Origin of the sequence: Mesorhizobium mediterraneum (assembly GCF_002284565.1) — a bacterium.
Classification (GTDB): Bacteria; Pseudomonadota; Alphaproteobacteria; order Rhizobiales; family Rhizobiaceae; genus Mesorhizobium; species Mesorhizobium mediterraneum.
Genome location: NZ_NPKI01000015.1, coordinates 57,672 through 115,342 on the forward strand (window position 1 = coordinate 57,672; position 57,671 = coordinate 115,342).

Below are 57,671 nucleotides of genomic sequence, written 5' to 3' on the forward strand. Positions count from 1 at the left end.
CCGACGACGCCGACCGCCTCCCGCGTGATCTCGACACCGACGCCCGGCCGCACGCTTGGAACCTGCTCGCCCGACAGGCGCAACGCCTCACCTGCAAAGAAATCGAAGATCTGGGCGGCGCGCACGGTCTCGCCAACGCCCTCGACCAGCGTCTTGCCTTCTTCGCGCGCCAGCGCCCGGCCTATTTCATCTTTGCGCGCGGTGATCTCGTCCGACGCCTTCCTCAGCACCGCATGGCGTGCCAGCAGGCCCGATCGCGACCATGCCGGAAATGCCGCTTTCGCCGCCGCGATGGCCTGCCGGGCCTGCTCGGCGTCGCCCGACGCATATTCGCCGACCACGTCGTCGAGATTGGACGGGTTGATGTTGCGGGAGCCGGCATCGCCAACCCACTCGCCATCGATGAGGTTCTTTCGAAACGGGGTCATATCGCTGTCTTCCTTGTCGTCCTTCGATTGCCGTCTATCTGGACTACCGGCCGCCACACTGCAAGGCCGCCGACGGCAAAGTTCTCCTCCTCGACAGGCATGTGTTAGGTGTCTAGGTGGTAAACCATGACTTTAGTGTGTGTGCGACGCGGATCGCGCCAGGAGGAACTGCCATGTCCGACAGCGCGTTGCCGCTGGTGATCAGCGCGCCCGAGCCACGCACGCTCGACCTGATTTTCACACCCGAGGCACTGGCGAGATTCCGTGCCAAATATCGTATCGTCGAAACGTCGCCCGAAGGCGTCGCGGCCCTGCCGGCCGACGTGCTCGCCGAGGCGCGCTACATTGTCGGCCAGCCGCCGATCGCGCCGGAGACGCTGGAAAGAATGACGGCGCTGCGCTGCGTCTTCAATGTCGAAAGCAACCTCATCAACAACATGCCGTATGAGACGCTGTTTACGCGCGGCATCCATGTCGTCACCACCGGCCTGGTGTTCGCCGAACCCGTTGCCGAGCTCGGCCTTGCCTTGGCGCTCAACCTCGCCCGCGACATCGTCGACGCCGATCTCGCCTTCCGGCAGGGCAAGGAACTTTGGGGCGGCGACGGCAACCGGACGGCGCGGCTTCTGTCCGGCGCGGATGTCGGCATCATCGGCTTCGGCGATCTCGGCCGTGCGCTCAACCGGCTGCTGTCGGGCTTTCGCACGCGAACAAAAGTCTTCGATCCGTGGCTGCCGCCGTCGATCCTCATCGAGAACGGCGTCGAGCCGGCTACACTCGACGCGGTTCTGTCGACCAGCGATTTCGTTTTCGTCGTCGCTTCTGTGACCAGCGAAAACCAGGGTTTTCTCGGCGCTGAAGCCTTTGCCAGAATGCGCAAAGGAGCCGCCTTCGTCCTGCTCAGCCGTGCCGGCGTGGTCGATTTTCCGGCGCTGATGGAGGCCGTTCGCAGCGGTCATATCGTCGCCGCCAGCGACGTGTTTCCGGAAGAGCCGCTGGCGCAGGATCATCCCGTGCGCACGCTGCCCGGCTTCCTGCGCTCCGCCCACCGGGCCGGCGCGCTCGACATCGCCTTCAAGCGCATGGGCGACATGGTGCTGGAAGACATGGATCTGATCGACCGCGGCCTGCCGCCGATGCGTTCGAAGCGGGCCGAACGCGAGACGGTGTCGCGGATGCGTTCGAAGCCGGTCGACAAGAACTGAGCCGTCAAGCCAACGCCTGCACGGGTTTCTCAGATGGTGAACGACCAGAACAGGCAGGCCAGCGTCGCTGCGGCGAAGACGACAAAGAACAGACTTCTCAGCAGGATGTTGCGGCGCAGCTCGTTCATGAAGAGATGGCAGCCGACGACTGCTGCGACAAACAGAAAGCGCCAGTTCAGCAGCGCAGGCAGGATATTGCTTCGATCGAAAGCCCATCTGGCGGCGAGGCAGCCAATGATGGCTGCGAACAACACGACGACTGTCCAGAAGATCGCATCCGCGGCGTTCGTCAGGACGACGCTGGCGGCCCTGATCGGCAGGATCATCATCAGCAGCGCGCTGAAGAAATAGACCGATGCAAGCGGGATAAACGTCCCGGCATCGGCGACGTCGTCCAGGCGTTTTGCGCCGATCGCACCATAGGGATAGCCATGCTGGGCCACTGCCAGGCTGAGCGCCATTAGCAAAGCCGTCAATATGGCGACCAATGCGAATGAAGTGAGGGCTTTGCTCATGAGGGTCCTGTTCGGAACGAATCGAATAAGGACGTTCGTAGCCCATGGTTTGTAAATTGCTGGTAAGCGTCGAGGCCCGGCGTGACAGAGTTCCTCGACGCAATCACTCCGCCGCTTGAAGGCGTCGCGCCTCGATGATGGTCCTGATCTCGGCGCGGCAGGAGCCGCAATTGGTGCCGGCATTCAGGGTGGCGCCGATCGCTTCGACGCTGCTGCAGCCGCCGCGCACCGCTTCCGCGATCTGATTGGCGCCAACTCCGAAGCAGGAGCATACGATGGCGCCCCGGTCGGCGCGATTGCCGCCCGGCCGCCCGGCGACGATCGCCAGCCGCCCGCGCCGATCGGCATGGTCCGCGCTCAACTGCTCCACCGCCCAGCTGCGCGACACCGCGACCGGCTTGGGCGCAAGATAGAGCGCGCCAGCCAGCCGGCTGCCGGCGAAGCGGGCAAAGCGATAGTTCCCGCCGGTGACGTCATGATAGGCGAGCGTCTCGCCTTGCGCGTCCGTCCCGAAAAGCGAGCCTGCGAAAGCCGGCCAGTCCCGGCCGGCTTCCAGCGCAAGCTCGAGGCGCCAGCCGGCGGCGCAGCGGGCGAGGCTCCAATAATCAGCGTCGATCGAGGCCGGCCGTTCGGCAAACACGGCGAAGCCGAAGGCGGCAGCAGCGAAGCGTTCCGCGCGGGCAGCAACATTCTTCGAAGCCGGCTGGCCTGAAATAGCATCGGTGATGGGCGCCACCAGCGCATCGACGCGAGCGCGCGCTGAGAACTGGTCCGTCCAGTGCATCGGCACGAAGACCGAGCCTGGCCGCTGCCGCGCTGTCACCAGCGCGCGAACCAGCACCTCGCCATGCGCAGTCGAGACGCGCACGATGTCGGCATCGCCGATGCCGAAGTGCTGCGCATCCGCCGGGTGGATTTCGACGAAGGGCTCGGCCATGTGCTGGGACAGGCGCTGGCTCTTGCCAGTCCGCGTCATGGTGTGCCAGTGGTCGCGGACGCGGCCGGTGTTGAGGATTAGTGGATACTCCGGGCTGGTGCGGGTTTGCGCTGTCGGGCGGACGGCGATGAACTTCGCTTTGCGGTCGGGTGTGTAGTAGCCGCCATTGGCGAAGAAGCGGGTGCTGGGTGAGCTACGTCCAGCTTGAACACCCCCCTCTGGCCTGCCGGCCATCTCCCCCTCAAGGGGGGAGATTGGCGGTTTTGCCGGCTGCGCCCACTCATCAACCTTGGAGACTGGCGAAAGCCGAGCAGCAGGCTGATCTCCCCCCTTGAGGGGGAGATGGCCGGCAGGCCAGAGGGGGGTGCCTGGGCTCGGCGCTGGCCATTGGAAAGGCACCAGCGCGTCGTAGTCTTCTCCATCGGTCCCGGCGTACGCGCCTATATCGAAATCGCGCGCGCCGTCATTCTCGAATGCCGACAGCGCGGCGTGCTCAGCAAAAATCTCCCCTGGCGACGCATGCGAAAACGCTTCGCCAAAACCCATCCGCTTGGCCACTTCGGCGACGATCCACCAGTCGGCTCTTGCCTGGCCGGGCGTGGCCAAAAAGGCGCGCTGGCGCGAGATGCGGCGCTCAGAATTGGTGACGGTGCCGTCCTTCTCGCCCCATGCTGCGGCGGGCAGGCGGACATGGGCGTGGCGGACCGTGTCGGTCTTGGCCAGCACATCCGACACCACGACAAACGGGCAAGCCTTGATCGCCGCCTCGACGGCATCGGCATCCGGCATCGAATCGACCGGGTTGGTCGCCATGATCCACAGCGCCTTGATGCGCCCGTCGGCCACAGCCTGAAACATCTCGACCGCCTTCAAGCCGGGTTTTTCGGCCACAGTCGGCGCGTCCCAGAAGCGCTGCACGCGGTCGCGATGTTCGGGGTTTTCGATCTCCATATGGGCAGCCAGCATGTTGGCCATGCCGCCAACCTCGCGACCGCCCATGGCGTTGGGCTGACCGGTCACCGAAAACGGCCCGGCGCCGGGCTTGCCGATGCGGCCGGTGGCGAGATGACAGTTGATAATGGCGTTGACCTTGTCGGTGCCCGAGGACGACTGGTTCACGCCCTGGCTGTAGACGGTCACCGTCTTGTCAGTCGCGGCAAACAGGCTGTAGAAGCGGCCAAGCTCGTCCTCGCTCAAGTCCGTGGCAGCGGCGATACCGGCAAGGTCGAGCGCCGAGGCGGCGAAAAGGGCTTGCCCGAAGCCGGTCGTGTGCGCCGTGATATAGGTGCGGTCGAGCGCGTTATGCTGGCCGAGATAGGCGAGCAGCCCTGTGAACAGCGCGACATCGCCATCCGGCGCGATCGCCAGATGCATGTCGGCGAGATCCGATGTCATGGTGCGGCGCGGGTCGATCAGCACCACTTTCATCTCGGGCCGTTTTTCACGGGCGGCGGCGATGCGCTGGTAGAGCACCGGATGGCACCAGGCGAGATTGGAGCCGACCAGCACGATGAGGTCGGCGAGTTCCAGATCCTCATAACTGCCCGGCACCATGTCGGAGCCGAAGGCGCGGCGGTGGCCGGCAACCGATGAGGCCATGCACAGGCGCGAATTGGTATCGATATTGGCCGAGCCGATAAACCCCTTCATCAGCTTGTTGGCGACATAATAGTCTTCGGTCAACAACTGGCCGGAAACGTAGAAGGCGACCGAATCGGGGCCGTGCTCGGCAATGGTGTGCGAGAAGGTCGACGCGACGAGGTCGAGCGCTTCGTCCCAACCGGTGCGGCGACCGTGGATCTCCGGATAGAGCAGCCTGCCGTCGAGGTCGATCGTCTCGGCCAGCGCCGAGCCCTTGGAACAAAGCCGGCCGAAATTGGCCGGATGGTCGGGGTCGCCGCGGACGGTCACCTCACCGTCCGCAGCGACCTTCGCCAGCACGCCGCAGCCCACCCCGCAATAGGGGCAGGTGGTCCTCACCTCGCGCGCTTCGTCGATCTTCATGCTCAGGCCGCGCGACTGGCCAGCGCTTCTAGCGCAATGAACAGACGCTCGCCGTCGATCCGCACCGGAATGGTGCGCACCGCACCTTCGTCGGCGCCGAGCGCCTTGCCGGTCTCTAGCGAAATCACCCAATTGTGCAAGGGACAGGTCACCGCCGCGCCATGGACGATGCCTTGGCTGAGCGGCCCGCCCTTGTGCGGGCAATGATCTTCGATGGCGAAGACCTGGTCCTCTGCCGTGCGGAAGACCGCGATCTTACCTTGAGGCGTGGCGACGCAGCGCGCGCCGCGGCGCGGAATGTCTGATATCGAGCCGATTGATATCCAGTTCATCATGATCACTCCGCCGCCTGCGCGAAGCCGACCGAAGCCATCGGCCGGAACTCGTGCTTGTCCTTGCCGGAGACGCGTTCCGACCACGGATCGACCTGCGCGAATTTCTGCGAAAAGACGAAGCGGTCGAAATAGGCCTTGCGCTTCTCGCCATCGTCCATGATCTGGCGCTTGATCTCGGCGATGCCGATGCGCTTGGCCCATTTGTAGATGCGCTCGAGATAGCGGCCCTGCTCGCGATACATCTGCGTCAGCGCCACGATATGCTCCAGCGCCTCGTCCTCGGTCTTGACCAGGCCGAGCACCTCTGTGCCCTTGATGTCGAGGCCGGCGGCCCCGGCGAAATGGATCTCGTAGCCTGAATCGACGCAGATCACGCCGACATCCTTGCAGGTTGCTTCCGCGCAGTTCCTCGGGCAGCCCGAGACCGCCATCTTGACCTTGGCGGGCGTCCACGAGCCCCACATGAATTTCTCGATGCGGACACCGAACCCCGTCGAATCCTGCGTGCCGAAGCGGCACCAGTCCGAACCAACGCAGGTTTTCACCGTGCGCAACCCTTTGGCATAGGCGTGGCCGGAGACGAAGCCAGCCTGGCCGAGATCGGCCCACACCGCGGGCAGGTCTTCCTTGCGGATGCCGAGCATGTCGATGCGCTGTCCGCCGGTGACCTTGACCATCGGGATCTCGAACTTGTCGACGACGTCGGCGATGGCGCGCAGTTCGGCGGCATTGGTGACGCCGCCCCACATGCGCGGCACCACCGAATAGGTGCCGTCCTTCTGGATGTTGGCGTGGACGCGCTCGTTGATGAAGCGCGACTGGTAGTCGTCGGCATACTCGTCCGGCCAGTCGCAGACCAGATAGTAGTTGAGCGCCGGCCGGCATTTGGCGCAGCCGCAGGAAGTGGTCCATTCCAGCTCCTGCATGACGGCGGGGATGGTCTTCAGGCCCTTGGCCTTGATCAGCCGGCGGACTTCGTCGTGGCCGAGCGTGGTGCAGCCGCACATCGGCTGCACAGCCGCCGGATTGTATTTGTCGCCGATGGTCAGCACCATCAACTTTTCGACCAGCCCGGTACAGGAGCCGCAGGAAGCGGACGCCTTGGTGTGGGCACGCACGTCGTCTAGCGAGGTCAGGCCCTTGGCCGTGATCGCGCCGGTGATCTTTCCCTTGCAAACGCCGTTGCAGCCGCAGATTTCCGCATCATCCGGCAAGGCTGCAACGGCCGCCATAGGGTCCAGGGAGGCGCCTCCTTGGTATGACTGGCCGAAGATAAGCGTGTCACGCATTTCCGATATGTCGGTCTGCTTCTTCTTGAGGTCGTTGAACCAGGCGCCGTCGGCCGTCTCGCCATAGAGCACGGTGCCGATGATGCGGTCATCCCTAAGCACCAGCCGCTTGTAGACACCGGCCGAAGCATCGCGCAGCACGATTTCCTGGCGGTCGTCGCCCTCGGCGAAATCGCCGAGCGAGAACAGCTCGATGCCGGTGACCTTGAGCTTGGTCGGCGTGTCCGAATGGACGAAGGCAGCAGCCTCGTCGCCGGCGAGTTGGCTGGCAGTGACGCGCGCCATCTCATAGAGCGGCGCGACCAGCCCGTAGACCTGGCCACTGACCTCGGCGCACTCACCGAGCGCATAGATGTCGGGATCGTTGCTGCGCATGCCGGCATCGACGACGATGCCGCGATTGACGGCAATGCCGGCTGCCTTGGCGATTGCGGCGTTCGGCCGGATGCCGACCGCCATGACCACCAGCGTCGCCGGGATGATGGTTCCGTCGGCAAGTTCCACCTGCTCGACCTTGCCGTTGCCCGTGATCGCCTGGGTGTTGGCCTTGGTGATGACCTTGATGCCGCGTTCTTCAACCGCGCGTTGCAGGAGATAGCCGGCGGCGGGATCGAGCTGGCGCTCCATCAGCGTCGGCATGACGTGCAGCACGGTGACGTCCATGCCTTGCGCGTTGAGGCCGGCCGCGGCCTCCAGCCCGAGCAGGCCGCCGCCAATGACCACAGCCTTGGCCCGCGACTGGGCGGCAAGCATCATGGCCCGGACGTCGTCCAGATCGCGATAGGTGAGCACGCCCGGCAGATCGTGGCCCGGCACCGGGATGATGAACGGCACCGAGCCGGTGGCGATGACCAGCTTGTCGTAGGGCTCGGTCACGCCATGATCGGAGGTGACTGTCTTTGCCTGCCGGTCGATGGCGACGATCTTGTGGCCCTTGTAGAGGGTGATGCCGTGCTTGATGTACCAGCCGTCGCCATGGATGATGATCTCCTCATAGGCCTTTTCGCCCGACAGAACCGGCGACAGCATGATGCGGTCGTAGTTCACGCGCGGCTCGGCGTTGAAGATGGTGACCTGGTAGCGCCCAGGCGCCTTTTCCAGGAGATGCTCCAGCATGCGCCCGGGGGCCATGCCGTTGCCGATGATGACGAGTTTTTCGGTCATATCCTGATCCACTCCGGTCTCACTCAGCCGCGTAGGAAAGGCCTGAAGCTTCGGCAGACGCCGTGCGCTCCATCCGCCGGATGGAAAAATGCATCCAGGCAAAGCAGGTGGCGACGATGACGAAGAGCAGCATGAAGCAGCTCGACCAGACGCCGGTGAGGTCGTTGAGCGCGCCGAAGGCGATTGGCAGGATAAAGCCGCCGAGCCCGCCAATCATGCCGACAACGCCGCCGACCGCGCCGACACTCTGCGGGTAGTAAGCCGGGATGTGCTTGTAGACGGCGGCCTTGCCGAGGCTCATGAAGAAGCCGAGCACGCAGGCAACGGCTATGAAGGTGAGCGGGCCGATCTCGAAATGGAAGGCGATCGGCCCGCTGATGCCATGCACGACGTAGTCTGCCGAGGGGAGAGACAGAACGAGAGTCGCGCCGGCACTGACAGCGAAGGTCCAGTAGAGCACGGTGCGGGCGCCGATCCGGTCGGAAAGCACGCCACCATAGGCGCGGAAAATACTTGCCGGAATTGAATAGGCCGCGCCGATCATGCCGGCGGTCGCAAGCCCGAAGCCGTAGACGCCGATCAGGTAGCGGGGCAGCCACAGCGACAGCGCGACGAATGCACCGAAGGCGAAGAAATAATAGAAGGCGAAGCGCCAGACCTGCAGATTCTTGAGCGGCGCGAATTCCTGCAAGAAGCTTCTCGCGGGCGCTGCCTTGCAGGCACGGCGCTCGCGGATGACCGGATCGTCGCCGGTCGTAAACCAGAAGACGGCGGCCATGACGACGAGTGCTGCCGCCCAGATTAGCGCGACCGACTGCCAGCCCCAGGAGAGAAGCACGAACGGTGCCAGGAACTTGGTGACTGCGGCGCCGACATTGCCGACACCGAAAATGCCAAGCGCCGTGCCCTGCCTGCCGGCCGGAAAGAAACGCGAGACATAGGCGACACCGACGGCGAAGGAACCGCCGGCGAGCCCAACGCCTAGCGCGGCGACCAGCATCTGTCCGTAGGTGTGCGCAAAAGCGAGCAGGAAGGTAGCGACCGCCGCCGCAAGCATGGTCGCGGTGTATACCAGCCGTCCGCCAAAACGGTCGGTCCAGACACCGAGCACCATGCGCACGAGCGAACCGGTGAGGATCGGCGTGCCGACCAGCAGGCCGAACTCCGTCTCGTTCAACCCAAGGTCCTGCTTTATACGCACGCCGATGATTGAAAAGATCGTCCACACCGCGAAGCAGACGGTGAAGGCGATGGTGGACATCACAAGCGCCTGCTGGGGAGCACTGTCCTGGCTGGGCGCGGCTGGGAGATTTGCAGTCAATGTCTGGCTCCGGTTTGCGGCGTGGGAGGCACCGCGGATGTTTGTGGGTGAATGATCAGCGGCGCGGCATCGGCGCGTGCAACGAGACCGGGTTCGCCACGGTCGGGTCTTTGCTTTCCGTCTTGGCGCCGACGGGAAACAGCAGGAGCGCGGCGGTGAACAGCGCCGCCGTCAGCGCGCTGCTGGCCAGAAAATCGCGGCGCGTGAAGTCCGCGAGGGACGCGCCAGTTCCGATCCGTTTCGTCATCGTCGTCTCCGGTTGGGCGCCGCTTGGGACCAGCGCCGTCGATCGCGTAAAAACAAAAAAGCCGCCGGCCAGGTCTTCGCGCGTCCGTCCATCCGGGATCGCGTATGACCTGAGCGGCAGCTTTGCCTGTGGCGCCCGCCATTGGACGCCGTGTCACTTGGCCCTTGCGGACCTACATTCTAAAAAGCAGGAAGCGTGCCAATTCGACAGCGCTCTAGATTACCGAATGAAATCAATGTGAATCGCAGCCGAGCGATTTTTGACCAAGCCCAGCATCGGATCAAAGATTAGTCAGAATGCCTTGCGCAGCAGCATAATATTTGTGCAATGCGATAGAATGCCCATTGCCGATGCAGATTGCCAATTGTCGATGATGACGCGTTTTTCGGTCATGGCCTTATTCCGCGGCTTCGACGAAGCGGTGGCGTTCGTAGAGGAACTTCAGCACCGCCTCGCGGCAGCGCAGGAAGGTCCGGTCGGAGGAAAGCTCGATGCGCCGGCGCGGCCGGGCGAGCGGCACGGGAAGCACCTCGCCGATGGTTGCCGCCGGGCCGTTGGTCATCATGACAATGCGGTCGGACAACAGCACCGCCTCGTCGACGTCATGGGTGATCATGATCGTCGTCGAGCCAAGCCGGGAATGGATATCCATCACTGCGTCCTGCAGATGGGCGCGTGTCAGCGCGTCGAGCGCGCCGAACGGCTCATCGAGCAGCAGGATCTTCGGCTCCATGGCCAGCGCGCGGGCGATGCCGACGCGCTGCTTCATGCCGCCCGAAATCTCAGCCGGACGCTTGTCCCTGGCATGCGCCATCTGCACGAGGTCGAGATTGCGCATGATCCAGTCATGCCGCTCGGCCCGGGTCCTGGTGCTGCCGAACACCTTCGACACCGCCAGGTTGATGTTTTCGTAGACGGTGAGCCACGGCAGCAGGCTGTGGTTCTGGAACACCACGGCGCGCTCGGGACCGGGGCTGTCGACCTCCTTGTCTTCGAGCAGGACCGCGCCGGCGGACACTCTCGTCAACCCGGCGATCAGGTTGAGCAAGGTCGACTTGCCGCAGCCGGAATGGCCGATGATCGAGACGAATTCGCCCTTGTCTATGGTCAGCCGAATGTCCTTCAGCACCTCGCTGACCTGGCCACCGCGGGCGAAGGATTTGTCGATATGGTCGAGTTTCAGGTAGGCCGTCATCGCTCTCTCCTCACTTTGCCGTTGTGCCGCGGGTGACGAAGGCGCCGACCGCCGCGACCAGGCGGTCGAGGCAAAAACCGGTGACGCCGATATAGGCGAGCGCGACGATGATGTCGGGCAGCCGCGACGAATTCCAGGCATCCCAGATGAAGAAGCCGATACCGACGCCGCCTGTCAGCATTTCGGCCGCGACGATGGCAAGCCAGGACAGGCCGATGCCGATGCGCAGGCCGGTGAAGATGTAAGGTGCCGCGGCCGGCACCATGATCTTCACGAAGAATTCGAGCTGGTTGAGCCTGAGGATTCGGGAGACGTTGCGGTAATCCTCTGGAATGTTGCGGACGCCGACGGCGGTGTTGATGATCACCGGCCAGATCGAGGTGATGAAGATGACGAAGATCGCCGACGGGCTGGAATCGCGGAAGGCAGCCAGCGACAGCGGCAGCCAAGCGAGCGGCGGCACGGTGCGCAGAATCTGGAACACAGGGTCGAGGCCACGCATCGCCCAGATCGACTGGCCGACTAGAGCGCCGAGCGCGACGCCGACGATTGCAGCCAGGCCGAAGCCGATGGCGACGCGCTGCAGCGAGATCAGCACTCGCCAGGCCAGTCCGATATCCTGCGGACCATAGTCGAAGAACGGATGGGCGATCAGATCGTAGGCCTCGTTCCACACCTGGCTCGGTGGCGGCAAGCTGGCATTGGGCGACGAGCAGGCGATCTGCCAGATGACCAGCATGACGGCGATAACGACTGCCGGCGGCACCAGCGTACTCGCCAGTTTGCCGGCGATCGCGGCGGGATCGAAGCGGCGCCTCATCTTGGCGGTGAAAGCTATGACCTCTGCGGGCTTGGCAGGCGTGGGGAACGCCTTCACCTTGCTGTCCTCGATGGTTTGGATAGACATTTCGCAAAAAGCTCCTTGAGCACGTGGAGTGACAGGCGGCGCCAACGGCGCCGCCTGTCGTCGACGTCAGGCCGATGCCTTGATCTTGAGGCTGTCGAGATAGGCGGACGGGTTGGCCGGATCGAAGATCTTGCCGTCGAAGAAGGTCTCCACGCCGCGCGACGAAGACGCCGGGATATCGGCCGCCGCGACGCCGAGGTCCTTGGCCGCCTCGCGCCACAGATCTTCGCGGTTGACCTGATCGACCAGTGCCTTGATGTCGGTGGTCGCCGCGAATTTGCCCCAGCGGATGTTCTCGGCGAGGAACCAGCTGTCGTGGCTCTTGAAAGGGTAGGACACGCCACCCTTCCAGAACTTCATGTAGAGGTCGGTGCCGGTGGCAACGCGGCCATTGCCGTAGTTGATGTCGCCCTTGAGGCGCCCGATGATATCGGCGGTCGGCACGTTCATCCATTGTCGCTTGCCGATGATGGCCGCCATCTCGTCCTTGTTTTCCAAGGCTTCGCACCATTGCTGGGCTTCCATGACGGCCATCAGGATCGCCTTGGTGGCATTCGGGTTCTTGTCGATGAAGGCGGCGCGCAAGCCGAGCGCCTTTTCCGGATGGCCCTTCCAGAGCTCGCCGGTTGTGGCCGCGGTGAAGCCGACGCCCTGGTGGACGAGCTGCTCGTTCCATGGCTCGCCGACGCAGAACACGTCCATGTTGCCGACCTTCATGTTGGCGACCATCTGCGGCGGCGGCACAACGATAGTCGAGACGTCCTTGTCGGGATCGATGCCGCCGGCGGCCAGCCAGTAGCGCAACCAGAGATCATGGGTGCCGCCCGGGAAGGTCATGGCGGCCTTCACCTCCTTGCCTTCGGCCTTCTTGGCCGCGAAGGCGTCCTTCAGTTTGGACGCGTCGAGGCCGACGCCGGTGCCGGCATACTCCTGGGCGACGGAAATGGCCTGGCAGTCGTAGTTCAGCCGCGCCACGAGCGCCATCGGCATCGGCTGGTTGTTCTGCGTCACCTTGCCGGTGTGCATCAGGTAAGGCATCGGCGTCAGGATATGGGCGCCGTCGATGCCGTTGGCTTCGCCGCCGAGCATCAGATTGTCACGCGTCGCGCCCCAGGAGGCCTGCTTGAGCACCTCGACATCGGGCATGCCGAATTTTTCGAACAGGCCCTTCTCCTTGGCGATCATCAGCGGCGCTGCATCGGTCAGCGCGATAAAGCCGAGCTTGGCGCCGGTGACTTCCGGAGCTGCCGTCGCCGCATAGGCGCCAGACGGCAGCAGCGCGCGCGCCGCCGCCAGCGTTGCCGCGGTGGCAGCACTTGCCATCAGAAAATTGCGGCGGGTCATGCCCTCGAAAGGGGCTTCAGTCTTGATGCGTTTCGTCATCGTCGTCTCCCGTTGGGCACTGCTTGGGATCAGCGCCGTCGATTGCGTGTTCGGTCAAAACAAAAAAGCCGCCGGCCAGGCCGCGCGCGTCCGTCCATCCGGGATCGCGTGTTGACCTGAGCGGCAGCTTTGCCTGTAGCGCCCGCCATTGGACGCCTGTTCCGTGACCCCGAGAAGAGTCTGCCTATTGCAAAGCAGGAACCGTGCCAGTTTCGGAATGGATGACAAACATCAATGAGATCAATGGTATGCCACAACCGTCGGCGCGCTGGCCCGCTGGGCGAGCAAGCCAAAGATTGTTCATTAGCGCCGTTGCACGCATAATTTTTGTGCAATGCACAAGAATGGCGCGAAAATGATCAGGCTTCGGCGCGCGCCAATTTCTGCCCGGCAATGTAGGCGTCGATCTCGTCGGGATCGAATATCTGGCCATCGAAGAAACCATCGGGGCCGAGCACCAGACTAGCGCCGGCGGAGCCGACGGGTGTGGCAGACGCCAGCGCGCCCTCGACCTTAGAATTGGCGCCGGGAAGTGCGACGCCGAGCGGCTTCAGCGCCGACCGGTAAAGATCGGGGCGGTAGCAGTCGCGGGCAATAGCGAGGTTTTCCGGCGTGTGCGCGACATGCCCCCAGCGCACCATCTGCGTATAGAACCACAGCGCGTGGCTCTTCCATGGAAAATTCGCTGCCTTGCCGAAAGGAAGAAAGAAGTCCTCAACGGTCAGTTCCGCGCCACCGCCCAGCGCGACATGTCCGGTCAGGATCGGCATCTGCAGCGCCGGCGAAAGACCAAGAACGGAAGGCTGCGCCATGAGGGCGGCCAGCTCGCCGCGGTTTGCCGGATTCTGGCACCAGCGGGCCGAATGATGCAGCGCGCGCAGCAGCGCCGCCAGCGCATCCGGATTCTGCTCCGCCCACGCCTTGCGCACGCCGACCACCTTTTCCGGGCTGTTGCGCCACAGCAGCGCCTTGATGGTGACGATATGGCCGGTGCCGGCGACGACCGAGGCGCTGTTCCAGGGTTCGCCGACGCAGTAGCCGTCGATCCTGCCGGCGGCGAGCGCGTCGGCCATGAAGGGCGGCGGCACGATGACGATTTCTATTTCGCGCGACGGATCGATGCCGCAGGCTGCGAGCCAGTAGCGCAGTTCGTAATTGTGTCCCGAGTGTGGATGCACGACCGCAAAGCGCAGCGGGTCGCGACCGGCATCTGCCCGCTCACGGATCAGCGCTCCCAAGGCCTTGCCGGCTCGCGCCGGATCGAGGTCGGGCAAGGCGCCGTGCGCGACCATGCCCGCCCAGAGCGTGTTCGAAACCGTCACGCAGTTGCCGCCCAGTCCCAGCGAGAACGGCACGATCGTGTCGGAGGCGAGCGGGGTGAGCCCCAGATTGCAGGCGATCGGCATCGGTCCCAGCATATGCGCCAGATCGAAATGCCCGATCGCGATGCGGTCGCGGATGTTGGCCCAGGATGTCTCGCGGCTGAGCGTCAGATCGACGCCTTCGCGCGCGGCAAAGCCGATCTCGCTCGCTGCAACAAGAACCGCGCTGTCGAACAGCGGTATGAAACCGGCATTGATCTGGTGTTCGGCCGCCATGCTCAACTCTCTCCGGGATCCAGAAGGCCTGCGGCCGTCACCAGACTCTGCGCGATTTCGCTGATTTTGCGGTTCTGGTTCATCGCGGTCTTACGCAGAAGCGCATAGGCTGCGTCCTCCGACAGGCCGCGCGACCTCATCAGGATGCCCTTGGCGCGGTCGATGACCTTGCGGTCCTCCAATTCACTGCGGGCTTCTTCGAGCTCGCGCGCCATCCGAGAGAAGGCGTTGAAGCGGCTGATCGCCATGTCGAGGATCGGCTTGACGCGCTCCTGGCGCAGCCCGTCGACGACATAGGCGGAGACCCCCGCCTCCACCGCAGCCTCGATCGAAGCCTGATCCGACCGGTCGACGAACATGGCGATCGGCCGCTTCACCACGCGCGAAAGCTGGAACATGTTTTCAAGCATGTCGCGGTTCGGATTTTCGAGATCGATGACGATTACATCCGGCTCGATCTCGGCAATGCGCCGCGCTATTCCCGCAACATCGTGAACGACCGTGACCTGCTCATGCCCGGCTTCCCGCAATCCCGCCTCGATAATGGAGGCGCGGATGTGGTTTTCATCGATCACCAGGACGGTGAGGGATTTTCGGATCATGCCGTATTTTGCGCACGCCGCGCGATTGTGCAATGCGGCACGGCAATAATTGACGCAGTCATCTCTTCGAATTCAGAGGGACCGTCATATGTTCGCGGAGCCGACCCGTTAAGCTTCTTTAAATACCATTAATAGGGCTGACTTTGGTTTTTGTATCCACTGCGCTATCTTCCAATTGCGAACCTTGTCTCGCTGCCTAGAAGATTGGAGGTTTCCATGGATCGGCGATCATTTTTGACAGGAATGTTTGGCCTTGCTGGGGCAGCAGCCCTTGTGAGCGCAGTTCGGCCTATCGACGCGATAGCCGGTGTACCGGACGCCAGAAGCGGCATTCTCGATGAACTCGACGCGCCGGATATAGAAACCTTCGAGGACGAAGATACTCAAGCAGAGCCGGTCCGCCATCGGCGGTGGCACCGCAGGCGGCGGCGCAGGCGGCGCGCTTGGAGAAGGGTCTGCCGTCGCTACTGGCGGAATGGCTATCGGCGCGTCCGGTGCCGTCGCAGGCGGGTTTGGGTCTGGGATTGGTATTATTAGCAAATAGTGTGCTGAAAACCCCGGTGGTTGCCGGGGTTTTCGCTTCAGGCGACCGCTAGGAATCCTGCGGCGGATGTCACCGCAAGGTGTCGGCTAGCAGAAATCCAGCGAACAGGAGGACCGACCGGTTTTGTGAGGCCTGCCAGTGATAGGCAGGCCTAAAGAGACTGATTTCCGTAGGAGAAGACTGGTGGAGCCAATCGGAATCGAACCGACGACCTCTTGAATGCCATTCAAGCGCTCTCCCAACTGAGCTATGGCCCCACTTCCGGCAGTCAACCGGCGCCGTTGCCGGCGAAGAGATCCGGCGCGGGTTGAGACCGCGCCGTTAGTGCAGGCGGCTTCTAACCCCGCCTTCCGTCAATATCAAGCCTTCAAGAGCGGCTTTTTCTTAAGACACCGCGAAAGTCGGCGGGCGCTCGCGTCAGAGGCCGGATCAGACTTCGTCGTCGTCGTCGCCGACGCCGATCATGTCGGCGACATCGTCGTCTTCTTCCTCTTCGTCGGCGAGGAAAGTATCGTCGTCGTCATCGCCGAGATCCACATCGTCCTCGTCATCGCCGAGATCGGGCAGATCGTCGGCTTTCGCATCCTCGTCCGCCTCTTCGAGGGAGACGACCTCGACACCCTCTTCCTCCTCGGCGTCCGCTTCCTTCTCGGCAACTTCCTCTTCCTCCTCGATGGGGGCGACCTTGCCTTCCTCGAAATAGGAACGTGGATAGCTCTTGCCGGTATAGGGCGAGACGACCGGATCCTTGTTCAGGTCGTAGAATTTTTGACCCGTCTCGGGGTCGATGCGTTTGGTGCCAAGTTCGGGTTTTGCCACAGCAAGCCTCGTCGATGAAAGTTTGGTCCCCATAACCAGAGTTTACGGCGCTGTCAAAGCCTAAAGCCAACGTCATAAATCCCGGTGTTGAGAGACCTGTTGCAAGGGGATGACCATTTCGGTCCGCCGTGATACGAGACCGCCCAAACCAAAAGAAAAGGCCGGCTGCCGGCGTTTGATCCAGGGAAAACCCCATGTCGCACACTGCCGCCCCGAAACCGGCCACCGCTCGCAAATCGTCAGCGCTTTCAGGCACGGCGCGAGTGCCCGGCGACAAGTCGATCTCGCACCGCTCGTTCATGTTCGGCGGCCTCGCCTCCGGCGAGACCCGCATCACCGGCCTGCTGGAAGGCGAAGATGTCATGCGCACCGGCGCGGCGATGAAGGCGATGGGCGCGCATATCGAGAAGCACGGCACTGAGTGGGTGATCCGCGGCACCGGCAACGGCGCGCTGCTGCAGCCGGAAGGTCCGCTCGATTTCGGCAATGCCGGCACCGGCTCGCGCCTCACCATGGGCCTGGTCGGCACCTACGACATGGAAACGACGTTCATCGGCGACGCCTCGCTGTCCGGCCGGCCGATGGGCCGTGTGCTCGAGCCGCTGCGCCAGATGGGCGTGCAGGTGCTGAAGGCGACGCCCGGCGACCGCATGCCGATCACGCTGCACGGGCCCAAGCACGCAGCGCCCATCACCTACCGCGTGCCGATGGCCTCGGCGCAGGTGAAGTCGGCGGTGCTGCTCGCCGGGCTGAACACGCCCGGCGTCACCACCGTCATCGAGCCGGTGATGACGCGCGACCACACCGAGAAGATGCTGAAGGGATTCGGCGCCAATCTGTCGGTCGAGACCGATGAGCGCGGCGTGCGCCACATCTTCATCGAAGGCCAGGGCAAGCTCACGGGACAGACGATCGCGGTGCCGGGCGACCCGTCCTCGGCCGGCTTCCCGCTGGTGGCGGCGCTGATCGTGCCGGGCTCGGACATTACAATCGAAAACGTGCTTATGAACCCGACCCGCACCGGGCTTCTGTTGACGCTGCAGGAAATGGGCGCCCGGATCGACATTCTCGACCCGCGCAACGAAGGCGGCGAAGATGTCGCCGATCTGCGCGTGCGCTATTCCGAGCTGAAGGGCGTCACCGTGCCACCCGAACGGGCGCCGACGATGATCGACGAATATCCGGTGCTTGCGGTTGCGGCGAGCTTCGCCGAGGGCGAGACCCTGATGCTGGGGCTGGAAGAACTGCGGGTGAAGGAATCCGACCGGCTGTCGGCCGTCGCCGAAGGGCTGAAGCTCAACGGCGTCGACTGCACGGAGGGCGAGGCGACGCTTGCCGTACGTGGAAAACCCGGCGGCAAAGGGCTCGGCCAACACCCCAATGGGCACAACACCGTCGTCCAGACCCATCTCGACCACCGCATCGCCATGAGCTTTTTGATCATGGGACTGGCAACGGAAAAGCCTGTCACCATCGACGACCAGGCGATGATCGCGACCAGCTTTCCGGAGTTCATGGGGCTGATGAAGAGGCTGGGCGCGGAGATTGAGTGACAGTTGATGGCAACCAATAGCCTTGGAGGTTGGGGCCAAACTGGAACGTCGGCGGGACAGCGCCCCCCTCTGTCCTGCCGGACATCTCCCCCACAAGGAGGGAGATCGGCAGCTTCGGCGCTCCGCTCAATCCTGCAACGTAGACAATTGGCGAAAGCCGCGGTGACTGCCAATCTCCCCCCAAGTGGGGGAGATGTCCGGCAGGACAGAGGGGGGCGCGAAGGATCGCCACGCCTATCTGGATCATTGCGCTTTTCGGTTACGGTGGGCGGCGAATGACATCAACCTTCACCATCGCCATCGACGGCCCCGCCGGCGCCGGCAAAGGCACGCTGGCCCGCCGCCTGGCCGACCACTACCGGCTGAACCTGCTCGACACCGGCCTCACCTATCGCGCGGTGGCGCATGCGCTGCTTCGGCTCGGCCTGCCGCTCGACAATGTCTCGGCCGCCGAAACCGCTGCCCGCCAGGTCGATCTGGCAAAGCTCGACCGGTCGGTGCTGTCGGCGCATGCGGTCGGCGAGGCGGCCTCGAAAGTCGCTGTGTTCCCGTCGGTGCGGCGCATACTGGTCGAAAAGCAGCGTGAATTCGCCAAGGCGCCGCCCGGCGCGGTGCTCGACGGCCGCGACATCGGCACGGTGGTCTGCCCCGACGCCGACATAAAACTCTATGTGACGGCGAGCGCCGAGGTGCGGGCACAGCGACGGCTGGCCGAGATCGAGAGCATCGGCGGCACCGCCAATTTTGACGAGATCCTGGCCGATATCCTGCGCCGCGACGAGCGCGACATGGGCCGCGCCGACTCGCCGCTGAAGCCGGCCGCCGATGCGCACTTGCTCGACACGTCGGAAATGGCTATAGAAGCCGCGTTTCTTACGGCCAAGGCGATCATCGACGACGTTCTGGCCAAGAGAAACAAAGCCTGAGCCGGGATTTTCCACCCGTTGCCGATTGCCGGCGGCGAAAAGATACCCATCGGGCACGAACCAGCCTGCCAGCATTCTTCATGCGCCGGAATTGCCGCTTAGGCGGCCAAGGGCTTTTGCAAGCCCGGAACGCCGGCAGGCCAACGCAACGCTAACCCACGGCGCCCGCCCCGCTTGAGATGCGGGGCACTCCAGGAGAAACTATGTCAGTTGCAAATCCCACTCGCGATGATTTCGCGAGCCTGCTCGAAGAATCTTTTTCCGCCGGCCATTCCGGCGAAGGCCAAGTCGTCAAGGGCACGATCACCGCGATCGAAAAGGACATGGCTATCATCGACGTCGGCCTCAAGGTCGAAGGCCGCGTGCCGCTGAAGGAATTCGGCGTCAAGGGCAAGGACTCGACGCTCAAGGTCGGCGACACGGTCGAGGTCTATGTCGAGCGCATCGAGAACGCGCTTGGCGAAGCGATGCTTTCCCGTGAAAAGGCCCGCCGCGAAGAGAGCTGGGTCCGTCTCGAAGAGAAGTTCACCAAGGGCGAGCGCGTCGAAGGCGTCATCTTCAACCAGGTCAAGGGCGGCTTCACCGTCGATCTCGACGGCGCCGTGGCCTTCCTGCCGCGCAGCCAGGTCGACATCCGCCCGATCCGCGACGTCTCGCCGCTGATGCACAATCCGCAGCCTTTCGAGATCCTGAAGATGGATCGCCGCCGCGGCAATATCGTGGTGTCACGCCGCACCGTTCTCGAGGAAAGCCGCGCCGAACAGCGTTCGGAAATCGTGCAGAACCTCGAAGAGGGCCAGGTGGTCGAAGGCGTCGTCAAGAACATCACCGACTATGGTGCGTTCGTCGACCTCGGCGGCATCGACGGCCTGCTGCATGTCACCGACATGGCATGGCGCCGCGTCAACCATCCGACCGAAATCCTCAACATCGGCCAGACGGTCAAGGTGCAGATCATCCGCATCAACCAGGAAACCCACCGCATCTCGCTCGGCATGAAGCAGCTCGAGAGCGATCCGTGGTCCGAGATCGGAACGAAATTCCCGATCGGCAAGAAGATCAAGGGCACCGTCACCAACATCACCGACTACGGCGCGTTCGTCGAGCTGGAGCCGGGCATCGAGGGCCTCATCCACGTTTCGGAAATGTCGTGGACGAAGAAGAACGTGCATCCCGGCAAGATCCTGTCGACGACGCAGGAAGTCGACGTGGTGGTGCTCGAGGTCGATCCGGCCAAGCGCCGCATCTCGCTCGGCCTCAAGCAGACGCTCGAGAACCCGTGGCAGGCTTTCGCCAGCAGCCATCCGGTCGGCAGCCAGGTCGAGGGCGAGGTCAAGAACAAGACCGAGTTCGGCCTGTTCATCGGCCTCGAAGGCGATGTCGACGGCATGGTCCATCTTTCCGACCTCGACTGGACCCGTCCGGGCGAGCAGGTGATCGAGGAGTACAATCGCGGCGACATGGTCAAGGCGCAGGTGCTCGACGTCGACATCGACAAGGAGCGCATCTCGCTCGGCATCAAGCAGCTGGCCAAGGACACGGCCGGCGAGGCAGCGACTTCAGGCGAACTGCGCAAGAACGCGGTTGTCACCTGCGAGGTCACCGGCGTCAAGGATGGCGGTCTGGAAGTGCGGCTGGTCGACAGCGGCATCGAGACCTTCATCAAGCGCTCCGACCTCAGTCGTGACCGCGACGAGCAGCGCCCCGAGCGCTTCACGGTCGGCCAGAAGGTCGACGCCCGCGTCATCGCCTTCGACAAGAAGACCCGCAAGCTGCAGGTCTCGATCAAGGCGCTGGAAATCGCCGAGGAGAAGGAAGCGGTCGCTCAGTACGGCTCGACCGACTCCGGCGCTTCGCTGGGCGACATTCTGGGTGCCGCGCTGAAGAAGCAGGGCAGCTAAGTCTGCAAACGCCACGCCTAGCGCGCGGCTCGAACACACAACCCGCGGACCGAAAGGTTCGCGGGTTTTTTCATGATCGCGAGGAGTCGCGCAATGTCACTGGGTGGTCCGGCAACCGATCGTGCTTGAAACGGCCGACGGAGCCTATAGTTTGCCGCATCGGCCCGAAAGATCGGTCCCGGATACGTATGCGAAACGATCGGGGCGCGAGCCCTATGATCCGCACCGGTTTCAGTCTTGCAATCCTGTTGATCGGCACGATCGCGGTATCGGCGGCCCTGCCACCCTTCTGGCAACGCAAAGCCGAAATCCAGGCAATACTCGACAGCGGCGCCCTCGCCGACGTGCTGGAAAGGCGCGGCCCGATCGACGCGGTCGAGCGTGTGGGAAACGACCATTACCGGGTGCGGGCCGGCGGCTGCGCACTCGACGTGCTGATCGTCGACGATGCCAGCGCGGCCGTGATGCCGGGACCGCGCAAGTTCTTGCTCAAGCTCGGCGAGCTCGTCTGCAAATGAGCCGCCGGATGACGCTGATTTTCCAGCGAGTCCTCGGCCCGATCCGATACCGGCCAATCAGGCCCTGCCGTAAAGCGGCACCAGTGTGCCGCTCATCGCCAGATTGGCCGGCGAAGCGAGGTATGCAATGGCCTCAGCGGCAGCTTCCAGGCTGACCCATTTGCTGAAATCGGCAGCCGGCATGTCAGCCCGGGTAGCCGGCGTATCGAGGGTCGAGGGCGCGACCGCATTGACCAGGATGCCCTTGCCCTTGAGTTCTTCCGCCATCGCCACCGTCATTGCCGCGACCGCCGCCTTGCTGGCGGCATAGGCGACCATGCCGGAACCGCGCCGCAGGTCGAGCCCGGCGCGCGCCGTGACATTGACGATACGGCCCGACACGGAAGATTCCAGCATCGAGCGTATCGCCGCGCGGCAGCACAGGAAGGTGGTACGGGCGTTGGTGTCCATCATTTCTGCAAAGGACGCGGGCTCGATCTTCTCGACCGGCGCGGCGGTGAAGCCGCCGGCCAGATGGATGGATGCCCACAAATCCGTAACACTGGCGTAGAACGCATCGACCTTGGCGGGGTCGGCGAGATCGACATTGTGCGCCAGCCGGACGCGCTCATGGGCCGGGAAGGGAAAATGCGCAGGCGCGGCAGCATGGGCATTGGGCACATGGCAGATCGCGCCCTGCTCCAGCAGTTTGCCGACAACCGCGCCACCGAGCGCTCCGGTGCCGCCGGTCACCACAATATGCCTGCCGTCCAGTGTGTCCGTCATCTTCGACCGCTCCAGTCATTCACATGCCGCGCCGCCGCCGAAGGGTCGCGCCTTTCGCGCGATCACTCAACCGAAATCTCGATGACACAGCGTCGCTTGTGCGCGTCAAGCCGTCGGCTATCCATCGAAGATCGTATCTCCAAGCAGACGCTGCCACAGCACTCAATCGACAGTGATCTCGATGACATACGGCAGTCCGGTCGCCCGCGCGCGCTTAAGTGCGTCTGCCAGATGACCGATGCCGGCGAGTCGCTCGGCGGCAATGCCATAGGCTTCGGCCAGCTTGCAGAAATCAGGCGGCGCCGGCGATACGCCGACCGGCTCGACGCCGACATCGAGCATCGAGGTTTCGATTTCGCGATAGCCGCGATTGTTCCAGACGACGAAGATCACCGGCGCCGCAGCATCGAGCGCGGCTCCCAGTTCCGGCAGCGTGAACTGAAACCCACCGTCGCCGGTGAGACAAACGACCGGCGCATCGGGCACGGCAAGGGCCGCACCGATCGCGGCCGCCGGACCATAGCCCAGCGCGCCGAAGCCGGTGGCGGCGTTGAACCAGCCGCCCGGGCGGTCGTGGTCGTAATAGAGGTTGGCGGCATAGACCGGCTGGGTCGAATCGCCGACGATGATCGAGCCCGGCAATGCATCACGGATCACCTCGACGGCGCGGGTTTGCGCTTGGAGACCCGGGCTGATTTCGGCGAACGCGGCTTGCCTGGTCGCAGCGGCGCGAGCCTGACCGTCGCCCGATGGCGCCTGGTCCCTACCAATTTCTGAAAGCAGCGCCTCGAGGGCTACGCCACAATCGGCCTGGATCGAAATCGTAGCTGGTCGGCGGGCAAGCTGGTCGGCGCCGATGTCGATGCGGATGAGATTGGTAGGCAGGACAAAGCCGCCATCGCCATATCCGTCATAGTCGGTCGGGCCGAACTCGGTGCCGGCGGCGATGACCAGGTCGGCGTCGGCAATCAGCGCGCGCACCGCCTTCAGGCTGGGGCTGGCCGGCACGGCAAGCGAATGGCGGTGCAGCAGGCCGCGGGCATTGGCGGTCTGAACCACTGGTGCTCCCAGCCTTTCGGCGAGGCGCTGCAACGGCGCTTCGGCTCTCCTGGCGCCGCCGCCGGCAAGGATCAGCGGTCGGCGGGCAGCCGCGCAAAGTCTTGCCGCCTCTGCTATCGCCGCCGCATCCGGTTCGGGCGGCGCTACATTCGTCAGCAAAGCCGCGATGCCGTCGGCCGGCTTGACCATAATATCGGTTGGGATCTCAATATGGACCGGACCGGGACGCGAGGATGAAAACAGGGCGAAGGCGCGGGCGAGCACGCCGGGCAGTTCGCCAGCCTCGGTGACACGGTGTGAGAACAGCGCGACCTTCTCCATCATGCCGCGCTGGTCGGGCAGCTCGTGCAGATGGCCGAGGCCCTTGCCCAGCGTCGTCGTGGCGTTGACGCCTGAGATCACCAGCATCGGAACCGAATCGGCGCGGGCCTGGCCCATGGCGGTGATGGTGTTGGTCAGCCCCGGCCCGGTGATGACGAAGGCGACGCCCGGCCTGCCGCTGGCGCGCGCATAGCCGTCGGCCATGAAGCCGGCGCCCTGTTCGTGGCGCGGCGTGACGTGGCGGATCTTCGAGCGCGCCAGCCCGCGATAGAGTTCGACCGTATGCACACCCGGAATGCCGAAGACGGTGTCTACATCATGGGCCTCGAGCAAAGTGATGAGCGCTTCGCCGACTGTCGTCATTGTCTGAGCACCGGACGTGTGAGGCAAGTCGGGCCGCCCTCGCAGGCGATGCACAGCGCGTCCGCCTCGAAGGTCGAAACCCTGCAGCCGGCGGCCGCCATGGCCGCTGCCGTTTTCGGGAAGCCGGCGACGGCGATCACGTCGCGCGGCGCGGTCGGCAGCACATTGAGGCTGAGGCCGTTGGAGGCGAAGAACTCCTGCGCGTCGCCCTCGACCAGGCGAATGCCGCGCGCCCGCAGCATCTGGTAGAAGGCAGCCGGCAAAAGCGGTGCATAGACCAGCGCCAGATCGTCGGCGAGCGGACTGATCACCGACATCAGATGCAGGCATGCCTCCTCGCCGTGCCAGAGCGGCAGGTCGTAACCGTAGACCTGGATACCTTTGGGTGAGAGCAGGTTAGCGAGTTGCTGGATGCCCTCCTGGTTGGTGCGCACGCCGCGGCCGACGGCCAGAGTCCTTGCATCCAGCCAGACGCAGTCGCCGCCCTCGACCTGTCCGGGATGCTCGATGCGACCAAGGACAGGCACGCCCATGCGCCTGTAGGCCGCCTCGTGCAGGCCGGGCTCGGCCCGGCGCAGCGCCTTGCCCATGGCAAGGATGATGGCGCCGTGGTCGGTCATCAGCGACGGATCGTGGGTGAAGACGGAATCGGCAAGCCCGTCGTCGGCGTCGGTCAGCCATTCGATCTCGGCGCCAGATGCCGAAACCAGCGTCGTCAGCGCCTCATGCTGGGCAGCCGCCTTTTGCGGATCGAAGCCGGGGCCATAGTGCCATTCCGATGCTTCGGCGCGGTGCATGGCGCTTGCGGCGGACCGCATCAGCACGCGCTGCAGGGGCCCGGCCATGGACTGCGACCCGTATGCTTTACCCACCAAGTACTCCTGAAACATCCCATCCAGCCAATAGCTACTCAGCGAGCCGTGATCAATGGTCCAAAAAGCATGGTTGACGGAGGCAAGCGGAACGGTCCATCTTGAGAATGAGAAGTCTGTCCAGTGATGGGTAATGAGTAAAAGATTCCAGCAGCGACGGGTCCAGCCGCTTCGTGAGGCACCGAAAAGGTGATAGCGCAAGGCACGGCCCCCGCCCTGAAGCACACGGCGCAGAACAGCGCCGCTGAAGCCATCCATGTCGAGAACCTGCACAAGAAATTCGGCGAACTGCATGTGCTGAAGGGCGTTTCGCTGTCGGCGCGCGACGGCGAGGTCATCGCCATCATCGGCGGCAGCGGTTCGGGCAAGTCGACGCTGCTGCGCTGCATCAATTGCCTGGAGAACCCGACCAGCGGCATCGTCCGCGTCAATGGCGAGGAGATCCGGATGAAGGCCGACAGCCACGGCCACACCGTTCCCGCCGACCGCAAGCAGATCGAGCGCATCCGCTCCAAGCTCGGCATGGTTTTCCAGAATTTCAATCTGTGGAGCCACATGACGCTGATCGAGAACGTCATCGAGGTTCCGGTGCATGTTCTTGGCGTCAAGCGCGACGTGGCTATCGCCGAGGCCGAAAAGCTGCTCGCCCGCGTCGGCCTGGCCGAGAAGCGTGACGTCTATCCGGCCTATCTGTCGGGTGGTCAGCAGCAGCGCGCGGCCATCGCCCGGGCGCTGGCCATCAATCCGCGCGTCATGCTGTTCGACGAGCCGACCTCGGCGCTCGACCCGGAACTGATCGGCGAGGTGCTGAAGGTGATCGGCGATCTGGCGCGCGAGGGCCGCACCATGGTGCTGGTCACCCATGAGATGAAGTTTGCCCGCGAGGTCGCGACGCATGTCGTCTATCTCTATAACGGGTTGGTCGAGGAAGAGGGACCGCCGGAGCAGATCTTCGGCGCTCCGAAATCCGAAAGGCTGAAGCAATTCATCCGCAACATCGGTTAAGCCGAGGCGGATGGACAAACGGGAACAACAACAAACTGGGAGTTACTGAAATGAAGACCGTTCTGAAGACATTTGCCGCAGCGCTGTTGCTCGGCGTTGCCGCGATGGGCGTGGCCAAGGCCGATCCGGTCAAGATCGGTGTCGCCGCCGAACCTTATCCGCCGTTCACCTCGCCGGATGCCTCGGGCAAATGGGTCGGCTGGGAGATCGAATTCATCGACGCGGTCTGCGCCGAGCAGAAGCTCGACTGCGTTATCACGCCTGTCGCCTGGGACGGCATCATCCCGGCGCTGACGACCAAGAAGATCGACGTTATCGCCAGCTCCATGTCGATCACCGACGAGCGCAAGAAGACGATCGACTTCTCCGACAAATATTACAATACGCCGACGGCCATCATCGGTCCGAAGGACCAGAAGTTCGGCGCTTCCCCGGAAGATCTCAAGGGCAAGATCATCGGCGTCCAGGTTTCGACCGTGCATGCCGACTACGTCAAGAAGCACTTCACCGAAGCCGCGGAAATCAAGGAATATCAGACCCAGGACGAGGCCAATCAGGATCTTGCCGCCGGTCGCGTTGATGCGGTGCAGGCCGATTCTATCGCGCTCGATGCCTTCCTGAAATCGGATCAGGGCAAGCAATGCTGCGATATGAAGGGCACGGTCGCGCCGGATCTGGCAATCCTCGGGCCCGGTGTCGGCGCTGGCGTCCGCAAGGAAGACACCGAGCTGAAGGAGAAGATCAACGCCGGCATCAAGGCGATCCGCGCCAACGGCAAATATGACGAGATTTCGAAGAAATACTTCGATTTCGACATTTACGGCGCCGACACACAGTCGAACTGACGGCATCCCTGAGCGAATAACCACGCGGCGCGGACAGCGCGCCGCGTGGCTTCGTCGAAATCCACCCATGCAAGCTTTCCGCTGACGGTATCGCCAGCGGTTTTGGCGCCAGCAATTCGGGGGCGACGCTGATCGACGCATTTCTTCCGGCCTCTGCGGCCCGCATCATCGAACTTCTTTCGCCGACGCCGCCTGGCTGGGGCGGAACACTTCTGGTCGGACTTCTCCACTCCGTCGAGATCGCTGCCGGTGCGTTCGGCCTCGGCCTCGTGATCGGCATTTGCGGTGCGTATGGCAAGCTCTACGGCGGACCCGTGGTGCGCGATCTGCTGGCGGTCTACACGACGATCGTCCGCGCCGTGCCGGAGCTGGTGCTGATCCTGCTGCTCTATTATGCAGGCACCGATTTGATCAACCAGCTGCTGACGGCGATGGGGTATCAGCGCATCGACATCAGCGGGCTGGTGGCCGGCATTGCCGTGCTCGGCTTCGTCCAGGGCGCCTATTCGACCGAGGTGATGCGCGGCGCGATCCTTGCCATCCCACAAGGCCAGATCGAGGCCGCAAGAGCCTTTGGCATGTCTCCCGGCCTCCTGCTGCGACGCATCACGCTGCCGGCGATGCTGCCCTTCGCCATACCAGGCCTTGCCAATCTCTGGCTGATCGCCACCAAGGACACCGCCCTGCTCGCAGTCGTCGGCTTCTTCGAACTGACATTGGCCACGCGGCAAGCGGCGGGCGTAACCAAAGCCTATCTCACATTCTTCCTCGCCGCAGGCATGATCTATCTTCTGTTGACGCTGGTCTCCAATCTGATCATCGGCCGCATCGAGGCCCGGGCTCGGCGCGGCATGCCTTCCGTCAAGGAGGCGCGTTGATGGCTGTCGAAGCGACCATCGTCAACGTAGGCGCCCGCGCGTCGCTGTGGCTGCAGCCGCACCGCATCGTGCTGGTCCTGATCGGGCTGGCTCTGGTTCTGGCCGCCGCCTTCTTCATGCGCTGGGACTGGCTGCCGCAATATTATGAAATGGCGCTTGTCGGGATCTGGCGCACGCTCTGGATCCTGGCCGTCACCTGCATACTGGGCTTCACGCTCGCAGTGCCGCTCGGGCTGGCGCAGGCGGCCGGCCCCTTCTGGCTCGCGGCGCCCGCAAAGACTTTCTGCACCGTCATCAGGGGAACGCCGCTGCTGCTGCAGCTCTGGCTCCTCTACTATGGGCTCGGCTCGCTGTTTCCACAGTATCCATGGATTCGCGAATCCTGGATGTGGCCGTATCTCAGGCAAGCGTGGCCCTACGGCGTCCTGGCGCTGACCTTGTCCTTCGCCGGTTATGAGGGCGAGGTGATGCGAGGCGCCTTTGCCGGGGTGCCGAAGGGCCAGCTCGAGGCCGCCCGCGCGTTCGGCATGAGCCGCTGGAAGATCCTCCGGCGGATCTGGCTGCCGCAAGCCTTTTACCGGGCGCTGCCGACGCTGACCGGCGAAACCGTGCTGCAGTTGAAATCGACGCCGCTGGTGGCGACCATCAGCGTGATCGACATATTCGCCGTCTCGTCCAAGGTGAGGCAGGGCACCTTCCTCACCTATGAACCCTTGCTGCTCCTGGCGTTGATCTATATGGCGATCACCGGCATCCTGGTCTTCGCCCTCGGCAAGATCGAGGCGCGGATCCCGAACAAGATCGGCTAGGGTTTTTAGTGAGTAGTCGGTAGTGAGTAGTGCGTAGGCAGTCGCTCACACTACTCACTAAATCCCTACTCACTACTCACTAGAGGCACTCACAATGCAACTCAGTCTCGACCAGGCGACAGGGCTGTGCCGGATGGCGGCGCTCGGCGCCGGCGCCAATGAAGAAGCGGCGCAGTCGCTCGCAGCCTCCATCGTGGCGGCCGAAGCGGAAGGTCTGTCGACGGTCGGGCTGTCGCATTTCATCGACTATCTCGAAGCGCTGGAGGCCGGCCGCATCGACGGCAAGGCCGAGCCGGTCATCACCAGGCCGGCTTTGGCGATCTATCTCTCCGACGCGCGTGGCGGTCTGGCGCATACCGGCTTCGACCGCACGATCGACGGTCTCGCCAAGGCGGCGCGCCTGTTCGGCGTCGCCATCTTTTCGCAGAAGAACGCCTATACATGCGGCGCACTCGGCTATTTCACCGGGCGGCTGGCCGCGCAGGGGCTGGTGTCCTTCGCCGCGACCAACGGACCGGCCGTGCTTGCCGGCTCGGGCTCGGTCAAGCCGGTCTACTGCACCAACCCGATGTCCTTCGCCGCGCCCGCCGCCGACGGAGCGCCACTGGTCATCGACCAATCGTCGAGCGCCACGGCTTTCGTCAACATCCGCAAGGCGGCCGAGGATGGCAAGAAAATTCCCGAAGGCTGGGCCTTGGACGTCAGCGGCAACCCGACCACCGATCCCGCTGCCGCCATGAAAGGCGCGATGCTTGCCTTCGGTGGCCAGCGCGGCGCCAACATCGCGCTGATGGTCGAAGTGCTGGCGGCGGGGCTATCGGGCGCCAACTGGTCGCTCGATGCACCATGGTTCACCGACGGACCGGACAGCCCGGGAACCGGCCTCTTCGTGCTGGCCGTCGAGCCCAAGCTGCTCGATCCGGATTTCGAGAAGCGCATGGAGGACCAACTCGACCGGTTGCGCCGCCGCTACGGCGTGCATGTGCCCGGCCGCGCCCGAGCCGAAGCGGCGGAGAAGGCGGCGGCACGGGGCATAACGGCGCCCAAGGCCGTGGTCCAACGCATCTCCGAATTCGCCGCCCGGTATTCTTCGTAGAAAGTTTGTCTGCGTTTTTTTCGCCGTCGTTGAACCTTTTTGCGCTGTGCCGCGACCAATGCCTGTCCGGGGTGGGGTTTGCCCGGGCGGTGACATCCGGTCCCGAGTGTCCAAGGCTGAGGCGGGCGTCTCACGTCGTCCTGATACCGTCTCAGGTCAGGCCGCCTCGTCGGACCTTGACGCCGACCATGGAAGTCACCCGGAAAACCCCGCTTCGGCGGGGTTTTCTGCGTTCTCTCGGATCTGATCGGTTAACATGCCCGTTTTGGTCAACTTTTGTTCATTTGACTTTAACCGAGGTGGTCGGGTGTTTGCGCCGAGCAGCAAAAGAGGAACCCCAATGTCCGCAAGCACCGACAATTCCAGCAGATGCCTTTTCTTCCCAGCGCTTGGCAGCCTCTATGCGGCGCTGAACACCGCCTCCGAAACCATCCTGCGTGCCGTGGCCGGCATCTTCCTCACCATCCATGGCTCGCACAAGATCACCGATCCGTTCGGCGCCGCCGAGATGGTCGAAGGCCTCGGCTTCTATCCCGGCGCATTTTGGTCTCTGCTGCTCGCCTGCACCGAGTTCTTCGGCGGCATCCTCATCGCTATCGGCCTGTTGACCCGCCCGGCCGCCTTCGCCGGAATGTTCGTGCTTCTGGTCACGGTGTGGTTCCATTGGGTCACTATGGGGCAAGGCTATTCGGGCGCCGAAAAATCGCTGCTGTGGGCGGCAATCCTGTTCTTCTTCGTCATTCGCGGCGGCAACCGCCAATCGATCGACGCGCGCATCGGCAGAGCGTTCTGAACCAGCCGAAGCAGAGGCATCGGCGACAATTGATCGCCCTTTGCCTTTGATGCGAAACCGATTATGAAACGGCTTCAGCCAAGCCCCAGTAGATCTGGGCCCCAGTAAATCTGGAAACTGCGCCGGAGCCCGCAATGACCGAAATCCTGCAGACCCCAAAGCTCGTCGTCGTGTTTGGCGGCTCCGGCTTTGTCGGCCGCCACGTGGTGCGGGCGCTGGCCAGACGCGGTTATCGCATCAGGGTCGCCTGCCGCCGGCCCGATCTCGCCGGCCATCTGCAGCCGCTCGGCAATGTCGGCCAGATCCAGCCGGTGCAGGCCAATGTTCGTGTGCGCTGGTCGGTCGACCGCGCCGTGCAGGGTGCCGACCATGTCGTCAACCTGGTGGCGATCCTGCATGAGGGCGGCCGGCAGAAATTCACGTCCGTCCACGAATTCGGCGCCCGCGCGGTCGCCGAAGCGGCGCGCGCCGTCGGCGCCGGCCTCACCCATATCTCGGCGCTGGGCGCCGATCTGAACGCGCAATCGGACTATGCGCGCACCAAGGCGCTCGGTGAGAAAGCTGTTCTGGAAACCATCGGCGATGCCGTCATCTTGCGGCCGTCGATCAATTTCGGGCCGGAGGACAGCTTCTTCAACCGCTTCGCCAACATGGCGCGTTATTCGCCGGTGCTGCCGCTGATCGGCGGCGGGCAGACCAAATTCCAGCCGGTCTATGTCGGCGATGTCGCTGAAGCGGTGGCGCGCTCGGTCGATGGCAAGGTCCAGGGCGGCCGGGTCTATGAGCTTGGCGGACCGCAGGTGCTGACCTTCAAGGAATGCATGCAGGAAATGCTTGCCATGATCGACCGCAAACGGCTTCTGGTATCGGTGCCGTGGTGGGTGGCGAACATGCAGGCATCGATCCTCGGGCTTTTGCCCAATCCGCTGCTGACCAAGGATCAGGTCCTGCAGCTGCGCGAGCACAACATCGTGTCGGCCGCGGCCACCAGGGAAGACAGGACGCTCGCCGGCCTCGGCATCCAGCCGCAGTCGATCGGCAGCATCCTGCCGAGCTATCTCTGGCGCTACCGCGCCGCCGGCCAGTTCCAGCGCAAGACGGCGGCATAACACCAGCCAATCAGACGCTCACGAAACGCGCCGTGTGACCTGCATCGGCAGGCCGCCCTGCGGTTGCGTCGTCAGTTTCTGCACCGGCCATGGCTTGGTCTCGGCGGTGGTGTCGAAGCGAAACCGCGACAGCATGATGGCCAGCGCGATGATCGCCTCCTGCATGGCAAAGCTGGCGCCGATACAAACGCGAGGGCCGGCACCGAACGGCAAATACTGGAAGCGGTCGATCTTCTCGCGATTTCCCGGATGAAAGCGTTCGGGCATGAAGGCGTCGGGTCTGTCCCACAGCTTGCGATGGCGGTGGACGACCCAGGGCATGACCAGCACCGCGGCGCGGCGCGGTATATAGAGGCCGTTCCAGGTTTCGGGCTCGATCGGCTCGCGATTGATCGACGGCGCCGGCGGATAGAGCCTGAGCGCTTCGTCGAACGCGGCGCGGGTGAACGGCATGGCGTCGAGCCATTTTGTCGGGTCGGGCTCGCGCGCCAGCACGGCATCGATCTCGCGCTCGATCTTCTCGCGCTCCCAAGGCGCTTCGGCCAGGCAATAGAGCGTCCAGCCAAGTGCTCGCGCCGTGGTTTCGTGGCCGGCGCCGATGAAGGTGATGATGTTGTCCTCGACCTCGGCGCGCGTCAGCCCGTCCGGACCCTCCGCCTTGAGCAAAAGCGTGAGAAAATCCTGCGGCACCTTGTCCGGATCGCGCTTGACCCGCTCTTCGCGCATCTTGACGGTGTCGGTGACGATCTTGCGGAAATAGGCCATGGTCTTGCGGCCGCGGATGCGGGTCAGGCGCGGCAGCCATTCGGGTGCCCGCAACAGGTCGAGCGGATCAACCCGGCCCATCGTCTCGAACAGCCGGTCGATCTCCTTGGCGAAGCTGCCCGGTTCGCCTGATATCTCGCCGGAAAACAGCGTCTCGGCCAGGATGTCAAAGGTAAGCAGCGTCATGTCATGGGCGATGTCCGACGTGCCGCGGCCCTCGTAGCGCGTGACGAACTCCCGCGTGCGCCTCAGCATCGGCCCGGCAAAACCGAAGATGTGGCGCGGCGTGAACACCGGCGCCATCGCCTTGCGTGAACGCCTCCATACCTCACCTTCGGCGGTCAGCAGGCCGTCGCGCAGGATCGGCCGCAGGATCATCTGGCGCACCGTCGCCATCTTGTAGTTTTTGGCGTTGTCGACCAGCACGTGGCGGATCAGGCCGGGGTCGTTGGCGATGACCAGCGGCCCCCCGATGCCGGTCACCGATATCCAGGGTTGGTTATAGGTCGGCTCGCCCCACAGTTCGAGCGGGTTGCGATAGACGATACGGATCATCTCCAGCGTCGAAGGCGGCGACGTGCGCGGTTTCGGCGCCGGCGGGACGAAGGGGGCGGGCTGACTGTCCATGGCGTGCTCCGCTGGTGAACTCAATGTAGGGGCTGGCAAGGCAACCGTCCATGTGGCCGAACGGCAAAGGCGAAGCATCCCGCTCCCGGATGTGACCGGAGCACCGCCAAGTGCCTGCTTGCCGGAACAGGCCGGCCTGCTCCTGTTGCCGCCGCTCTGTCCCCAACACCGGCTCGACTTCTCGGGTCCGATGCCCCAACCGGCCAGGCGTGCTCTTCCTCCATTCGGAAATGCTTGCAAACCTTGGAAAAACCGCCTTTTGCGCCTATATCTAGGGCATCAAGGACGCGCGATTCGGAGCCGATTTTTAGCGCTGGATATGCGGCATCAATCAGACAGGTTTTCATGAGCGATCAGATCGACAACGCCAGCGGCGCTGAGGCCGAGTACGGCGCCGATTCCATCAAGGTTTTGAAGGGCTTGGACGCCGTCCGCAAGCGGCCGGGCATGTATATCGGCGATACCGACGATGGCTCGGGCCTGCATCACATGGTCTACGAGGTGGTCGACAACGCCATCGACGAGGCGCTGGCCGGCCATGCCGATCTCGTCACGGTGACGCTCAACCCCGACGGTTCGGTGACGGTCATCGACAATGGCCGCGGCATTCCGACCGATATTCACACCGGCGAAGGCATTTCGGCGGCGGAAGTGATCATGACCCAGCTGCATGCCGGCGGCAAGTTCGACCAGAACTCCTACAAAGTGTCCGGCGGCCTGCACGGCGTCGGCGTCTCGGTGGTCAACGCGCTGTCGGCCTGGCTGAAGCTGAAGATCCGCCGCAATGGCCAGATTTACGAGATGAGCTTCACACACGGCAATGCCGACGCGCCACTGAGGGTCACCGGCAGCTACGAGCAGCGCAAGGTTGCCGGCACCTATGAGGGGCGCAGCGGCAGCGAGATCACCTTTTTCCCGTCGTCCGAAACCTTTACCATGGTCGAATTCGACTTCGGCACGCTGGAGCATCGGCTGCGCGAACTCGCCTTCCTGAATTCCGGCGTGCGCATCGTTCTGACCGATGCCCGCCATGCCGACGTCGTGCGCCATGAGCTGCACTATGATGGCGGACTGGAGGAGTTCGTCAAATATCTCGACCGCGTGAAGAAACCGCTGATCGACAAGCCGATTGCGATCAAGGCCGAGCGCGACGGCATCACCGTCGAAGTCGCCATGTGGTGGAACGACAGCTACCACGAGAACGTGCTGGCCTTCACCAACAACATTCCGCAGCGCGACGGCGGCACGCATCTTGCCGGTTTCCGCGGCGCGCTGACGCGCCAGATAACCGGCTACGGCGACTCCTCGGGCCTCACTAAGAAGGAGAAGGTAGCGCTGATCGGCGACGATTGCCGCGAAGGGCTGACGGCGGTGCTGTCGGTCAAGGTTCCCGACCCGAAATTCTCCTCGCAGACCAAGGACAAGCTGGTCTCGTCCGAAGTCCGCCCGGTGGTGGAAGGGCTCGTCAACGAGGCGCTCGGCACCTGGCTCGAAGAGCATCCTGCCGAGGGCAAGGTCGTCATCGACAAGGTCATCCAGGCGGCAGCGGCGCGCGAAGCCGCGCGCAAGGCGCGCGACATCACCCGCAAGAGCTCGCTCGGCGTCACCTCGCTGCCCGGCAAGCTGGCCGACTGCCAGGAACGCGACCCGGCGAAGTCCGAAATCTTCATCGTCGAGGGCGACAGCGCCGGCGGCTCGGCCAAGGGCGGCCGTTCCCGCCAGAATCAGGCCATTCTTCCGCTGCGCGGCAAGATCCTCAATGTCGAGCGGGCCCGCTTCGACCGCATGCTCGGCTCCGACATGATCGGCACGCTGATCACCGCGCTCGGCACCTCGATCGGCAAGGACGAATTCAACGCCGACAAGCTGCGTTACCACAAGATCATCCTGATGACCGACGCCGACGTCGACGGCGCCCACATCCGCACCTTGCTGCTGACGTTCTTCTTCCGGCAGATGCCGGAGCTGATCGAGCGCGGCCATCTCTATATCGCGCAGCCGCCGCTCTACAAGGTGACGCGCGGAAAGAGCTCGCAATACATCAAGGATGAAAGCGCCTTCGAGGAATTCCTGATCGGCTCGGGGCTGGAAGAGGCGTCGCTTGCGCTCAGCACCGGCGAGGTGCGGGCCGGACAGGACCTGCGCAGCGCCATCGACGATGCGCTGGCGGTGCGCCAGCTCATCAATGGGCTGCACACACGCTATAACAGAGGCGTGGTCGAGCAGGCGGCGATCGCGGGCGGGCTCAACCCGGAGGTTTTCGCCGATCTCGGCCGGGCCAACGCCATGGCCGAGCGTGTCGCCCGGCGTCTCGACATCATCGCCGAGGACACCGAACGCGGCTGGACCGGCCGCATGTCGACCTCGAACGAAGGCATCGGCGGCTATGTGTTCGAGCGCACGGTGCGCAGCGTCAAGGAGTTCGCGCATCTCGATCTCGCGCTGATCAATTCGGCCGATGCCCGCCAGCTCGACCGCTATGCGCCGCGCCTGGCAGAGGTCTATGGCGAGCCGCCGGTGCTGCGCCGCAAGGATGTGGCCGAAACCATCTCGGGACCGCTGGCACTGCTCAACGCCGTGTTTGCCACCGGACGCAAGGGCCTGACCATGCAGCGCTACAAGGGCCTCGGCGAGATGAACGCCGAGCAGCTCTGGGAAACCACGCTCGACCCGAATGTGCGCTCGCTGCTGCAGGTCAAGGTCAATGACGCGACGGACGCCGACTCGCTGTTTTCGCGACTGATGGGGGACGAGGTCGAACCCAGGCGCGAGTTCATCCAGGAAAACGCGCTGTCGGTCGCTAATCTGGATATCTGAAGCCCAAGCCGGGTGCTCAATTTCGGATGTTTGAGACATAATTGGTAGGCTTAAGCTTACCAAACATGTCTACCGCCCCCAACAAAGATCACTGAGGGCCGGCCGGAACGGAACGGCTTCCAAGGCATTGTAATCGATCAACGATCACAATAGCCGCAGGAGGCACTCATGGGACGTGGCATTTTGCTCTGGCTTCTCGGAGTCCCGATTCCGATCATTATTCTCATCATGCTTTTCGCACGGTAGGGGGCTGACATGCAGTCAACCCTAACGGCTGTCGACGTTTCCACGCCGACGGAATCCTCCTCCACCGCTGTCAGCTGGGGGCCGATCATTGCCGGCGCGTTCGCTGCCTCGACGCTGACCTTGATCCTGATGCTGCTCGGCTCCGGGCTCGGGCTGACCATGGTTTCGCCGTGGTCCGGCTTGAGCACCTCGGTCACAACTTTCGCGGCCTCCACCGCGGCGTGGCTGATCATCGTGCAGTGGCTGTCGTCGGCTCTCGGCGGCTATCTTGCCGGGCGGCTGCGCACCAAATGGGTCGGCGTCCACACCGATGAAGTCTTTTTCCGCGATACCGCTCACGGCTTCCTCGCTTGGGCGCTTGCGACCTTGCTCGTTGCCGCGGTGCTCGGTTCGGCGCTCTCCGCGGCTATCGGAACTGGTGTCCAGGCCGCTTCGACTGTCGCGTCTGGCGCGGCAATGGGCGCTTCGGCAGGTGCTAGTGCGAACGTCGGAAGCGGCTCGACCGACAACGCAACGTCGTACTTCGTCGATACGTTGTTCCGCCCGGCCGATGCGGCCAGGCTTGCTGCCGCCAATCCGGAGAGCGATGCGGCGGCCACGGCGCAGGCTTCACGCATTTTGATCGCGAGCGCAGCTGCAGGCGAAGTTTCGGCAGACGACAAGACCTATCTGTCGCAGTTGGTGGCTGCCCGCACGGGGCTGTCGGAACCGGATGCCAAGGCCCGTGTGGATGCGGTGATTGCCAGGGCACAGGAAACAAAGGTCCAGGCCCAGCAGGCCGCCGATACCGCCAGGAAGGCCGGTGCCAGTTTTGCGCTGGTTGGCGCGCTGTCCCTGGTCGTCGGCGCCTTCATCGCGAGCGCGGCGGCCGCCCTTGGCGGCAGGCAACGCGACGACGAGGAGGCGGTCTTCCTGACCAACCGTTGATCGGTGCTTGACGGTGCCCTCCATGCCGGACTGTGAGCCGGCATGGGCCTGTTGTTTTAATGGCGATCGCCATGGATTGCGCGCGCTGATTCGCCGAGACGAGCGGGCTCCTATTTTCCAGCAGCGATCGTCGGCACTGCCTGACTTGGCTCGAATTTGCGGCCGAGGTCGACTGCGTCGCGCAGCACGTCAATATGCGAACGCGGCGTGCCGGCGGCTGGGGCGATCTCGATACCGGTAGCCTTCAGTGACCAGTAGAGCGTGTGGGTGAAGATGCGACCACGCGAACTGCGCAACTTGACCTGAATGTTCTCCACGCCGGGGCCGAAATTTTCTGCCATCGGCCCGGAGACCGGGTCGCCCGTCAGCCAGCCATTGCCCCTGTCGAAGATGTTGGTCCAACGTGTCGCGGCAAACACTGCGCCATGATGCACCGCCCGCTGTGGCTTGCCCGAACGGCTGCGCCCTTCCTGGTAAAGGACGGTTCCACCGGCCGCCGTCTCGGCGATCGGCGGGCATGCCGAGAACAGCCGCTCAGCGATGCCTCGCCTGAATTCGGCGAGATTATAGGTCACCAAAAACTCGCTGTGGGTCAGCGGGCTGCCGAGCGTGACGAAATCGCTGATCTTCCACGGCAATGGATGATCGGCGTCCCTGACGCGAAGCTGCCGATAGAGCTCCCATTGGGCGCGCCGGAATCCGGAAAAATCATCCAAGCTGTCGGGCCAAGCAGAAACATCGGCGTTGAGCGCGGTCGTGTCGACGGCGCGGATCGCTTTCAGTCTTGCTTTGTCGCGGACGGCTTCCAGCTTTCGGGGCCTGAAATCGGCCCACAATATCTGCAGCAGATCATAGGCGATGATTGATCCCAGGCTGTGCGAGACCAGCACGATCCGGTCGTAGGCATCGTCCATCATGAGACGCCTCAGCAGCGTCAGGCCACGGTCTCGGACAAGCGCGCGCTTCTCGACCGTTGCCGCTTCAGCACGCACATACGCGGCCACATCGCCGAAATAAGGTAGGCCAAAGCGGTCCACCAACCAGATGACGAACGAGGCCAGGATCGTGACGAGCGTGCCCGTAGTCCAGGAAATATACCCTTGCGAGGCCGATGTCGCGAGCACGAGCGCCGCGCACAGGACCGTTATGACGGCCAGAAGCGTGACGACATAGAGCCCGCGGGCGTCGCGCGGAATGTCGGCAGGCTTGCGCCAGAGCAGGCTCGTCACCCAGGCTGCAAGCCGGCCTCGTGTCGTGCCTTGCGTGATGTCGGCCCAGTAAAGCTCGTAGAAATCGGTGCGGCGGCCATCGACATCGTAAGGGGTGGTGATCCGGCGAAGCTCGTGTGAGTTCGTCCGGCTGTCGGGCGTGATCCAGCTCCGGTTGATCTTCTCGCCGGCGGGCCGGCCTGGATCGGAGACACGGGCATAAAACGGCACGCGAGCGGGATCGTGACTCCAGACAGCCTGAACAAATTCCCTCAGCGTGCTCATGGGCCGCTGTTCGCCCATGCCATGCACGATGACCACAGCCTGGCTGAGCTTGCGGGGCGCTTTACCCGGGGCCGGCGTATTGGCCGTGACCGGCGACGCAGCAGGATGACGGTCGGACACCAGTGCCTCCGTTGGTGCAAATCCCGGAACAGAATTCGCCCATCGTAGCTCTGAAACCGGCATGGAAGCAAAGACGCTCCAGGCCGGATGCTCAGGGTCAAGAAAAAACCCGGCGGGGAGCCGGGCTTAATCCGAGCAACTGGCGGTGTGTCGGGGCCGCGAAGCCGGATCAGTGATCCATGGCCTTGACGATCTCTTCGGTCATCTTCTTGGCGTCGCCGAGCAGCATCATGGTGCCGTCCTTGTAGAACAGCGTGTTGTCGATGCCGGCATAGCCGGAGCCGAGCGAGCGCTTGACGAACAGGCAGGTGCGGGCCTTGTCGACATCGAGGATCGGCATGCCGTAGATCGGCGACGACTTGTCGTCGCGGGCGGACGGGTTGGTGACGTCGTTGGCGCCGATGACATAGGCGACATCGGCCTGCGCGAATTCGGAGTTGATGTCCTCCAGCTCGAACACCTCGTCGTAAGGCACGTTGGCTTCGGCCAGCAGCACGTTCATGTGGCCGGGCATGCGGCCGGCGACCGGATGAATGGCGTATTTGACGTCGACACCGGCTGCCTTGAGCTTGTCGGCCATCTCGCGCAGCGCATGCTGCGCCTGGGCGACCGCCATGCCGTAGCCCGGCACGATGATGACCTTCTGCGCGTTCATCATCAGATAGGCGGCATCGTCGGCCGAACCCTGCTTGACCGTGCGCTCGATGCCGTCGTCGGCAGCGGCGGAAGTCTCGCCGCCGAAGCCGCCGAGGATGACCGAGATGAACGACCGGTTCATGCCCTTGCACATGATGTAGGACAGGATCGCACCGGACGAGCCGACCAGCGCGCCGGTGATGATCAGCGCCAGATTGCCGAGCGTGAAGCCGAGTGCTGCCGCCGCCCAGCCCGAATAGGAATTCAGCATCGAGACGACCACCGGCATGTCGGCGCCGCCGATCGGGATGATGAGCAGGACGCCAAGGACAAGCGATGCCGCGACGATCAGCCAGAACACCAGCTTGGACTCGCTGGTGACCAGCAGCACGATCAGCACGATCAGCGCGATGCCGAGAGCGGCGTTGATGAAGTGGCGGCCGCCGATCATGATCGGCTTGCCCGACATGCGGCCGTCGAGCTTGAGGAAGGCAATGACCGAGCCGGTGAAGGTGATGGCGCCGATGGCGACACCAAGGCTCATCTCGATCAGCGCCTGGGCGTGGATGTCGGCGACCGTGCCGATGCCAAAACTTTCCGGCGCATAGATGGCGGCAGCCGCCACCATGACGGCGGCAAGGCCGACCAGCGAATGGAAGGCGGCGACCAGCTGCGGCATCGAGGTCATGGCGATGCGTCGGGCGGTGACCGCGCCGACCGAGCCGCCGATCAAAAGACCGAGCACGATGAGGCCGAAGCCGCCCGCCGAAGGGGTCGCCAGCGCCAACGTGGTGGCAATGGCGATGCCCATGCCGATCATGCCGTACATGTTGCCCTGACGGCTGGTGGTCGGGTGCGACAGGCCGCGCAATGCCAGGATGAACAGGATGCCGGAGACCAGATAGAGGAAGGAGGCGAAGTTGGCGTTCATGGCGCTCTACTTGTCCTTCTTCTTGTACATCGCCAGCATGCGCTGGGTGACGAGAAAGCCGCCGAAGATGTTGACCGAGACCAGCATCAGCGCGACGAAACCGAAGCCGGTGGCGATGCCGGACGCCGAGATGCCGACGGCAAGCAGCGCGCCGACGACGATGACCGAGGAGATGGCGTTGGTCACTGCCATCAGCGGCGTGTGCAGCGCCGGCGTCACCGACCAGACGACGTAATAGCCAACGAAGATCGCCAGGACGAAAATGGCGAAACGGAAGACGAACGGATCGATCGCCCCGCCGGACAGCGCGTGCGCAGCGTCGGCTGCCGCATCGGTGCCGCCTGGAGCGGTGGCCAGATCCTGCACCGCAAGCCGGACGGCGGCGGTCGCCTGGTCGAGCTGGTCGAGGGCTTTCTGCAAGGTCTGGTCCATCACGCGATCCCTTTCGGCTTATTAGCGGGCGACTTGGGTGCGGCAGGTTTCTTTGTAGCGGCCGGTTTCTTTGCAGCAGCGGGCTTCGCAGGCTCGGCCGAGGCGATCATCACCGCCGGCTTGCCGGCGAAGGCCGGATGCACGACCTGGCCGCCATCGGTCAGCATCGTCGCCTTGACCAGATCGTCGTCGCGGTTGATGGCAAGCGCCTTCGTGGTCTTGTCGACAAGCGTCTCTATGAACGCAAAGAGGTTCCTGGCATAGAGCAGCGAGGCGGATGCCGCGACGCGGCCCGGCACGTTGAGATGGCCGACGATCTTTACCCCGTTGGCCGTGGTCACCACCTGCCCGGGCACGGCGCCTTCGACATTGCCGCCGCGCTCGACCGCGAGGTCGATGATCACCGAGCCCGGCTTCATCGAGGCGACCATCGCGGCCGAAACGAGCTTCGGCGCCGGACGGCCGGGAATCAGCGCCGTGGTGATGACGATGTCCTGCTTGGCGATGTGCTCGGCGGTCAGCGCCGCTTGCTTGGCCTGGTATTCCCTGGACATTTCCTTGGCGTAGCCGCCCGCCGTCTCGGCCGCCCTGAACTCCTCATCCTCGACCGCCAGGAACTTTGCTCCCAGCGAGGCGACCTGTTCCTTGGCGGCGGGGCGCACGTCGGTGGCGGTGACGACGGCGCCAAGCCGTCTTGCCGTCGCAATGGCCTGCAGGCCGGCGACGCCGACGCCCATGATGAAGGCTTTCGCCGCCGGCACTGTGCCAGCCGCCGTCATCATCATCGGCAGCGCCCGGTCATATTCGGCAGCCGCGTCGATCACTGCCTGATAGCCGGCGAGGTTCGCCTGGCTGGACAGGACATCCATGGACTGGGCGCGGGTGATGCGCGGCATGAACTCCATCGAGAAGGCGGTGACGCCGGCCCTTGCCAGAGCATCGACGGCAGCATCGTTGCCGTAGGGATCCATGATGGCGATGACCGCTGTGCCCCGGCGATAGGCCTTCAGCTCCGCTTCGCTGGGCCGGCGCACCTTCAGCACCACATCGGCCTTGGCGATATCGCCGGCCTTACCGATCACGGCGCCCGCCTTGGCGAACTCCTCGTCGGGAATGCGCGATGCCGTGCCGGCGCCGCTTTCGACGATCACGTCGAACCCCAGCCCCGCCAGCCGCTTCACCGTATCCGGCGAGGCGGCAACGCGCGGCTCGTTCGCATCGAGCTCACGAGGGATGAAAACCGTCTGTCCCACCGCATGATCCTTTCGGCTGGAACCTGTCTGCGCAGGACGCCGGCCGGACGTCCGGCGAAGTCGCGGGCAAGGGTTTGAAGGGCAAGGGGTTTTGAAGAATTTACCGGAGAATGAAGGCGCCGACGGCGAGGATCAGAACGAACAGGATAAACCCGGAGAAGAAGCCGCCCGCAAAGAAGCCGAAAGCCATTGCCAAGAGCACGGCGGCGCAAAAGAGCGATCCGTATTTGGCGAGCATGACAAAGCCGGCATAGGTGCGGTCGTGCTCGGCATAGTCCATCTTCGCGCCCAGTTCGACAGGACCGGTCGGCGTGTGATCAGCCATAGGAATACCCCTTCGAAGACATCTTTGAGGCACATAGCGAAAAGCCGGGCCGAGGGCAATGGCGCTATTGCCGCATCGCCGGAGACAACAGCCTCAAAGGAAAGTTGAAGCCGCCAAGGATGTTCCGGAGGCGACCGTTGCAGCCGCCTTGCGCTTGCTTGCCGGCTAACGCTCGCCGCGCCAGCCGCCATTTTCAGCCGGCGAGCTGTGGAAACAACCCGAGCAGGCCGACGACGATCAGATAGAGCGCGACGATGTAGTTGAGGAGCCGCGGCATCACCAGGATCAGCACGCCGGCAATCAGCGAGATCAGTGGAGTGAGTGCGAGCGTGGAAATGGTCATGTCGGTTCCTTTCGATAGAATTGCCGCCGGAGCGATGCAGATTGACGTCGTCCACGCGCCACCCGCGCGCCTCCCAGAACGCCGAAGCGGCCGGAAAGCTCCAGCCGCGCTCTAAATTTGCCAGATGTCAGGCGGCTTCGCGATAGTATTTGGCTGTCGGCAGGATGGTCAGCGGCGCGAGTTCTCCGGCCGGCGGCTTGCCGAACATCAGGCGCTGTTCCATCGGCGTCGACCGGAAAAATGGGAACCGGGCGTAGGTCTCGTTCTTGATCGCCAGGACATCGGCTTGATAGAGCAGCGCAAAACAGTTGATTACGCCAGCATAAGGACGCGCGTCGCCGATCGGCCGTGCCCGATAGATACGTTTGTAAAAGGCGGCATGATCTTCGCGGATCATGGATATGCAATAAGGCGCGTGGAAGTGGAAGCACGCCATGCCGGCCAAGCGCAGCGTGACGTAAGGGATCTGCGGATAAACCCGCGACCACTCGGCGTCTACGGCAAAACGGCTTGGGTCGATAAAGAGCTCGCCAGCCGCCAGACGCGGCGTCAACAGGTCCTTGTAGACGCTTAGAGCCGGCGACGCTGGGTTGTCGGCGGACACATCGTGCAGGCGCATCGTACTGACCAGCCGCCCGTCTATGTAGATGCCGAACGTATGGCAGTTCGGCAGCTCGTCGAACTCGTCATGGACCTCGCGGGAAGCATTCTCGGGTACCAGCGCGTTCATCCGATAGGCGTTGTAGCGCAACCTGTAGATACTTTCGAAATCCTCGCCGGTTTCACAGCGGCGGTATTCCGTCCGGTCGAGGAGCGCATAAACGTGACGCGCGAAAGTAGACATATTCTCATGTTCAGCGCCCGCCGCCTGGCGAGGCGAAGTCAACTCAACAACCATGAACTCAAACCCCGCAAACTGCCCCCGCGAGCAACACTACGGCGGGGTCGTACGATGTAAAGATGAAAACTGGATAGGGGTCATTTACCAGTCATTAACCTTAATAATAGGTAAAATTATACTAAAGTACGAGATTTTTCGTCAGGAATTAGCGGCGTGTCGCCTTCCTGCCCGTCTTGATGTCCTTAGCAAAGGGCCAGACCGTGCTCGACATGGTCTCGATGCCGGATGCGCTGAGCGCTGAGCCGAACAGGAATCCCTGGACCAGGTCCGGCTTGACCTGCAACGAGAGTATCTTGAGCTGTTCGAAGGTTTCGACGCCCTCGACGGTCACCGAAAGCCCCAGCGGCCGTGACAGATTGACGATGCCCTTGAGCAATTCGAGCGAACGGCTGTTCTGGGTGACGTCTATAAGGAACGAACGGTCGATCTTGATCTTGTCGAGCGGCAGTTTGTGGAGATAGCTCAGGCTCGAATAGCCGGTGCCGAAATCGTCGAGCGCGATGCGCACGCCAAGCCGTTTCAATTCCTCGATGTACTGACGCGTCAGCGACTTGTCGTCGAGCAATGCCGTCTCGGTGACTTCGATCTCCAGGCGGCCGGCGGCGAGACCGGAACTGGCGATCGCATCGCGAACCTTCTGGATAACGTCGCGGTTGCGGAAGTCCTTGGCCGAGAGATTGACCGAGACACTGGTCTGCGCGGGCCATTTGGCGCATTCAGTGCACGCGGCATGCAGGACGAAGGTGCTGATCTCGGAAATGATGCCCATTTCTTCCGCCAGCGGAATGAAGATGCTGGGCGAAATCGGTCCGAGCTCGGGGTGGTCCCAACGGCACAGCGCCTCGCAACTGACGATGCGCATCGTGCTCATCGCCACGATCGGCTGGTAGACCACCCGCAACCCCTTGCTTTCCACTGCGGTGCGCAGATCCGCCTTCATCAGCTGGCGGTTGCGGAAAGCGGCGTCCATCGACGCTTCGAACAATCGCCAAGTGTTCTTGCCGAGTTCCTTGGCCTTGTAGAGCGCGAGATCCGCCTTGACGATCATGGCGTCGACATCGGTATCCTTGACCCGCGACAGCACGGCGCCACCGCTGGCCTGGATGCGCAGTCCATGGCCGGCTACGTCGACCTCGCCCTGCAAGTCGACGAAAATCCCGTCGAGTTGGCCGATCAGATGACTTTCGTCCTCGACACGGTCGAAGAAGATCATGAACTCGTCGCCGCCGAAACGGCTGATGGTGATGCCTGGGCCGGCGACCGCCGCCAGCCGCTCCGCGACGGCGTAGATCAATCCGTCGCCGACCGGGTGACCAAGGGTGTCGTTGACGTTTTTGAAGTCGTCGAGATCAAGCACGGCGAGCCCGCAAAGGCGCTCAAGGTCGCCGGACGCCATCGCCTCTCCGATCAGCTCGTGGAAATAAGCGCGATTGGGCAGGCCGGTGAGGCTGTCGTAACGCGCCATGAAGCGGATCTTGTCTTCCGCCTCAACGCGGGCCGTCACGTCCTCGAAGGTGATGACGCCCAGTTCCTGGCTACCCTCGCGCGCCGAGAACTCGTAATGCTGACCGTTCGCGAGCGAGACGAGAACCTTGCGGTCGCGCCCTTCGCGCAGGGCGCGCGTAAGCTGGGCTTCGATGTAGCGGCAGTCTTTCGGCGCCAGCATGCCGCCGGCAACGCCGCGCATCAGCAGACCGTGGATCGACCGCCCGAGCAGCGCGTCGGGGGACTTGAGCGACATCAGATGCGCGGCTTCGGCATTGGCCACCGCCACTCGGCCGTCGGGGCCGAGCATGACAAGGCCATGCGACATGGTGTTCAACGCCCGATTGAAGCGTTGGGCGATGCGATTCGCCTTCTTCTCCTCGGACAGAGCGGTAAACAGGACTTCGCGGACGATATCGGCAAACCGTTTGATAGCGAACAGGAAGGGAGCCGACATCAGACCAAGTATGACATGGTAGACATCGCCACGCAGGATGAAACCCAGTGATATCGGCCATGTGGTGGTCATGATGAAGATCATGACCATCCGCGGCGAGCCATAGTTGCGGCCGGCGATCGACGTGACCGATGCCAGCGTAACGCAGACAGCGGCTATTTCGGCATAGCTGTCGTGTGCCAGATAGATGCCGACGAAACAGAAAGCACCAAGCATGAAGCCGTGCATCGAACCATAAATGATATAGTCGTTTTCGCGGGCGCGCGCTTCCTCCCAAGTCGTCGGGGAAGGACGCCGCAAATACTTTTTGATATTGCGAAGGCGCAGCGTGCCTACGATGATCAGCCCAGCGGCGACCAGAAGATATGTCACGTCCATGGTCTTCCAGTAGACCAGAATGACGAGGAGCGTCTGCGCGACGAGACCAATCGACAGCGTGAAACCGTCGCGAAACAGAGTTTCCACGAACGGAATGTAGACGTCGACCGGGATCTCGTTCTTTCTTCTTAGATTCACGCTTGAATCCCAACCTTGGGGAGCCAAGCTGTGTCACATTCGCCTTAAGAAAGGTTTAGAGAGGCCGTTTCGGGCCCCGCCACCAACCCCGTTGACCCAACGTGAGGCAGGTTTCAGGTAAATAGGGCATATCGATCACTCGGCGGCCTGGAGTTCCCGCCGTACCGGCGTCTTTGCCAACCGATCGAGCAGCCTCTGGCGCTCGCCAGCGGCCTTTTCGGCACTGGCCTGCCTGACGTGACCATAGCCACGAATGAGCGCCGGCACCGAGGCAAGCGCTGCGGCGGCCTCGACCTTGCCCGGCGCGAGTGCTGCGGCGACAAGCTCCAGGTCAGCCTCGTACTGCACAAGAAGCTGCCGTTCCATACGCCTCTCGGTGCTGTAGCCGAACACATCGAAGACCGTGCCGCGCAATCCTTTCATCGCTGCCAGCAGGCGAAACCCCTTCATCATCCAGGGACCGAAGCTCGATTTCCTCGGCTTGCCATCCTTGCCGCGCCTGCCCATGATTGGCGGCGCGAGATGAAATTCCAGGCTGTCGTAGCTCTGGAACTGCTTGCCCAGCTCGGCGGCGAAGGAGCCGTCGGTATAGAGCCTCGCCACCTCGTATTCGTCCTTGATCGCCATCAGCTTGAACAGGTTCCTCGCGGCGGCCTCGGTCACATTGGTCGAACCGGGCACCGCCTTGGCTTCAGCCTTGCGCAGCGCGGCCAGTCTGTCGGCATAGCGCTTGCCATAGGCGGCGCTTTGATAGGCGGTGAGGAAGGCGACGCGGCGGGCTATGATGTCGTCCAGCGTTTCGGCGACAGCGGCCGTCTGTGCAGTCTTGCCCGGCTGGGCAACGAGGCCGCGCACGAAATCCGGCTGGTGGGCGGCACGGCGGCCCCAGCGGAAGGCTGAGACGTTCATCGCCACGGCCTGGCCGTTGAGCTCGATCGCCTTTTCGACTGCCTCGGCTGACAGCGGCAAGCCGCCATGCTGGAAGGCGAAGCCGAGCATGAACATGTTGGCGCCGAGCGAGCTGCCGAACAGCGCGGTGGCGGTGCGGGTGGCATCGAAGAAATGCGCCTTATCCTCGCCGGCGGCAGTGCGGATCGCCTTTTTCAGCCGCTCGACAGGCAGCGAGAAATCCGCCGAACGGGTAAACTCGCCGGGCATGATCTCGGCGGTGTTGGCGAGGAAGATCGTGTGGCCTTCGCGCACCGCGGCGAGCACCTTCTGGGCGCCCGACACGACGAGGTCGCAGCCTAGCACGAGGTCGGCCTTCCCGGCCGAAACACGGATGGCATGGATATCGTCCGGGTTCTGCGCGATGCGGACATGGGTGAACACCGAGCCGCCCTTCTGGGCAAGGCCGGCCATGTCGATCATGCCGCAGCCCTTGTCTTCGAGATGGGCCGCCATGCCGAGCACCGCGCCGATGGTGACGACGCCGGTGCCGCCGACGCCGTCGATGATCGCCGCCCAGCCTTGTTCGCCGAGCGGAAATTCGGCGGGCGCGGGCACGCCGTCGAGCGGATCGGTCGTGCCGGCCATACCCTCGGCCTTCCTGATCTTGGCGCCATGCACGGTGACGAAGGACGGGCAAAAGCCGTTGATGCAGGAGAAATCCTTGTTGCAGCTGGACTGGTCGATCCTGCGCTTGCGGCCGAATTCGGTCTCGACCGGCTGGATCGACACGCAATTCGACTGCACCCCGCAATCGCCGCAGCCTTCGCAGACCAGCTCGTTAATGAAGACGCGCTTGTCGGGATCGGGGAAGGTGCCGCGCTTGCGGCGGCGGCGCTTTTCGGCGGCGCAGGTCTGGTCGTAGATCAGCACGGATGTGCCCCTGACCGCGCGCAATTCGCGCTGGACGAGGTCGAGGTCGTCGCGATGATGGATGGTGGCGCCGACGGGGAATTCGACCTTGCCGGCATATTTGTCCGGCTCGTCGGTGACGATGGCGATGCGCTCGACACCCTCGGCGCGCACCTGCCTGGCGATCATGCCCACCGTCAGGCCGCCCTCGTGCGGCTGGCCGCCGGTCATGGCGACGGCGTCGTTGTAGAGGATCTTGTAGGTGATGTTGGCGTCGGTCGACAGGGCAAAGCGGATCGCCAGCGCGCCGGAGTGGTTGTAGGTGCCGTCGCCGAGATTCTGGAAGATGTGGTCGCGCTTCGAGAACGGCGCTTGGCCGACCCATTGCGCGCCCTCGCCACCCATGGCGGTGAAACCAACGGTGTTGCGGTCCATCCAAAGCGCCATGAAATGGCAGCCGATGCCGGCGGCGGCGAGCGAGCCGTCCGGCACCTTGGTCGAGGAATTGTGCGGGCAGCCGGAGCAGAAGAAGGGCGTGCGCGAGGCGATGTCTGACGTGTCGGCGAGCATCGCCTGGAACTGGCGAAGTTTCGCCACCCGTGCGGCAATCTCGTCCGACGGACCGATCGTTCGCAAGATCCTCTCGCCGAGCGCTATGGCGATGTCGTTGGGATCGAGGGCGCCCTTGGCCGGGAACAGCCCGTCGCCGCGCTCGTCCTTCTTGCCGACGATGACCGGCTGCGTGGCGGTGCCGTAAAGGTTCTCGCGCAGTTGCACCTCGATCAGCGAGCGTTTCTCCTCGACGACGACGACGGTGTCGAGGCCGCGAGCGAAGTCGGCGATGTGCTGCAGGTCAAGTGGCCACGGGCAGCCGACCTTGAACAGCCTGATGCCGATGCGGTTGGCGGCGACCTCGTCGACGCCGATGTCTTCCAGCGCCTGGCGAACGTCGAGATAGCTCTTGCCGATGGTGACGATGCCAAGCTTCGGGGCACGTCCACCGGAATAGACGATCCGGTTCAGCCCGTTGGCATGGATGAAGGCCGAAGCCGCGGCGCGCTTGTACTCATGCAGCCGTTCCTCTTGGCCGAGCATGTCGATCTCGTTGCGGATATTGAGACCGCCGGGCGGCATGTCGAAGTCCGGGACGACGATATCGAGCCGTTCGAGCGCGGCATCGACCGAAGCCGTCGATTCGATGTTGTCCTTGACGCATTTGATCGCCGCCCAGGTGCCGGCGAAACGCGACATGGCAAAGCCGTAGAGCCCGTAGTCGATGATCTCCTGAACCCCGGCCGGATTGAGAATCGGCACCATGGTGTCGACGAACAGGAATTCGGTGGCGTGCGCGTTGGTCGAGGATTCGGCCATGTGGTCGTCGCCCATCAGGGCAAGCACGCCGCCATATCTGGACGAGCCGGCGAGGTTGGCATGGCGGAACACGTCGCCGGAGCGGTCGACGCCCGGTCCCTTGCCGTACCAGACCGAAAAGACGCCGTCATGCGTGCCCTCGCCGAGCAATTCGGCCTGCTGCGATCCCCAGCAGGCGGTGGCTGCCAGTTCCTCGTTGAGACCGGGCTGAAAGACGATGTCCGACAGGGCGAGCTGCTTCCTGGCCTTCCAAAGCTGCATGTCGAGCCCGCCGAGCGGCGAGCCGCGATAGCCGGAGACGAAGCCGGCAGTGTTCAGGCCAGCCCGCCGGTCGCGCTCGCGCTGCATCAGAAGCATACGGATGACCGCCTGCGCGCCGGAAAGGAAGATGCGCTCCTTTCCCAAGTCGAACTTGTCGTCGAGCGCGACATCATGCAGCGTCATTAGGCATTTCCTCTGCGGAGGCCGCAAGCACAGCCAACGTCGGGATCGGATGCTACAGTGTTTCTTCCCTTGCCGGGCAGGTCAAACAAAATCGAAGATACCAAGGCGAAGCGCAACAAACGATCCGGTCCGCGCCCGATGGTGTAAGAAACCGCACATCGGTTGCTCGCCAGCGCATGAAAATTCCGGCCGCAGCCGATACCGGCGGCGACGCGTCAGCCGGCCTTCGAACAGTCGGGCTTAGGCGCGCCCGGTAGCTTGCCGTCAGGATGGCCGGCAAGCTCGGGATTGGGCGTATAAAGCTGGTCGATGACCAGCGGCCGGTCGGGCAGGACCGATTGGTCCTGCGTCGACATCAGCGTGGTGTCGATCTTCTGGAGAACCGCACCGTCGGCATCCTTGATGCTGATCGAGATCGCATAGGGCTTGTCCTTGACGATGCAGAAAAGCGCCGGGCTCTCCAGCGATACCTTGCCGAGCTTCGGCCAGACTTTCTGCTCGACGACCAACGGCTCGCCGCCGGCCGGATTCTGGAAGCTGGCGACCGCGACCTGCCCTTCCTGCATAGGCTGCAACGGTCTCAGCGTGACGACATAGGTCGCCCTTGCGAGGCGGTAGTTGAAGACGAACAGCTTGCCGGAGATCTCGAACAATCTGCCTTCGCCGTCCCTGCCGGTATCGCGGCAGGCGCTGAGCATCGTCGCTGCCACGAGCGCGGCGCCGACCAGACGCAAGATTTTCCTAGACATTGGCTGTCCCTCCGGCTGCCGTTCGGCGGCGACGATAATGGCGGCTCGCCTTCTGGCGGTTGCCGCACACCGCCATGTCGCACCAAAGACGGCTGGAATTGCGGCTTCGGTCGAGGAACAGCCAAGTGCAGTTGGGGCAGACCCTCAACCTAGCGACGGTGTCGCCCTGTAGCAGCGACAGTGCCGAAACCGCCAGTGCCGCCTCGAAGGCGATAGGCGTCGCCGGATCGCCGAACGGCCGTCCCGGCGCACGAATTTCGGTGCGGCTGTGCGCGAGACCCTCGGCGCAGGCCTCCAGGAAGCCAGGCAGATCGCCCGTGGCGACCGCGCCTTTCGACGCCGCACCACGAAACAGCCGGTCGGTCGTCTCGCGGATCGCCAGCACGACCGGCGCGATCTTACCCGGCAACGGCGCTTCGAGCCGCCTGCCGCCAAGCTCGGCGGCGCGAAAGACGCTTGCCGCGTCGGCGAAACGGGCGATCTCTGCCGGATCTTTGAGCCGGTCGAAGGTTTTCTGGGGATCGCCACGCAGCACGACGGTGTTCGCCGTATCGAGTGCAAGAAGGCCACCAGTGAAGCGGTGCGGAGTCCAGGAAACCGTCATGAGCGCCATTTCTAACCGATAAATCGCGTTTGACAAGTTAGATTACCCGATGCAAATCTGCTTCGCATGGACGCGGTTTTCCGCGATCCAAGGACGTTCGCATGCTCTATTTCTTCCAGCAGGTCCTGAACGGACTGCATTCCGGCGCGCTCTATGCGCTGCTCGCCTTCGGCTATGTGCTGACCAACGGCATTCTGCACCGGACGAACCTCGCCTACGGCGCGCTGTTCGCCTTTTGCGGACAGACGATGATCCTCACCGCAGCCTTCGGCTATCAGGCCCTGTGGCTGACCCTGTTCGCGGCCGTCGCGCTCGGCATTGTCGCTGCGTTCCTGTATGCGGCGCTGATCAGCCATGTCCTGTCGCGTAGCATCTTCGAGCCGCTGGTCGACCGCACGCCCAACGCGATTGTGGTGACGACGCTGGGCATATTGCTGCTCCTGTCAGAGGTAAGCCGCATCGCCGCCAACACCCACGACCTGTGGCTGCCGCCAATGCTGGCCCAGCCCATCATTTTTGCGCGGGGAGCCAATTTCAATGCCACGCTGACGCTCATCCAGTTGCTCGACTGCGCAGTCGTCGCGGCAACCATAGGGCTCGCCGCCTGGATGTTCGCCCGCTCTAGCTTCGGCCGGCGCTGGCGCGCCGTGTCCGACGACCCCAAAGCCGCGGCCATGTGCGGCGTCGATGTGCGCGCGGTGTTTCGGCACGCAGTGCTCGCCGGCGGCCTTTGCGCGGCGCTGGCCGGCGTCCTTGCCGGCCTTTACTATGGCAACATCAGCTTCGGCTCCGGCCTGGTCTACGGGCTGAAAATCCTTTTCGTGACGGCGGTGGGCGGCTATCTCTCGCCGTTGCGGGCAGCACTTGGCGCTGCCGCCTTCGGCATGGCCGAATCGCTATGGGCCGGCTATTTCCCGGTCGAGTGGCGCGACGCCTGGATGTATCTGTTCCTCGTCGCCATGCTGATGCTGGTCGGCGCCGGCCGCGACCAGAGCAAGATTGCCTGAACCGCCTCGGGATTTGGTAGACTTTGGTTGCATGACGCTCGGTCAGGCGGCTGTTTCGCCCTTGCTCACCTCACAAGATTGTTTACTCGGCTTGCGCCGTGTTGACCCGCCGGGCCACGCACGGCATACCGTTGGGCCACAGCGGCGCGACGAAAAACAAGCGGGAATCGGCCGCCGCTGACACTTTGAGTCACGCATCGTGCTTTCCGAAAATCGACACCGATTTTCGGGCCGATGCGTAAAGGGAGGAATGCATGGCAGGGCTTCTCGCTCTATCCAGAACCATTGACCGTGTGAACGAATTCATCGGCAGATGGGTGTCGTGGCTGATCCTGCTGGCAATTCTGGTCAGCGCCGCCAATGCCGTCATCCGCAAGACGTTCGACATGTCGTCGAACGCCTGGCTGGAACTGCAGTGGTATTTGTTCGGCGCCGCCTTCATGCTGGCCGCCGCCTATACGCTGAAGCAGAACGACCATATCCGCATCGACATCGTCTACGGCATGTTCTCGCGCCGCGTGCAGCATTGGATCGACCTTCTCGGTCACCTCTTTTTCCTGATGCCGTTCGTGACGCTGATGGTGATCTATTTCGTCCCCTATGTTTCGCTGTCGTTTCGCAGCGGCGAAATGTCTAACAATTCAGGCGGGCTGATCATCTGGCCGGCGAAGGCGATCCTGCTGGTAGGCTTTTTCCTGCTCGCGCTCCAGGGCATCTCCGAGATCATCAAGAAGATCGCCATCATGCGCGGCGACATGGACGATCCCACCCCGTTCATATCGGTGCATGAGCAGGCCGAACTTGAGGCGAAGGCGCTCGCCGAAGAGGTGCGCTCGTGATCGAGTTCATCGCGCAGAACATGGCGCCGATCATGTTCGCCTCGCTGATCATCTTCATGCTGATCGGCTATCCGGTCGCGTTTTCGCTCGCCGCCAACGGCCTGCTGTTCTTCTTTATCGGCGTCCTCCTGTCGCCCTATTCGGGCGGCTCGATCAATCTCGCCTGGCCGCTGCTGCACGCACTGCCGGACAATTTCTACGGCAGCCGGGTGATGTCGAACGACACGCTGCTGGCCATCCCGTTCTTCACCTTCATGGGCATCGTGCTCGAACGATCGGGCATGGCCGAGGACCTCCTCGATACGATCGGCCAATTGTTCGGACCGATCCGCGGCGGCCTCGCCTATGCCGTGATCTTCGTCGGCGCGCTGCTTGCCGCAACCACGGGTGTGGTGGCTGCTTCCGTCATCGCGATGGGCCTGATCTCGCTGCCGATCATGCTGCGCTACGGCTATGATCGCCGTGTAGCGTCCGGCGTCATTGCCGCATCGGGCACGCTCGCCCAGATCATTCCGCCCTCGCTGGTGCTGATCGTTCTGGCCGACCAGCTCGGCCGCTCGGTCGGCGACATGTATGCGGGCGCGCTGATCCCCGGCCTGGTGCTGACCGGCCTTTACACGATGTATATCGTGATCATGTCGATCGTCCGGCCGAAATCGATGCCGGCCCTGCCGCTGGAGGCCCGCACGCTCGGCCACGGTGTCCTATCGCTGCTGTTCGCGGTGCTGGCGACGGTCGTGGTTTCCTATGCGGCCTATCGCTACCTTGCGCCCTCGCAGGGCCAGAACGCCGACATTCTCGGCGCCACCATCGGCGTGGTCTTGATCTATGTCGTGGCGATCGCCGACCAGCGCCTGAACATCAACATGATGTCGCGGCTGGCGCAGCAGGTGATCATCGTGCTGATCCCGCCGCTGGCGCTGATCTTCCTGGTGTTGGGCACCATCTTTCTGGGCATCGCCACGCCGACCGAGGGCGGCGCCATGGGCGCTGTCGGCGCGCTGATCATGGCGGCAATGAAAGGGCGGCTGTCGCTGGATGTGATCAAGCAGGCGCTGGCGTCGACGACGCGGCTGTCGTCCTTCGTGCTGTTCATCCTGATCGGTGCGCGCGTGTTCTCGCTGACCTTCTACGGGGTCAACGGCCATATCTGGGTCGAGCATCTCCTGACCTCGCTGCCGGGCGGCGAAGTCGGCTTCCTGATCGGCGTCAACATACTCGTCTTCCTGCTCGCCTTCTTTCTCGATTTCTTTGAGCTCGCCTTCATCATCGTGCCGCTTTTGGCGCCGGCCGCCGACAAGCTCGGCATCGACCTGATCTGGTTTGGCGTGCTGCTCGGCGTCAACATGCAGACCAGCTTCATGCATCCACCCTTCGGCTTCGCGCTGTTCTACCTGCGTTCGGTCGCCGCCCGCGTGCCCTATCTCGACCGCCTCACCGGCAAGCAGATCGCGCCGGTGACAACCGGCCAGATCTATTGGGGGGCGGTTCCCTTCGTTTGCATCCAGGTCATCATGATCGGGTTGACCATCGCCTTCCCGCAGATGGTGATGCACTACAAGGGCACGCCAGTCGATCCGGGCACGATCGATTACCAGGTGCCGGAAACGCCAAGCCTGTCGCCGCTCGGCGCACCGCCGGCGGATGGCGGCACGGCGCCGACTGCACCGGATCTGTCGCAGCCGCCGAGTTTCGGTGAACCGCCGCCTGCCAAGCCAGCAGCGCCGGCATCCGATCTGTCCCAACCGCCGAGTTTCAATTGATGCTGGAGGCCCGACAGACATGAGAGCGGTGCGGCTGGAGGGCGTGGGCAGCATTGCCCTGCGCGAGGTCGGCAAACCATCCGCCGGGCCGGATGACCTCCTGGTGCGGATCGAGGCGTGCGGCGTCTGCGGCACCGACCGGCATCTTTTCCATGGCGAATTTCCCTGTACGCCGCCGGTGACGCTCGGACATGAATTCTCCGGGATCGTCGAGGCGATTGGAACCGCTGTGTCCGGCTTTTCGGTCGGCGATCGCGTCACCGGCGATCCCAACATCGCCTGCGGGCGCTGTCCGCACTGCCATGCCGGTCGCATCAATCTCTGCTATAATCTGATTGCCATCGGCATCCGCCGCGACGGCGGTTTCGCCGAATATGTCGTGCTGCCTCAGAAGCAGGCTTTTCTCCTTCCGAAGGACCTGAAGCCGACGCATGGCGCGTTCTGCGAGCCGCTTGGCTGCTGCCTGCATGGCATGGACCTGGCCCGGATAAAGCCCGGCTCCTCGGTCGCCGTGCTTGGCGGCGGCGTGATCGGCCTGCTCACCGTGCAACTGGCGAGGCTTGCCGGCGCGACCACAATCATCCTGTCGACGCGTCAGGCCTCGCGGCGTGCCCTCGCCGAAGAATTGGGCGCAACAGCGACGGTCGACCCCAGCGCTTGCGATATCATCGATACGGTCGGCGGCCCGTCGGGTCTGCTGCCGGGCGGTGTCGATGTGGTGTTCGAATGTGCTGGCGTAAGAGAGACGGTCGAGCAATCGATGCGGCTTGCCAAGGCCGGCGGCACGGTTGTCATCGTCGGCGTGATGCCTCAAGGCATGAAGGCGGAATTCGAACCCTTCGACCTGTTGTTCCGGGAATTGAAGGTTCTGGGCTCGTTCCTCAATCCGTTTACGCATCGCCGGGCCGCCGATCTCATCGCCTCGGGTGCGATCGAGATCGACAAGCTCATCTCACGGCAGGTAACGCTTGAGGAGGCGGCCGCGGTGATCGCCAACCCGCCTGCGCCAGGTGAAGTCAAGGTTCTGGTGGTGCCGCGCTGATCGGCAAATCGAAATGTCACGGCGCCACGCGTCCGAAGAACGCGTGGCGCCGTGACGGTTGTCAGAGCTTGCCGGTGCGCTGCTGGACCATCATGAAGGTGTCGTAATTGTATTCGGCCACCTGCGCCCAGAGATAGTGCTCCTTGCGGAAGGCCTTGATCGAGTCCCAGATCTTCTTGAACGGCGCGTTCGAGGCTTCCATCTCGGCATAGACCTCGTTCGCCTTTTCGAAACAGGCTGCCAAGATTTCCGGGCTGAACGGGCGCAATTTGGCGCCCCCGGACACCAGCCGCCTCACGGCCGCCGGATTCAGATAGTCGTATTTCTGCAGCATGTTGGCGTCGGCGGCCTGCGCGGCGGTGTGCACCAGCGCCTTGTAGGCCGGCGAAAGCTCTTCGTATTTCGCCTTGTTGAACATCAAATGGACGGTCGGCCCGCCTTCCCACCAGCCGGGATAATAATAGTTGGGCGCGACCTTGTAGAAGCCGAGCTTCTCATCGTCATAAGGGCCGACCCATTCGGCAGCGTCGATGGTGCCTTTTTCCAACGCCGGATAGATGTCGCCGCCGGCGATCTGCTGCGGCACGACGCCTAGCCTTTGCACCACTTTGCCGGCAAAGCCACCGATGCGCATCTTGAGGCCCGAAAGGTCGGCGACCGTGGTGATCTCCTTGCGGAACCAGCCGCCCATCTGCACGCCGGTATTGCCGCCCGGCAAGCCAAAAAGGCCCTGCGTAGCCAGAAACTCGTTGAACAGGTCGATGCCGCCGCCGTGGTAATGCCAGGCATTGATGCCGCGGGCGTTGAGCGAGAACGGAACCGCGGCACCCAGTGCCCATGTCGGGTCCTTGCCCCAATAGTAATATGCCACCGTATGGCAGGCTTCGACAGTGCCGGCGGTGGTGGCGTCCGCAACCTGCAGGCCGGGCACCAGTTCGCCGGCGGCAAAGACCTGGACCTGGAAATTGCCGTCGGTTGCCTCTGAAAGCATCTTGGAAAAGACCTCGGCACCGCCATAGATCGTGTCCAGGGATTTCGGGAAGGACGACGCCAGGCGCCAGGTCACTTTCGGATTGGATTGAGCGATGGCCGGCGCGGCAAGCGCTGCTGTAGCCGCTGCGGCGCCCACACCGGTCGCGCCGGCCTTGCGGATGAATGATCGACGATCCATGAAGTCCTCCCTATTGGATCAACAGACCGACGTACGGAAAATGCTCTGTTCCCCGGATCGGCTTCGCGGCAAACAATACACGGGCAAGAAGTCGAGTCCAGCTTGGCAGCCGGTTTTGCCGGCGGCGTTTCCACGAAATTCGCGAGGTGAACGCGCCTCCTGCAACTATAGTCTAACGACCGCTCCGTGGCCCATGCGACATGCCGAAACTTGTCATGGCAAAGCGCGTTCGGATCGCCTATTTTAAAGGCAGAATATGTCCCTGCACTGAATGGACCCGGATAAAATGCAGCAGCCGCTCGTCGCCATATCGACCGACGTCCGCCAGTTCGACAACTACACCTGGCATGCCGCTCCGCAGCAATATCTGGAGGCGGCGCTTTCGGCCGCCGGCGTGTTCCCGTTGCTGGTGCCGTCCTTCGGCGACCGGCTCGATTTCGATGAACTCCTGTCATCGGTCGACGGCGTCATGGTCACCGGCTCGAAGTCCAATGTGCATCCGTCGCTCTATGGCGGCGATGCCAGCGAGGCCAATGGTCCCTACGATCCTGCCCGCGACGCCACGACGCTGCCGTTGATCCGCAAGGCAGTTGAGCGCGGCGTGCCGCTGCTCGCCATCTGCCGTGGCATCCAGGAGATGAATGTGGCGTTGGGCGGCACGCTGGCGACCGAAATCCAGGAGCGCGAGGGTTCGCTGGACCATCGCGCGCCGGCGAGCGACAATCAGGACGAACGTTTCGCCATCCGCCAAGCCATTTCGATCAAGCCCGGAAGCTGCCTCGCCGGTGTGTTCGGGGCGGGCGACATAATGGTCAACTCGGTGCATCGCCAGGCCGTCGACCGGCTCGGCCCGAAGCTGCAGATAGAGGCGGTCGCCAGCGACGGCACGGTCGAGGCGGTTTCGGTGCGGGACGCTCGCGCCTTCGCCGTCGGCGTCCAGTGGCATCCCGAATACTGGGTCAAGTCGGACAGCGTCTCGGCAAGGATATTCCGTGCCTTCGGCGACGCCGTGCGCCTGCACGCCGCGGCGAAATCCGGCGCGCGCGCCGCCGCGGAATAGACGATCGCGGGGTCCGGCCCTTGGCGCAGAACCCGCGATCAACCCATATCAGAATTTGTAGCTGACGCCGAAGCGAACAGATTGAGTGGTCACTTCGGTCGGGTAAAGGAATTCACTGTCGGTCGCCGGATTGTCAGTGAACGTGCCGAAATCGCTGTAGCGGTACTCGACGCGCGTCGTCCAGTTTTGCGCGAAGGCATATTCGACACCGGCGCCCAGCGTCCACCCTGCCTTCGTATGG

The 57,671-nt window shown here is 63.5% G+C and carries 49 protein-coding genes and 1 tRNA gene (2 of these 50 cut by a window edge); 19 read left to right on the forward strand and 31 right to left on the reverse strand.

Annotated features, from left to right (window positions below; all coding sequences use genetic code 11):
- A protein-coding gene (locus CIT25_RS09660; protein ID WP_095484327.1) for an aldehyde dehydrogenase family protein crosses the window boundary here: on the reverse strand, positions 1-428 show its beginning. Its footprint begins 1,012 nt before the window's first position; 428 of the gene's 1,440 nt are visible here — the first part of the coding sequence; its start codon is at positions 426-428; its stop codon lies beyond the left edge, outside the window.
- A 173-nt stretch (positions 429-601) separates the two neighbouring features.
- Between CIT25_RS09660 and CIT25_RS09665 the strand changes: the two genes are divergently transcribed.
- Complete coding sequence (locus CIT25_RS09665; RefSeq protein ID WP_095484328.1) at positions 602-1,633, forward strand: hydroxyacid dehydrogenase; 1,032 nt, start codon at positions 602-604, stop codon at positions 1,631-1,633.
- A 29-nt stretch (positions 1,634-1,662) separates the two neighbouring features.
- On the opposite strand, the gene CIT25_RS09670 is transcribed toward CIT25_RS09665, so the two are convergent.
- The 13 genes from CIT25_RS09670 to CIT25_RS09735 form a co-directional block, all read right to left on the reverse strand.
- The gene (locus CIT25_RS09670; protein ID WP_095484329.1) at positions 1,663-2,148 is read right to left on the reverse strand and encodes a hypothetical protein; all 486 of its coding nucleotides are present in this window, start codon (positions 2,146-2,148) and stop codon (positions 1,663-1,665) included.
- 103 nt (positions 2,149-2,251) lie between these two features.
- Positions 2,252-5,089 (reverse strand): nitrate reductase, encoded by a 2,838-nt coding sequence (locus CIT25_RS09675; protein ID WP_095484331.1) that lies wholly within the window; start codon positions 5,087-5,089, stop codon positions 2,252-2,254.
- Positions 5,090-5,091: 2 nt separating this feature from the next.
- A complete protein-coding gene (nirD, locus tag CIT25_RS09680; RefSeq protein WP_095485045.1) occupies positions 5,092-5,421 on the reverse strand; it encodes a nitrite reductase small subunit NirD in 330 nt (109 codons plus the stop codon).
- A 5-nt stretch (positions 5,422-5,426) separates the two neighbouring features.
- On the reverse strand, positions 5,427-7,877 hold the full coding sequence (gene nirB, locus CIT25_RS09685) for a nitrite reductase large subunit NirB (RefSeq protein WP_095485046.1): 2,451 nt from the start codon (positions 7,875-7,877) through the stop codon (positions 5,427-5,429).
- A gap of 19 nt (positions 7,878-7,896) precedes the next feature.
- Positions 7,897-9,138 (reverse strand): MFS transporter, encoded by a 1,242-nt coding sequence (locus CIT25_RS09690; protein ID WP_370453338.1) that lies wholly within the window; start codon positions 9,136-9,138, stop codon positions 7,897-7,899.
- A 115-nt stretch (positions 9,139-9,253) separates the two neighbouring features.
- Positions 9,254-9,445 (reverse strand): hypothetical protein, encoded by a 192-nt coding sequence (locus tag CIT25_RS09695; protein WP_095484334.1) that lies wholly within the window; start codon positions 9,443-9,445, stop codon positions 9,254-9,256.
- Positions 9,446-9,842: 397 nt separating this feature from the next.
- Positions 9,843-10,640: an ABC transporter ATP-binding protein gene (locus CIT25_RS09700; protein WP_095484335.1), complete on the reverse strand. Its 798-nt coding sequence runs from the start codon at positions 10,638-10,640 to the stop codon at positions 9,843-9,845.
- A 10-nt stretch (positions 10,641-10,650) separates the two neighbouring features.
- Complete coding sequence (ntrB, locus tag CIT25_RS09705) at positions 10,651-11,547, reverse strand: nitrate ABC transporter permease (protein ID WP_095484336.1); 897 nt, start codon at positions 11,545-11,547, stop codon at positions 10,651-10,653.
- A gap of 66 nt (positions 11,548-11,613) precedes the next feature.
- On the reverse strand, positions 11,614-12,930 hold the full coding sequence (locus CIT25_RS09710) for a CmpA/NrtA family ABC transporter substrate-binding protein (protein WP_095484337.1): 1,317 nt from the start codon (positions 12,928-12,930) through the stop codon (positions 11,614-11,616).
- A gap of 359 nt (positions 12,931-13,289) precedes the next feature.
- On the reverse strand, positions 13,290-14,528 hold the full coding sequence (locus CIT25_RS09715; protein ID WP_164547054.1) for a CmpA/NrtA family ABC transporter substrate-binding protein: 1,239 nt from the start codon (positions 14,526-14,528) through the stop codon (positions 13,290-13,292).
- A gap of 2 nt (positions 14,529-14,530) precedes the next feature.
- Positions 14,531-15,130, reverse strand: a complete 600-nt coding sequence (locus CIT25_RS09720) for an ANTAR domain-containing response regulator (RefSeq protein ID WP_095484340.1) — start codon at positions 15,128-15,130, stop codon at positions 14,531-14,533.
- 725 nt (positions 15,131-15,855) lie between these two features.
- Positions 15,856-15,931 (reverse strand) — tRNA-Ala (locus CIT25_RS09730).
- Between the two features lie 172 nt (positions 15,932-16,103).
- Positions 16,104-16,493, reverse strand: a complete 390-nt coding sequence (locus CIT25_RS09735; protein WP_095485047.1) for a TIGR02300 family protein — start codon at positions 16,491-16,493, stop codon at positions 16,104-16,106.
- Between the two features lie 194 nt (positions 16,494-16,687).
- Between CIT25_RS09735 and aroA the strand changes: the two genes are divergently transcribed.
- The 4 genes from aroA to CIT25_RS09760 all read left to right on the forward strand — a co-directional run bounded on the left by aroA (position 16,688) and on the right by CIT25_RS09760 (position 21,391).
- A complete protein-coding gene (gene aroA, locus CIT25_RS09740; protein ID WP_095484342.1) occupies positions 16,688-18,046 on the forward strand; it encodes a 3-phosphoshikimate 1-carboxyvinyltransferase in 1,359 nt (452 codons plus the stop codon).
- 275 nt (positions 18,047-18,321) lie between these two features.
- Positions 18,322-18,972: a (d)CMP kinase gene (gene cmk / locus CIT25_RS09750; protein WP_095484343.1), complete on the forward strand. Its 651-nt coding sequence runs from the start codon at positions 18,322-18,324 to the stop codon at positions 18,970-18,972.
- A gap of 203 nt (positions 18,973-19,175) precedes the next feature.
- Positions 19,176-20,873, forward strand: coding sequence for a 30S ribosomal protein S1 (gene rpsA / locus CIT25_RS09755; protein ID WP_095484345.1), 1,698 nt, complete (start codon positions 19,176-19,178; stop codon positions 20,871-20,873).
- Between the two features lie 215 nt (positions 20,874-21,088).
- Complete coding sequence (locus tag CIT25_RS09760) at positions 21,089-21,391, forward strand: hypothetical protein (protein ID WP_095484346.1); 303 nt, start codon at positions 21,089-21,091, stop codon at positions 21,389-21,391.
- 57 nt (positions 21,392-21,448) lie between these two features.
- On the opposite strand, the gene CIT25_RS09765 is transcribed toward CIT25_RS09760, so the two are convergent.
- From CIT25_RS09765 to CIT25_RS09775, 3 genes are all read right to left on the reverse strand, one after another.
- On the reverse strand, positions 21,449-22,156 hold the full coding sequence (locus CIT25_RS09765) for an SDR family NAD(P)-dependent oxidoreductase (protein ID WP_095484348.1): 708 nt from the start codon (positions 22,154-22,156) through the stop codon (positions 21,449-21,451).
- Between the two features lie 162 nt (positions 22,157-22,318).
- Positions 22,319-23,899, reverse strand: coding sequence for a 5-guanidino-2-oxopentanoate decarboxylase (locus tag CIT25_RS09770; protein ID WP_095484349.1), 1,581 nt, complete (start codon positions 23,897-23,899; stop codon positions 22,319-22,321).
- On the reverse strand, positions 23,896-24,744 hold the full coding sequence (locus tag CIT25_RS09775) for a dimethylarginine dimethylaminohydrolase family protein (RefSeq protein ID WP_164759275.1): 849 nt from the start codon (positions 24,742-24,744) through the stop codon (positions 23,896-23,898). Before CIT25_RS09775 ends, CIT25_RS09770 begins: the two co-directional genes overlap by 4 nt.
- A gap of 219 nt (positions 24,745-24,963) precedes the next feature.
- Here CIT25_RS09775 and CIT25_RS09780 point away from each other — a divergent pair, with 219 nt between their 5' ends.
- The 7 genes from CIT25_RS09780 (at position 24,964) to CIT25_RS09810 (ending at position 31,306) form a co-directional block, all read left to right on the forward strand.
- Positions 24,964-25,776 (forward strand): ABC transporter ATP-binding protein, encoded by an 813-nt coding sequence (locus CIT25_RS09780; protein WP_095485048.1) that lies wholly within the window; start codon positions 24,964-24,966, stop codon positions 25,774-25,776.
- Between the two features lie 50 nt (positions 25,777-25,826).
- Complete coding sequence (locus tag CIT25_RS09785) at positions 25,827-26,621, forward strand: transporter substrate-binding domain-containing protein (RefSeq protein WP_095484352.1); 795 nt, start codon at positions 25,827-25,829, stop codon at positions 26,619-26,621.
- 212 nt (positions 26,622-26,833) lie between these two features.
- Positions 26,834-27,499, forward strand: a complete 666-nt coding sequence (locus tag CIT25_RS09790) for an ABC transporter permease (protein WP_095484354.1) — start codon at positions 26,834-26,836, stop codon at positions 27,497-27,499.
- Complete coding sequence (locus tag CIT25_RS09795) at positions 27,499-28,308, forward strand: ABC transporter permease (RefSeq protein WP_095484356.1); 810 nt, start codon at positions 27,499-27,501, stop codon at positions 28,306-28,308. The genes CIT25_RS09790 and CIT25_RS09795 overlap by 1 nt, the downstream gene beginning before the upstream one ends.
- Before the next feature lie 94 nt (positions 28,309-28,402).
- On the forward strand, positions 28,403-29,404 hold the full coding sequence (locus CIT25_RS09800) for an Ldh family oxidoreductase (protein ID WP_095484357.1): 1,002 nt from the start codon (positions 28,403-28,405) through the stop codon (positions 29,402-29,404).
- A gap of 340 nt (positions 29,405-29,744) precedes the next feature.
- Positions 29,745-30,197 carry a DoxX family protein gene (locus CIT25_RS09805; RefSeq protein WP_095484359.1) on the forward strand — a complete coding sequence of 151 codons (453 nt, stop codon included), beginning with the start codon at positions 29,745-29,747 and terminating at the stop codon, positions 30,195-30,197.
- 134 nt (positions 30,198-30,331) lie between these two features.
- Positions 30,332-31,306 carry a complex I NDUFA9 subunit family protein gene (locus CIT25_RS09810; protein ID WP_095484360.1) on the forward strand — a complete coding sequence of 325 codons (975 nt, stop codon included), beginning with the start codon at positions 30,332-30,334 and terminating at the stop codon, positions 31,304-31,306.
- An 18-nt stretch (positions 31,307-31,324) separates the two neighbouring features.
- On the opposite strand, the gene CIT25_RS09815 is transcribed toward CIT25_RS09810, so the two are convergent.
- Entirely contained in the window at positions 31,325-32,698 is a 1,374-nt protein-coding gene (locus CIT25_RS09815; protein WP_095484361.1) for a cytochrome P450, read from the reverse strand.
- A 345-nt stretch (positions 32,699-33,043) separates the two neighbouring features.
- Between CIT25_RS09815 and gyrB the strand changes: the two genes are divergently transcribed.
- Entirely contained in the window at positions 33,044-35,515 is a 2,472-nt protein-coding gene (gene gyrB / locus CIT25_RS09820) for a DNA topoisomerase (ATP-hydrolyzing) subunit B (protein ID WP_095484362.1), read from the forward strand.
- A 255-nt stretch (positions 35,516-35,770) separates the two neighbouring features.
- A complete protein-coding gene (locus CIT25_RS09825) occupies positions 35,771-36,688 on the forward strand; it encodes a hypothetical protein (protein ID WP_095484363.1) in 918 nt (305 codons plus the stop codon).
- A 110-nt stretch (positions 36,689-36,798) separates the two neighbouring features.
- Here the strand turns inward: CIT25_RS09825 and CIT25_RS09830 are convergent, their stop codons facing one another.
- The 11 genes from CIT25_RS09830 to CIT25_RS09880 all read right to left on the reverse strand — a co-directional run bounded on the left by CIT25_RS09830 (position 36,799) and on the right by CIT25_RS09880 (position 50,548).
- Positions 36,799-38,301 carry a hypothetical protein gene (locus tag CIT25_RS09830; protein ID WP_095484364.1) on the reverse strand — a complete coding sequence of 501 codons (1,503 nt, stop codon included), beginning with the start codon at positions 38,299-38,301 and terminating at the stop codon, positions 36,799-36,801.
- 169 nt (positions 38,302-38,470) lie between these two features.
- Positions 38,471-39,868, reverse strand: a complete 1,398-nt coding sequence (locus tag CIT25_RS09835) for an NAD(P)(+) transhydrogenase (Re/Si-specific) subunit beta (RefSeq protein ID WP_095484365.1) — start codon at positions 39,866-39,868, stop codon at positions 38,471-38,473.
- Positions 39,869-39,874: 6 nt separating this feature from the next.
- Positions 39,875-40,300: a proton-translocating transhydrogenase family protein gene (locus CIT25_RS09840; protein ID WP_077375054.1), complete on the reverse strand. Its 426-nt coding sequence runs from the start codon at positions 40,298-40,300 to the stop codon at positions 39,875-39,877.
- Positions 40,300-41,553, reverse strand: coding sequence for a Re/Si-specific NAD(P)(+) transhydrogenase subunit alpha (locus CIT25_RS09845; protein WP_095484366.1), 1,254 nt, complete (start codon positions 41,551-41,553; stop codon positions 40,300-40,302). The genes CIT25_RS09840 and CIT25_RS09845 overlap by 1 nt, the downstream gene beginning before the upstream one ends.
- Before the next feature lie 100 nt (positions 41,554-41,653).
- Positions 41,654-41,878: an aa3-type cytochrome c oxidase subunit IV gene (locus CIT25_RS09850; protein ID WP_095484367.1), complete on the reverse strand. Its 225-nt coding sequence runs from the start codon at positions 41,876-41,878 to the stop codon at positions 41,654-41,656.
- A gap of 193 nt (positions 41,879-42,071) precedes the next feature.
- On the reverse strand, positions 42,072-42,221 hold the full coding sequence (locus tag CIT25_RS09855) for a DUF3096 domain-containing protein (protein WP_065006071.1): 150 nt from the start codon (positions 42,219-42,221) through the stop codon (positions 42,072-42,074).
- 127 nt (positions 42,222-42,348) lie between these two features.
- Positions 42,349-43,119 carry an N-acyl amino acid synthase FeeM domain-containing protein gene (locus tag CIT25_RS09860; RefSeq protein ID WP_095484368.1) on the reverse strand — a complete coding sequence of 257 codons (771 nt, stop codon included), beginning with the start codon at positions 43,117-43,119 and terminating at the stop codon, positions 42,349-42,351.
- A 148-nt stretch (positions 43,120-43,267) separates the two neighbouring features.
- Positions 43,268-45,580, reverse strand: coding sequence for a putative bifunctional diguanylate cyclase/phosphodiesterase (locus tag CIT25_RS09865; protein ID WP_095484369.1), 2,313 nt, complete (start codon positions 45,578-45,580; stop codon positions 43,268-43,270).
- 135 nt (positions 45,581-45,715) lie between these two features.
- Entirely contained in the window at positions 45,716-49,195 is a 3,480-nt protein-coding gene (locus tag CIT25_RS09870; protein ID WP_095484370.1) for an indolepyruvate ferredoxin oxidoreductase family protein, read from the reverse strand.
- 215 nt (positions 49,196-49,410) lie between these two features.
- Complete coding sequence (locus CIT25_RS09875; protein ID WP_095484371.1) at positions 49,411-49,944, reverse strand: hypothetical protein; 534 nt, start codon at positions 49,942-49,944, stop codon at positions 49,411-49,413.
- Positions 49,937-50,548, reverse strand: a complete 612-nt coding sequence (locus tag CIT25_RS09880) for a CGNR zinc finger domain-containing protein (RefSeq protein ID WP_095485049.1) — start codon at positions 50,546-50,548, stop codon at positions 49,937-49,939. The genes CIT25_RS09875 and CIT25_RS09880 overlap by 8 nt, the downstream gene beginning before the upstream one ends.
- Positions 50,549-50,649: 101 nt before the next feature.
- On the opposite strand from CIT25_RS09880, the gene CIT25_RS09885 reads away from it, so the two are divergent.
- The 4 genes from CIT25_RS09885 to CIT25_RS09900 all read left to right on the forward strand — a co-directional run bounded on the left by CIT25_RS09885 (position 50,650) and on the right by CIT25_RS09900 (position 55,199).
- The gene (locus tag CIT25_RS09885) at positions 50,650-51,555 is read left to right on the forward strand and encodes a branched-chain amino acid ABC transporter permease (RefSeq protein ID WP_095484372.1); all 906 of its coding nucleotides are present in this window, start codon (positions 50,650-50,652) and stop codon (positions 51,553-51,555) included.
- A 254-nt stretch (positions 51,556-51,809) separates the two neighbouring features.
- Positions 51,810-52,394 carry a TRAP transporter small permease subunit gene (locus tag CIT25_RS09890; protein WP_065006078.1) on the forward strand — a complete coding sequence of 195 codons (585 nt, stop codon included), beginning with the start codon at positions 51,810-51,812 and terminating at the stop codon, positions 52,392-52,394.
- On the forward strand, positions 52,394-54,157 hold the full coding sequence (locus tag CIT25_RS09895; RefSeq protein ID WP_095485050.1) for a TRAP transporter large permease: 1,764 nt from the start codon (positions 52,394-52,396) through the stop codon (positions 54,155-54,157). The genes CIT25_RS09890 and CIT25_RS09895 overlap by 1 nt, the downstream gene beginning before the upstream one ends.
- 19 nt (positions 54,158-54,176) lie before the next feature.
- The gene (locus tag CIT25_RS09900; protein ID WP_095484373.1) at positions 54,177-55,199 is read left to right on the forward strand and encodes a zinc-dependent alcohol dehydrogenase family protein; all 1,023 of its coding nucleotides are present in this window, start codon (positions 54,177-54,179) and stop codon (positions 55,197-55,199) included.
- Positions 55,200-55,260: 61 nt separating this feature from the next.
- Here CIT25_RS09900 and CIT25_RS09905 read toward each other — a convergent pair whose 3' ends face one another.
- Positions 55,261-56,370 carry a TRAP transporter substrate-binding protein gene (locus CIT25_RS09905; protein ID WP_095484374.1) on the reverse strand — a complete coding sequence of 370 codons (1,110 nt, stop codon included), beginning with the start codon at positions 56,368-56,370 and terminating at the stop codon, positions 55,261-55,263.
- Positions 56,371-56,656: 286 nt separating this feature from the next.
- On the opposite strand from CIT25_RS09905, the gene CIT25_RS09910 reads away from it, so the two are divergent.
- The gene (locus CIT25_RS09910; protein ID WP_095484375.1) at positions 56,657-57,430 is read left to right on the forward strand and encodes a gamma-glutamyl-gamma-aminobutyrate hydrolase family protein; all 774 of its coding nucleotides are present in this window, start codon (positions 56,657-56,659) and stop codon (positions 57,428-57,430) included.
- Positions 57,431-57,478: 48 nt separating this feature from the next.
- On the opposite strand, the gene CIT25_RS09915 is transcribed toward CIT25_RS09910, so the two are convergent.
- On the reverse strand, positions 57,479-57,671 hold the 3' portion of the coding sequence (locus CIT25_RS09915; protein WP_158302535.1) for an outer membrane protein. 482 nt of this gene lie beyond the right edge of the window; only the last 193 of its 675 coding nucleotides appear in the window; its start codon lies off the right edge, out of view; it ends in the stop codon at positions 57,479-57,481.

Bases quoted from the DNA above. Each gene is read 5' to 3' on its own strand.
- CIT25_RS09665 (WP_095484328.1), top strand. From the start codon at position 602: ATGTCCGACAGCGCGTTGCCGCTGGTGATCAGCGCGCCCGAGCCACGC.
- CIT25_RS09670 (WP_095484329.1), bottom strand. From the start codon at position 2,148: ATGAGCAAAGCCCTCACTTCATTCGCATTGGTCGCCATATTGACGGCT.
- CIT25_RS09675 (WP_095484331.1), bottom strand. From the start codon at position 5,089: ATGAAGATCGACGAAGCGCGCGAGGTGAGGACCACCTGCCCCTATTGC.
- nirD (WP_095485045.1), bottom strand. From the start codon at position 5,421: ATGAACTGGATATCAATCGGCTCGATATCAGACATTCCGCGCCGCGGC.
- nirB (WP_095485046.1), bottom strand. From the start codon at position 7,877: ATGACCGAAAAACTCGTCATCATCGGCAACGGCATGGCCCCCGGGCGC.
- CIT25_RS09690 (WP_370453338.1), bottom strand. From the start codon at position 9,138: ATGTCCACCATCGCCTTCACCGTCTGCTTCGCGGTGTGGACGATCTTT.
- CIT25_RS09695 (WP_095484334.1), bottom strand. From the start codon at position 9,445: ATGACGAAACGGATCGGAACTGGCGCGTCCCTCGCGGACTTCACGCGC.
- CIT25_RS09700 (WP_095484335.1), bottom strand. From the start codon at position 10,640: ATGACGGCCTACCTGAAACTCGACCATATCGACAAATCCTTCGCCCGC.
- ntrB (WP_095484336.1), bottom strand. From the start codon at position 11,547: ATGTCTATCCAAACCATCGAGGACAGCAAGGTGAAGGCGTTCCCCACG.
- CIT25_RS09710 (WP_095484337.1), bottom strand. From the start codon at position 12,930: ATGACGAAACGCATCAAGACTGAAGCCCCTTTCGAGGGCATGACCCGC.
- CIT25_RS09715 (WP_164547054.1), bottom strand. From the start codon at position 14,528: ATGGCGGCCGAACACCAGATCAATGCCGGTTTCATACCGCTGTTCGAC.
- CIT25_RS09720 (WP_095484340.1), bottom strand. From the start codon at position 15,130: ATGATCCGAAAATCCCTCACCGTCCTGGTGATCGATGAAAACCACATC.
- aroA (WP_095484342.1), top strand. From the start codon at position 16,688: ATGTCGCACACTGCCGCCCCGAAACCGGCCACCGCTCGCAAATCGTCA.
- cmk (WP_095484343.1), top strand. From the start codon at position 18,322: ATGACATCAACCTTCACCATCGCCATCGACGGCCCCGCCGGCGCCGGC.
- rpsA (WP_095484345.1), top strand. From the start codon at position 19,176: ATGTCAGTTGCAAATCCCACTCGCGATGATTTCGCGAGCCTGCTCGAA.
- CIT25_RS09760 (WP_095484346.1), top strand. From the start codon at position 21,089: ATGATCCGCACCGGTTTCAGTCTTGCAATCCTGTTGATCGGCACGATC.
- CIT25_RS09765 (WP_095484348.1), bottom strand. From the start codon at position 22,156: ATGACGGACACACTGGACGGCAGGCATATTGTGGTGACCGGCGGCACC.
- CIT25_RS09770 (WP_095484349.1), bottom strand. From the start codon at position 23,899: ATGACGACAGTCGGCGAAGCGCTCATCACTTTGCTCGAGGCCCATGAT.
- CIT25_RS09775 (WP_164759275.1), bottom strand. From the start codon at position 24,744: ATGGCCGGGCCCCTGCAGCGCGTGCTGATGCGGTCCGCCGCAAGCGCC.
- CIT25_RS09785 (WP_095484352.1), top strand. From the start codon at position 25,827: ATGAAGACCGTTCTGAAGACATTTGCCGCAGCGCTGTTGCTCGGCGTT.
- CIT25_RS09795 (WP_095484356.1), top strand. From the start codon at position 27,499: ATGGCTGTCGAAGCGACCATCGTCAACGTAGGCGCCCGCGCGTCGCTG.
- CIT25_RS09800 (WP_095484357.1), top strand. From the start codon at position 28,403: ATGCAACTCAGTCTCGACCAGGCGACAGGGCTGTGCCGGATGGCGGCG.
- CIT25_RS09805 (WP_095484359.1), top strand. From the start codon at position 29,745: ATGTCCGCAAGCACCGACAATTCCAGCAGATGCCTTTTCTTCCCAGCG.
- CIT25_RS09810 (WP_095484360.1), top strand. From the start codon at position 30,332: ATGACCGAAATCCTGCAGACCCCAAAGCTCGTCGTCGTGTTTGGCGGC.
- CIT25_RS09815 (WP_095484361.1), bottom strand. From the start codon at position 32,698: ATGGACAGTCAGCCCGCCCCCTTCGTCCCGCCGGCGCCGAAACCGCGC.
- gyrB (WP_095484362.1), top strand. From the start codon at position 33,044: ATGAGCGATCAGATCGACAACGCCAGCGGCGCTGAGGCCGAGTACGGC.
- CIT25_RS09825 (WP_095484363.1), top strand. From the start codon at position 35,771: ATGCAGTCAACCCTAACGGCTGTCGACGTTTCCACGCCGACGGAATCC.
- CIT25_RS09835 (WP_095484365.1), bottom strand. From the start codon at position 39,868: ATGAACGCCAACTTCGCCTCCTTCCTCTATCTGGTCTCCGGCATCCTG.
- CIT25_RS09840 (WP_077375054.1), bottom strand. From the start codon at position 40,300: ATGGACCAGACCTTGCAGAAAGCCCTCGACCAGCTCGACCAGGCGACC.
- CIT25_RS09850 (WP_095484367.1), bottom strand. From the start codon at position 41,878: ATGGCTGATCACACGCCGACCGGTCCTGTCGAACTGGGCGCGAAGATG.
- CIT25_RS09855 (WP_065006071.1), bottom strand. From the start codon at position 42,221: ATGACCATTTCCACGCTCGCACTCACTCCACTGATCTCGCTGATTGCC.
- CIT25_RS09860 (WP_095484368.1), bottom strand. From the start codon at position 43,119: ATGGTTGTTGAGTTGACTTCGCCTCGCCAGGCGGCGGGCGCTGAACAT.
- CIT25_RS09870 (WP_095484370.1), bottom strand. From the start codon at position 49,195: ATGACGCTGCATGATGTCGCGCTCGACGACAAGTTCGACTTGGGAAAG.
- CIT25_RS09875 (WP_095484371.1), bottom strand. From the start codon at position 49,944: ATGTCTAGGAAAATCTTGCGTCTGGTCGGCGCCGCGCTCGTGGCAGCG.
- CIT25_RS09880 (WP_095485049.1), bottom strand. From the start codon at position 50,548: ATGACGGTTTCCTGGACTCCGCACCGCTTCACTGGTGGCCTTCTTGCA.
- CIT25_RS09885 (WP_095484372.1), top strand. From the start codon at position 50,650: ATGCTCTATTTCTTCCAGCAGGTCCTGAACGGACTGCATTCCGGCGCG.
- CIT25_RS09890 (WP_065006078.1), top strand. From the start codon at position 51,810: ATGGCAGGGCTTCTCGCTCTATCCAGAACCATTGACCGTGTGAACGAA.
- CIT25_RS09900 (WP_095484373.1), top strand. From the start codon at position 54,177: ATGAGAGCGGTGCGGCTGGAGGGCGTGGGCAGCATTGCCCTGCGCGAG.
- CIT25_RS09905 (WP_095484374.1), bottom strand. From the start codon at position 56,370: ATGGATCGTCGATCATTCATCCGCAAGGCCGGCGCGACCGGTGTGGGC.
- CIT25_RS09910 (WP_095484375.1), top strand. From the start codon at position 56,657: ATGCAGCAGCCGCTCGTCGCCATATCGACCGACGTCCGCCAGTTCGAC.